The organism is Streptomyces sp. NRRL F-6492 (genome assembly GCF_001280125.1).
GTDB lineage: Bacteria > Actinomycetota > Actinomycetes > Streptomycetales > Streptomycetaceae > Streptomyces.
Window position 1 is genome coordinate 1 of record NZ_LGEG01000068.1, and the last position, 55764, is coordinate 55764.

The 55764-nt window shown below is 72.5% G+C and carries 54 protein-coding genes and 1 tRNA gene (1 of these 55 only partly in view); 29 read left to right on the forward strand and 26 right to left on the reverse strand.

Annotated features, from left to right (window positions below; translation table 11 throughout):
* The first annotated feature begins 186 nt into the window (after positions 1-186).
* Positions 187-1131 carry an FG-GAP repeat domain-containing protein gene (locus ADL08_RS07855; RefSeq protein WP_053641339.1) on the forward strand — a complete coding sequence of 315 codons (945 nt, stop codon included), beginning with the start codon at positions 187-189 and terminating at the stop codon, positions 1129-1131.
* A gap of 193 nt (positions 1132-1324) precedes the next feature.
* Positions 1325-2209, forward strand: coding sequence for a glycoside hydrolase family 19 protein (locus tag ADL08_RS07860; RefSeq protein ID WP_053641340.1), 885 nt, complete (start codon positions 1325-1327; stop codon positions 2207-2209).
* 3 nt (positions 2210-2212) lie between these two features.
* On the opposite strand, the gene ADL08_RS07865 is transcribed toward ADL08_RS07860, so the two are convergent.
* Entirely contained in the window at positions 2213-2452 is a 240-nt protein-coding gene (locus tag ADL08_RS07865) for a DUF397 domain-containing protein (protein WP_053641341.1), read from the reverse strand.
* On the reverse strand, positions 2449-3285 hold the full coding sequence (locus ADL08_RS07870; RefSeq protein WP_053641403.1) for a helix-turn-helix domain-containing protein: 837 nt from the start codon (positions 3283-3285) through the stop codon (positions 2449-2451). Before ADL08_RS07870 ends, ADL08_RS07865 begins: the two co-directional genes overlap by 4 nt.
* 156 nt (positions 3286-3441) lie before the next feature.
* Between ADL08_RS07870 and ADL08_RS07875 the strand changes: the two genes are divergently transcribed.
* Positions 3442-3888, forward strand: coding sequence for a hypothetical protein (locus ADL08_RS07875; RefSeq protein ID WP_078968074.1), 447 nt, complete (start codon positions 3442-3444; stop codon positions 3886-3888).
* Here the strand turns inward: ADL08_RS07875 and ADL08_RS07880 are convergent.
* Together ADL08_RS07880 and ADL08_RS07885 are read right to left on the reverse strand one after the other, a co-directional pair.
* The gene (locus ADL08_RS07880) at positions 3830-4315 is read right to left on the reverse strand and encodes a MarR family winged helix-turn-helix transcriptional regulator (RefSeq protein ID WP_053641343.1); all 486 of its coding nucleotides are present in this window, start codon (positions 4313-4315) and stop codon (positions 3830-3832) included. The genes ADL08_RS07875 and ADL08_RS07880 overlap by 59 nt on opposite strands.
* Positions 4312-4917 carry a DJ-1/PfpI family protein gene (locus ADL08_RS07885; RefSeq protein WP_053641344.1) on the reverse strand — a complete coding sequence of 202 codons (606 nt, stop codon included), beginning with the start codon at positions 4915-4917 and terminating at the stop codon, positions 4312-4314. Before ADL08_RS07885 ends, ADL08_RS07880 begins: the two co-directional genes overlap by 4 nt.
* Positions 4918-5082: 165 nt before the next feature.
* Here ADL08_RS07885 and ADL08_RS07890 point away from each other — a divergent pair, with 165 nt between their 5' ends.
* From ADL08_RS07890 to ADL08_RS07900, 3 genes are all read left to right on the forward strand, one after another.
* The gene (locus ADL08_RS07890) at positions 5083-6444 is read left to right on the forward strand and encodes an aspartate aminotransferase family protein (RefSeq protein WP_053641345.1); all 1362 of its coding nucleotides are present in this window, start codon (positions 5083-5085) and stop codon (positions 6442-6444) included.
* A gap of 80 nt (positions 6445-6524) precedes the next feature.
* Complete coding sequence (locus ADL08_RS07895) at positions 6525-7244, forward strand: GntR family transcriptional regulator (protein ID WP_053641346.1); 720 nt, start codon at positions 6525-6527, stop codon at positions 7242-7244.
* Between the two features lie 96 nt (positions 7245-7340).
* The gene (locus ADL08_RS07900; RefSeq protein WP_053641347.1) at positions 7341-7994 is read left to right on the forward strand and encodes a hypothetical protein; all 654 of its coding nucleotides are present in this window, start codon (positions 7341-7343) and stop codon (positions 7992-7994) included.
* Between the two features lie 34 nt (positions 7995-8028).
* Here ADL08_RS07900 and ADL08_RS07905 read toward each other — a convergent pair whose 3' ends face one another.
* Positions 8029-8751, reverse strand: coding sequence for an SLATT domain-containing protein (locus ADL08_RS07905; RefSeq protein ID WP_234352051.1), 723 nt, complete (start codon positions 8749-8751; stop codon positions 8029-8031).
* A 334-nt stretch (positions 8752-9085) separates the two neighbouring features.
* Between ADL08_RS07905 and ADL08_RS07910 the strand changes: the two genes are divergently transcribed.
* From ADL08_RS07910 to ADL08_RS07935, 6 genes are all read left to right on the forward strand, one after another.
* On the forward strand, positions 9086-9421 hold the full coding sequence (locus tag ADL08_RS07910; protein WP_078968066.1) for a YbaB/EbfC family nucleoid-associated protein: 336 nt from the start codon (positions 9086-9088) through the stop codon (positions 9419-9421).
* Positions 9422-9525: 104 nt separating this feature from the next.
* Positions 9526-10125 carry a recombination mediator RecR gene (recR, locus tag ADL08_RS07915; protein ID WP_053641350.1) on the forward strand — a complete coding sequence of 200 codons (600 nt, stop codon included), beginning with the start codon at positions 9526-9528 and terminating at the stop codon, positions 10123-10125.
* Between the two features lie 236 nt (positions 10126-10361).
* The gene (locus tag ADL08_RS07920; protein WP_053641351.1) at positions 10362-11024 is read left to right on the forward strand and encodes a DUF5063 domain-containing protein; all 663 of its coding nucleotides are present in this window, start codon (positions 10362-10364) and stop codon (positions 11022-11024) included.
* A 167-nt stretch (positions 11025-11191) separates the two neighbouring features.
* Positions 11192-12463, forward strand: coding sequence for an aspartate kinase (locus tag ADL08_RS07925; RefSeq protein ID WP_053641352.1), 1272 nt, complete (start codon positions 11192-11194; stop codon positions 12461-12463).
* Between the two features lie 357 nt (positions 12464-12820).
* Complete coding sequence (locus ADL08_RS07930; protein WP_078968067.1) at positions 12821-13549, forward strand: SigE family RNA polymerase sigma factor; 729 nt, start codon at positions 12821-12823, stop codon at positions 13547-13549.
* Positions 13546-14982, forward strand: coding sequence for a hypothetical protein (locus ADL08_RS07935; protein WP_234352048.1), 1437 nt, complete (start codon positions 13546-13548; stop codon positions 14980-14982). Before ADL08_RS07930 ends, ADL08_RS07935 begins: the two co-directional genes overlap by 4 nt.
* A gap of 211 nt (positions 14983-15193) precedes the next feature.
* Here ADL08_RS07935 and ADL08_RS07940 read toward each other — a convergent pair whose 3' ends face one another.
* Positions 15194-15943 carry an SURF1 family protein gene (locus ADL08_RS07940; protein WP_053641406.1) on the reverse strand — a complete coding sequence of 250 codons (750 nt, stop codon included), beginning with the start codon at positions 15941-15943 and terminating at the stop codon, positions 15194-15196.
* 87 nt (positions 15944-16030) lie between these two features.
* Entirely contained in the window at positions 16031-17857 is a 1827-nt protein-coding gene (locus tag ADL08_RS07945) for a prolyl oligopeptidase family serine peptidase (protein WP_420709574.1), read from the reverse strand.
* Between the two features lie 62 nt (positions 17858-17919).
* On the opposite strand from ADL08_RS07945, the gene ADL08_RS07950 reads away from it, so the two are divergent.
* The gene (locus tag ADL08_RS07950) at positions 17920-18750 is read left to right on the forward strand and encodes a class I SAM-dependent methyltransferase (protein ID WP_053641354.1); all 831 of its coding nucleotides are present in this window, start codon (positions 17920-17922) and stop codon (positions 18748-18750) included.
* 35 nt (positions 18751-18785) lie between these two features.
* On the opposite strand, the gene ADL08_RS07955 is transcribed toward ADL08_RS07950, so the two are convergent.
* Positions 18786-19820 (reverse strand): Lrp/AsnC family transcriptional regulator, encoded by a 1035-nt coding sequence (locus ADL08_RS07955; RefSeq protein ID WP_053641355.1) that lies wholly within the window; start codon positions 19818-19820, stop codon positions 18786-18788.
* 224 nt (positions 19821-20044) lie between these two features.
* Between ADL08_RS07955 and ADL08_RS07960 the strand changes: the two genes are divergently transcribed.
* Positions 20045-21610, forward strand: a complete 1566-nt coding sequence (locus ADL08_RS07960; protein ID WP_234352049.1) for a tetratricopeptide repeat protein — start codon at positions 20045-20047, stop codon at positions 21608-21610.
* A gap of 16 nt (positions 21611-21626) precedes the next feature.
* Here ADL08_RS07960 and ADL08_RS07965 read toward each other — a convergent pair whose 3' ends face one another.
* Positions 21627-23498 (reverse strand): alkyl/aryl-sulfatase, encoded by a 1872-nt coding sequence (locus tag ADL08_RS07965; RefSeq protein WP_053641356.1) that lies wholly within the window; start codon positions 23496-23498, stop codon positions 21627-21629.
* 162 nt (positions 23499-23660) lie between these two features.
* On the opposite strand from ADL08_RS07965, the gene ADL08_RS07970 reads away from it, so the two are divergent.
* Entirely contained in the window at positions 23661-23942 is a 282-nt protein-coding gene (locus ADL08_RS07970; protein ID WP_053641357.1) for a hypothetical protein, read from the forward strand.
* A 63-nt stretch (positions 23943-24005) separates the two neighbouring features.
* Here ADL08_RS07970 and ADL08_RS07975 read toward each other — a convergent pair whose 3' ends face one another.
* Positions 24006-25079, reverse strand: a complete 1074-nt coding sequence (locus ADL08_RS07975; protein ID WP_078968068.1) for a serine/threonine-protein kinase — start codon at positions 25077-25079, stop codon at positions 24006-24008.
* A 220-nt stretch (positions 25080-25299) separates the two neighbouring features.
* Here ADL08_RS07975 and ADL08_RS07980 point away from each other — a divergent pair, with 220 nt between their 5' ends.
* Complete coding sequence (locus tag ADL08_RS07980; RefSeq protein WP_199836970.1) at positions 25300-26178, forward strand: glycosyltransferase family 2 protein; 879 nt, start codon at positions 25300-25302, stop codon at positions 26176-26178.
* A 10-nt stretch (positions 26179-26188) separates the two neighbouring features.
* Here ADL08_RS07980 and fxsT read toward each other — a convergent pair whose 3' ends face one another.
* The 3 genes from fxsT to ADL08_RS07995 all read right to left on the reverse strand — a co-directional run bounded on the left by fxsT (position 26189) and on the right by ADL08_RS07995 (position 32082).
* Complete coding sequence (gene fxsT / locus ADL08_RS07985; RefSeq protein ID WP_053641359.1) at positions 26189-29080, reverse strand: FxSxx-COOH system tetratricopeptide repeat protein; 2892 nt, start codon at positions 29078-29080, stop codon at positions 26189-26191.
* 104 nt (positions 29081-29184) lie between these two features.
* The gene (locus ADL08_RS07990; protein WP_159043017.1) at positions 29185-29934 is read right to left on the reverse strand and encodes a hypothetical protein; all 750 of its coding nucleotides are present in this window, start codon (positions 29932-29934) and stop codon (positions 29185-29187) included.
* Positions 29935-30792: 858 nt separating this feature from the next.
* Positions 30793-32082, reverse strand: coding sequence for a helix-turn-helix domain-containing protein (locus ADL08_RS07995; protein ID WP_053641361.1), 1290 nt, complete (start codon positions 32080-32082; stop codon positions 30793-30795).
* A gap of 188 nt (positions 32083-32270) precedes the next feature.
* Between ADL08_RS07995 and ADL08_RS08000 the strand changes: the two genes are divergently transcribed.
* Together ADL08_RS08000 and ADL08_RS08005 are read left to right on the forward strand one after the other, a co-directional pair.
* Complete coding sequence (locus ADL08_RS08000) at positions 32271-32735, forward strand: hypothetical protein (RefSeq protein ID WP_053641362.1); 465 nt, start codon at positions 32271-32273, stop codon at positions 32733-32735.
* A gap of 107 nt (positions 32736-32842) precedes the next feature.
* Positions 32843-33544, forward strand: a complete 702-nt coding sequence (locus ADL08_RS08005) for a class I SAM-dependent methyltransferase (protein ID WP_053641363.1) — start codon at positions 32843-32845, stop codon at positions 33542-33544.
* 75 nt (positions 33545-33619) lie between these two features.
* Here ADL08_RS08005 and ADL08_RS08010 read toward each other — a convergent pair whose 3' ends face one another.
* Entirely contained in the window at positions 33620-33913 is a 294-nt protein-coding gene (locus tag ADL08_RS08010) for a MazG-like family protein (RefSeq protein ID WP_053641364.1), read from the reverse strand.
* A gap of 68 nt (positions 33914-33981) precedes the next feature.
* A complete protein-coding gene (locus tag ADL08_RS08015; RefSeq protein ID WP_159043018.1) occupies positions 33982-34170 on the reverse strand; it encodes a hypothetical protein in 189 nt (62 codons plus the stop codon).
* Between the two features lie 33 nt (positions 34171-34203).
* Between ADL08_RS08015 and ADL08_RS37080 the strand changes: the two genes are divergently transcribed.
* On the forward strand, positions 34204-34347 hold the full coding sequence (locus ADL08_RS37080; RefSeq protein WP_159043019.1) for a hypothetical protein: 144 nt from the start codon (positions 34204-34206) through the stop codon (positions 34345-34347).
* 98 nt (positions 34348-34445) lie between these two features.
* On the opposite strand, the gene ADL08_RS08020 is transcribed toward ADL08_RS37080, so the two are convergent.
* Positions 34446-34519 (reverse strand) — tRNA-Pro (locus ADL08_RS08020).
* Between the two features lie 110 nt (positions 34520-34629).
* Positions 34630-35568, reverse strand: a complete 939-nt coding sequence (locus ADL08_RS08025) for a metallophosphoesterase (RefSeq protein WP_053641366.1) — start codon at positions 35566-35568, stop codon at positions 34630-34632.
* A gap of 74 nt (positions 35569-35642) precedes the next feature.
* Here ADL08_RS08025 and ADL08_RS08030 point away from each other — a divergent pair, with 74 nt between their 5' ends.
* Positions 35643-36107, forward strand: a complete 465-nt coding sequence (locus ADL08_RS08030) for a GatB/YqeY domain-containing protein (RefSeq protein WP_053641367.1) — start codon at positions 35643-35645, stop codon at positions 36105-36107.
* 70 nt (positions 36108-36177) lie between these two features.
* Here ADL08_RS08030 and ADL08_RS08035 read toward each other — a convergent pair whose 3' ends face one another.
* Positions 36178-38382, reverse strand: coding sequence for a transglycosylase domain-containing protein (locus ADL08_RS08035; RefSeq protein WP_053641368.1), 2205 nt, complete (start codon positions 38380-38382; stop codon positions 36178-36180).
* A gap of 568 nt (positions 38383-38950) precedes the next feature.
* On the opposite strand from ADL08_RS08035, the gene ADL08_RS08040 reads away from it, so the two are divergent.
* A complete protein-coding gene (locus ADL08_RS08040) occupies positions 38951-39295 on the forward strand; it encodes a WhiB family transcriptional regulator (RefSeq protein WP_030206027.1) in 345 nt (114 codons plus the stop codon).
* Between the two features lie 88 nt (positions 39296-39383).
* Here ADL08_RS08040 and ADL08_RS08045 read toward each other — a convergent pair whose 3' ends face one another.
* Both ADL08_RS08045 and ADL08_RS08050 read right to left on the reverse strand, forming a co-directional pair.
* Positions 39384-40892 carry an ArsA family ATPase gene (locus ADL08_RS08045; protein ID WP_420709576.1) on the reverse strand — a complete coding sequence of 503 codons (1509 nt, stop codon included), beginning with the start codon at positions 40890-40892 and terminating at the stop codon, positions 39384-39386.
* The gene (locus ADL08_RS08050; protein ID WP_053641369.1) at positions 40889-41851 is read right to left on the reverse strand and encodes an ArsA family ATPase; all 963 of its coding nucleotides are present in this window, start codon (positions 41849-41851) and stop codon (positions 40889-40891) included. Before ADL08_RS08050 ends, ADL08_RS08045 begins: the two co-directional genes overlap by 4 nt.
* A gap of 148 nt (positions 41852-41999) precedes the next feature.
* Between ADL08_RS08050 and ADL08_RS37085 the strand changes: the two genes are divergently transcribed.
* The 5 genes from ADL08_RS37085 (at position 42000) to ADL08_RS08070 (ending at position 45577) form a co-directional block, all read left to right on the forward strand.
* Positions 42000-42158 carry a DUF4177 domain-containing protein gene (locus tag ADL08_RS37085; protein WP_159043020.1) on the forward strand — a complete coding sequence of 53 codons (159 nt, stop codon included), beginning with the start codon at positions 42000-42002 and terminating at the stop codon, positions 42156-42158.
* The gene (locus ADL08_RS08055) at positions 42155-42625 is read left to right on the forward strand and encodes a RidA family protein (protein ID WP_053641370.1); all 471 of its coding nucleotides are present in this window, start codon (positions 42155-42157) and stop codon (positions 42623-42625) included. Before ADL08_RS37085 ends, ADL08_RS08055 begins: the two co-directional genes overlap by 4 nt.
* 203 nt (positions 42626-42828) lie before the next feature.
* Complete coding sequence (locus tag ADL08_RS08060) at positions 42829-43716, forward strand: NUDIX hydrolase (RefSeq protein ID WP_053641371.1); 888 nt, start codon at positions 42829-42831, stop codon at positions 43714-43716.
* A complete protein-coding gene (locus tag ADL08_RS08065) occupies positions 43713-44543 on the forward strand; it encodes an MBL fold metallo-hydrolase (protein ID WP_053641372.1) in 831 nt (276 codons plus the stop codon). The genes ADL08_RS08060 and ADL08_RS08065 overlap by 4 nt, the downstream gene beginning before the upstream one ends.
* A gap of 149 nt (positions 44544-44692) precedes the next feature.
* Positions 44693-45577, forward strand: coding sequence for a prohibitin family protein (locus ADL08_RS08070; protein WP_053641373.1), 885 nt, complete (start codon positions 44693-44695; stop codon positions 45575-45577).
* A 112-nt stretch (positions 45578-45689) separates the two neighbouring features.
* Here the strand turns inward: ADL08_RS08070 and ADL08_RS08075 are convergent, their stop codons facing one another.
* Positions 45690-46364 (reverse strand): Crp/Fnr family transcriptional regulator, encoded by a 675-nt coding sequence (locus tag ADL08_RS08075; protein WP_015034542.1) that lies wholly within the window; start codon positions 46362-46364, stop codon positions 45690-45692.
* Between the two features lie 255 nt (positions 46365-46619).
* Between ADL08_RS08075 and nth the strand changes: the two genes are divergently transcribed.
* The 3 genes from nth to ADL08_RS08090 all read left to right on the forward strand — a co-directional run bounded on the left by nth (position 46620) and on the right by ADL08_RS08090 (position 49856).
* Complete coding sequence (gene nth / locus ADL08_RS08080) at positions 46620-47753, forward strand: endonuclease III (RefSeq protein ID WP_078968069.1); 1134 nt, start codon at positions 46620-46622, stop codon at positions 47751-47753.
* A 120-nt stretch (positions 47754-47873) separates the two neighbouring features.
* Positions 47874-48608 (forward strand): NUDIX hydrolase, encoded by a 735-nt coding sequence (locus ADL08_RS08085; RefSeq protein ID WP_053641375.1) that lies wholly within the window; start codon positions 47874-47876, stop codon positions 48606-48608.
* Positions 48609-48656: 48 nt separating this feature from the next.
* Entirely contained in the window at positions 48657-49856 is a 1200-nt protein-coding gene (locus ADL08_RS08090) for a MarP family serine protease (protein ID WP_053641410.1), read from the forward strand.
* 422 nt (positions 49857-50278) lie between these two features.
* On the opposite strand, the gene ADL08_RS08095 is transcribed toward ADL08_RS08090, so the two are convergent.
* The 5 genes from ADL08_RS08095 to ADL08_RS08115 form a co-directional block, all read right to left on the reverse strand.
* On the reverse strand, positions 50279-51214 hold the full coding sequence (locus ADL08_RS08095) for an alpha/beta fold hydrolase (protein ID WP_053641376.1): 936 nt from the start codon (positions 51212-51214) through the stop codon (positions 50279-50281).
* Positions 51211-51717, reverse strand: coding sequence for a phage holin family protein (locus ADL08_RS08100; RefSeq protein ID WP_053641377.1), 507 nt, complete (start codon positions 51715-51717; stop codon positions 51211-51213). The genes ADL08_RS08095 and ADL08_RS08100 overlap by 4 nt, the downstream gene beginning before the upstream one ends.
* Before the next feature lie 36 nt (positions 51718-51753).
* On the reverse strand, positions 51754-53145 hold the full coding sequence (gene nhaA, locus ADL08_RS08105; RefSeq protein WP_107091989.1) for a Na+/H+ antiporter NhaA: 1392 nt from the start codon (positions 53143-53145) through the stop codon (positions 51754-51756).
* Positions 53146-53420: 275 nt separating this feature from the next.
* Positions 53421-55376 carry an acetate--CoA ligase gene (acs, locus tag ADL08_RS08110; protein ID WP_053641378.1) on the reverse strand — a complete coding sequence of 652 codons (1956 nt, stop codon included), beginning with the start codon at positions 55374-55376 and terminating at the stop codon, positions 53421-53423.
* 254 nt (positions 55377-55630) lie between these two features.
* Positions 55631-55764 carry the end of a SulP family inorganic anion transporter gene (locus ADL08_RS08115; RefSeq protein ID WP_234352050.1) on the reverse strand. It continues 2374 nt past the right edge of the window, so 134 of the gene's 2508 nt are visible here — the last part of the coding sequence; the start codon falls outside the window, past its right edge — the gene reads right to left on this strand; the stop codon is at positions 55631-55633.

The following is a 55764-nucleotide window of genomic DNA, read 5'->3' on the forward strand; positions in this document are numbered from 1 at the left end:
CCCCGGCCCCGACTCCCCGGCCTCCCCCGCCCCCGGCTCCCCGCCCCGAGACGATCAAGGGGGAGGGGGAAGTGGCGCAAGTGACGGGGATCTCCGGTGCGTTCGGTGATGCGCGTATGAGAGGCTTCGGATCACCGGCGGTTCGCACCACGCGCCGCCGATGAAAAACGCAGGGGGGACATCTACATGATCAAGAACCGACGTCGGCACGTGCTCCGGGGGGCGCTCGTAGCCACCGCCGTCACCGTCGCCGCGGCGACCGCCGCGGGCACGGCCTTCGCCGCGGGTGCTCCGGCCGACGCGGGCCGCGAGCGCGCCGAGGCCGTCGCCGCCCACCAGGCCGCGAAGGCCCCGAAGGCGGGTGCGTTCGGCACGCAGGACGAGGTCGTCAACACGCCGACCTTCATCATGAACGCGGTCAACAAGAAGAACGGGAACCTGCACCTCTACTTCCCGAACTTCACCGGCGGCTTCGAGAAGGGCGCGGACACCGGGGCGGACTTCTCCGACTTCGCCACCTGGATCGACGTCGACAACGACAAGGACGGCTTCGCCGAGGGCAGCTTCGCCCTCTACAAGGACGGCACGCTGGACTTCAGCACCGTCATCGGCGAGGAGTACGTCGAGAAGAACGTCGGCAAGGGCTGGAACATCTACAACACGGTCATCTCGCCCGGCAGCATCGGCGGTGCGAAGGAGGCCGACCTCATCGCGGTCGACAAGGCCGGCGTGCTGTGGAGCTACCTCTCCTACCCGGACGGTCGCCTCACCCCGCGCGCCAAGGTCGGCGCCGGCTGGCAGGCCTACAACCAGATCGCGGGCCAGGGTGACCTGTCCGGTGACGGCAAGGCCGACATCGTCGCCAAGGACACGTCCGGCGCCCTGTGGCTCTACAAGGGCACGGGCGACTACAAGGCCCCCTTCGCCGCCCGCACGAAGGTCGGCGCCGGCTGGAACGTCTACGACCGCCTGCTCTCCGTCGGTGACCTCGACAGCGACGGCAAGTCGGACCTGATCGCCCGCAAGACGAACGGCGAGCTGTTCCGCTACTCGGGCACCGGCAACGCCGCGGCCCCGTACAAGGCGCCGGTGAAGATCGGCTTCGGCTACCAGATCTTCAACCTGTTCTAGACAGCGCGGAGTTGACGTGACCGGCGCGCAAGCGCCGTGAGCGACGGCCCGGGGTGGACGGCTTTCGTCCGCCCCGGGCCTTTCGCGTGCCCGCGACTGTCACGATTTCTGGTCTAGACCTTGACAGGTCCAGACCAATCGCGCTTCGCTGGCCCTTCCCGAACCCGGATCCCCCCACCCGGAAGGACGAGCGATGCTCCGTAAGCTGCTCACCCTGTTCGCCGCGCTCTGTACGGCCGTAGGCCTCGCCGTACTGCTCCCCGCGACGTCGGCAGGGGCGGCCCCCGCCTGCGTGACCGCCTGGAACTCCTCCACCGTCTACACCGGCGGCAAGACCGCCTCGTACAACGGCCGCAACTGGTACGCGAAGTGGTGGACCCAGAACGAGCGCCCCGGCTCCTCGGACGTGTGGCGCGACGAGGGCGCCTGCGGCACCGGCGGCGGTGGCGGCGAGAACCCCAACTTCGTCGTCTCCGAAGCCCAGTTCAACCAGATGTTCCCGAACCGGAACCCGTTCTACACGTACGCGGGCCTGGTCAACGCCCTCAAGTCGTACCCGGCCTTCGCCAACACCGGCAGCGACACGGTGAAGAAGCAGGAGGCCGCGGCCTTCCTCGCCAACGTCTCCCACGAGACCGCCGGGCTCTACTACATCGTCGAGCAGAACACGGCCAACTACCCCCACTACTGCGACGCCGGGAAGCCCTACGGCTGCCCCGCCGGCCAAGCCGCGTACTACGGCCGCGGGCCGATCCAGCTCTCCTGGAACTTCAACTACAAGGCCGCCGGTGACGCCCTCGGCATCGACCTCCTGGGCAACCCGTGGCGCGTCGAGCAGGACCCGGCCGTCGCCATGGCCACCGGCCTCTGGTACTGGAACACCCAGAACGGCCCCGGCACGATGACCGGCCACAACGCCATGGTCAACGGCGCGGGCTTCGGCGAGACGATCCGCTCGATCAACGGCACCCTGGAGTGCAACGGCGGCAACCCGGCCCAGGTGCAGAGCCGGGTCACCAAGTACCAGCAGTACACCCAGATCCTGGGCGTGCCGACCGGCGCGAACCTGTACTGCTAGCGGTCAGCTCTGCCACGCGACGAACGCGGACCAGGCGGCGGGCTCCACGGCGAACGTGGGCCCGCCGTCCTGCTGCTTGGAGTCCCGCAGGTGCACGGCGTGCGCGCAGGTGGCGACCTCGATGCAGTTGCCGCCGCTGCTGTCGCTGTACGAGGACTTGCGCCAGTCGAAGGCCACCTCGATGCAGTTGCCGCCACCGCCGTCGCTGTAGCTGGACTTGAACCACTGCAGGGTGTCGTTCATCTCCGTACTCCCGCCAACTCCTCGATGACGCCCAGCGACCGGCGCGGATCCAGGGCCTGTGCCCGGATCTTCGCATATCGCTGCCGGTGCGTACTCACCTTCGCCCGGTCGGTGATCAGTAGGCTCTCGCCCTGGATCTCCAGGTAGGTCACATGGTCGTGGGCCGGGGTCTCCACGATGTTCAGATCTCCCCGGTCACCCGCGTACTCCCCGCTCAGCCCCGCGTCCATCGGTAGCACCTGAAGGTTCACGTTCTTCCTGCGCGCGCACTCCGCCAGGTAGGCCAGCTGTTCGCGCATGACCTCTGCGTCCCCGATCGGGCGCTTCAGTACTGACTCGTCGAGGACGAGTTCGATCTCGCACACCGGCTTGCGGTCGAACAGAGCCTTCCGTGCCATCCGTCCGACGACCAGCTCCTCGGCCCGCTCCGGAGTGGGCTCCGGATAGCTTCCCGCGATCAGCGCCCGCGCGTACGCCTCCGTCTGGAAGAGGCCGTGGACGACATGATCGGCATACAGCCACAGCGCCACCGCCTTCTGTTCGATCGGCGCGTACCCACGGAACTGCTCCGGCAGTTTCTCCAGCCGTACGAGTTCCCGCAGCTCCTCGAAGACGCCCGTCCCGTTGCTCAGCGCCTGTTCGAGTTGCGCCAGCATTTCGTCGCTCACCGGCTGGATCATCCGCTCCATCGCGCTGATCGCCGCGCCGGTATAACCCATCTCCTTGCCGAGCCGTTCCTGCGTCATTCCTTTCTTCGTGCGCATTCTCTTGGCCAGCGACGCCGCCATCCGCGCCGCCGGACCCACCGGTTCCCTGTGCTCCACTCGGGCCATCGTGCTCCCCATTCGAACTCAACCGGTCTCAACCGGTCTCAAATGCTCCCCGCCCAATTCGACTGCATTCAAGCTGCGTTGACGCAGTTCGACGGAATGCCGACGCACCGTCAGCAGTCGTGGAAAACGCTAGCGCCGGCGCGGGAACATGTCTCCGTGATTGAAGAGAATCGGGAAGTAAACGTCGACTGGATTCCAGTTTCCGGATTCCAACTCCGTAAGGCCGGCGTACAATTCGACGCCGTTCGAGTGGACGGTGAGGACGGGCGTCGGCTGGCCGACTGGATGGAGGCGCTCACCGGCGGCGATCCGGGGCCGGTCGTCATCGAGGCGAACGGGCGGCGCGGGGTCTACTTCCTGGTGCCGCCGGGGACGACGTCCCACAAGTCGTGGCCGCGCGGGGTGACCCGGTTCAGTGCCGGGCCCGCGCACGTGAGCTACGTACCCGTGCCCGCGCTGACCGGTCGGACCTGGCCGCTCGCGTGGCGGTGTCCGCCCACGGGGCCCGACCGGTTCGTGCATCCGCTGCTCCTGAGGAGCGCCGTCACGGAGCTGATGGAGCGGCGTCCGCTGCTCCCGGCGCAAACCCCTCCAGAGCCGTGAGGGCCCGGGAGAGCCGCTCCAGGACCCGTACGGTCTCGTCGAAGGCGTCCTGGCCGCCCAGCTCGCGCCGGAGCAGCGCCGCGAGCTCCGCGTGGCCCGGGTCGACGCGGCGGACCGCCGCCCGGCCCGCGTCCGTGGGGGCGAGGAGCTTGGCGCGGCGGTGGGCCGGGTTCGGCTCGTAGGACGCCAGGCCCTCCCGTACGAGGAGGTCGGCCACGCGCTGGACGCTCTGCCGGGTGATGCCCATGGCGCGGGCGATCCCGGCGACCGGCAGGGGCTCGGGGAGTACGGCCCCGAGGACCTGCCACCAGGCGGCGGTCAGGCCCGCCGGCTCGGCCAGCTTCTCCGAGACCGCGAGGAACTGGCCGTTCAGCCGGAAGACGCCCAGGGCCGTGCGGGACAGGGCGTCCTGCTCCTCGCGGCTCATCCGTTCAGTTCGGCGAAGGCCGCCGGGTCCGAGTCGTGGAAGAGACGGAACCAGGCGTCCCGCTTCCCCTCGTACGCCCCGAGGCGGGCGAAGATCTCGCGGGCGAAGGCGACCGGCTCGGTCGGGCCCGCCGTGATGAGGTCGCCGTCCCGCACCGCGTCCGCCTCGACGTAGTGCTCGGCGCCCTTGTAGCCGGTGGCGGCCAGGTAGAAGGAGACCGCGCTGGTGTGGCGGCGGTCGTCGAGCAGGCCCTCGCGGGCCAGGGCCGCCGTGGCGCCGCAGATCGCGGCGACCGGGACCCCGGCGTCGAGGAAGGCGCGGGCCTTGGCGGCGAAGGGGGCCAGCTCGTCGCCCTCGTCGTACTTGTCGGCCCCCGGCAGGATCAGCAGGGCGCTGTCCTCGGGGCGGAGGTCTTCGAGCGCGAGGTCGGGGACGATCCGGATCCCGGCGATCGTGGTGACGGGCTCGCCGGCGACCGCGCCGACGGTCCTGACCGTGTGTCCCGCGCGGGCGAGCCAGGCCGTGGCGTGGCCGGTCTCCCAGTCCGCGAGGGTGTCGTAGACGGCGAGGTGGACGATGCGGGTGCCGCTCTCGTTTGTCATGACAGTAGACTGTCATTTCGACAGGATACTGTCAATGGGGAAGGAGCGGGGAGCGCGCGGGAGGACTCGGGGGACGCCGGGAGAACAACGTGTCGCGTCCCTCCCGGTCTCGATGGACAAGATGGCCATGGCCCTTCCCACCTGCGGTTCCTTACCCTCGGCCGCATGACCCCTCACGCCGCACCCGATCCGCGGGCCGGAGCCGCCGTCAAGGCCGCCGACCGCGCCCACGTGTTCCACTCCTGGTCCGCCCAGGGCCTGATCGACCCGCTCGCCGTCGCCGGCGCCGAGGGTTCGTACTTCTGGGACTACGACGGCAACCGCTACCTCGACTTCACCAGCGGCCTCGTCTACACCAACATCGGCTACCAGCACCCCCGGGTCGTCGCCGCGATCCAGGAGCAGGCCGGGAAGCTCGCCACCTTCGCGCCCGCCTTCGCCGTGGACGTCCGCTCCGAGGCCGCACGCCTCATCGCCGAGCGCACCCCGGGCGACCTGGACAAGATCTTCTTCACCAACGGCGGCGCCGAGGCCGTCGAGAACGCCGTCCGCATGGCCCGGCTGCACACCGGCCGCACCAAGGTGCTCTCCGCCTACCGCTCGTACCACGGCGCCACCTCCACCGCCATCAACCTGACCGGCGACCCGCGCCGCTGGGCCTCCGACACGGGCTCCGCGGGCGTCGTGCGCTTCTGGGCGCCGTTCCTCTACCGCTCGCCCTTCTACGCCACCACCGAGGCGGAGGAGTGCGCGCGGGCCCTCCAGCACCTGGAGGACACGATCGCCTTCGAGGGTCCGGCGACGATCGCCGCGATCATCCTGGAGACCGTCCCCGGCACCGCCGGCATCATGACCCCGCCGCCCGGCTACCTCCCCGGCGTCCGCGAGATCTGCGACAGGTACGGCATCGTCCTCGTCCTGGACGAGGTCATGGCCGGCTTCGGCCGCACCGGGAAGTGGTTCGCCGCCGAGCACTTCGACGTCGTGCCCGACCTGCTGACCTTCGCCAAGGGCGTCAACTCCGGCTACGTGCCGCTCGGCGGCGTCGCCATCGGCGCCGAGATCGCCGCCACCTTCGACAAGCGCCCCTACCCCGGCGGCCTGACCTACTCCGGCCACCCGCTGGCCTGCGCCGCCGCCGTCGCCACCATCCAGGTGATGGAGGACGAGAAGGTCGTCGAGCACGCCGCTCACATCGGCGAGACCGTCCTCGGCCCCGGCCTGCGCGAGCTGGCCGAGCGCCACCCCTCGGTCGGCGAGGTCCGCGGCCTCGGCGTCTTCTGGGCGCTCGACCTGGTCCGGAACAGGGAGACGCGCGAGCCGCTCGTCCCGTACAACGCGTCCGGCGAGGCCAACGCGCCGATGGCCGCCTTCGCCGCCGCCGCGAAGAAGAACGGCCTGTGGCCCTTCGTGAACATGAACCGCACCCACGCCGTCCCCGCCTGCAACGTCTCCGAGGCGGAGGCCAAGGAGGGCCTCGCGGCCCTGGACGCGGCCCTCTCGGTGGCCGACGAGCACACCGTCTGACCACCGCCCGAACGCGTACCGGAGAGGTTCCCTCCGTCTGGACTAGGGTGTCCGCAGCCGGACGGAGGGGACCCACCACCATGCCCGCCAGCGGAGGCGTCACCCGCAACACCCTGCGACAACAGATCGCGGACGCGCTGCGTGACGAGGTGCTCGCGGGCCGTCTCAAGGCCGGGCGGGAGTTCACCGTCAAGCAGATCGCGGAGCAGTACGGCGTCTCGGCCACGCCCGTGCGCGAAGCCCTCGTGGACCTCTGCGCACAGGGCCTCCTCGACTCCGACCAGCACCGCGGCTTCCGCGTCCACCAGTACTCCGTCGACGACTACCGGCGGATGGTCGAGGCCCGGATGCTCGTGGTCGAGGGCGTCTTCCGCCGCCGCGCCGCCCCGGCCCGGCCCCCGGCCCCCGAACTCGGCATCGGGGTCGCGCTCGTCTCCGTGCGCCGCCGGGGCGAGGCCGCCGCGCGCGCGGCCCGCGCCGGCGACCTGGACGTCCTCGTCGGCTACGACATCCGCTACTGGCGCGAGCTGGGCCGCCTGATCGCCGCCAACGACCACCTCGCGGACTTCCTGCACCGCCTCCGCGTCCAGGCCTGGGCCTTCTCCGTGCCCCACCTGCGCTCCGAGCGGGACCTCCTGGGGTGGCTGTGGGGCGGCCACGTGGACCTGGTCGACGCGGTCACGCGCGGCGACGCGGAGGCGGCCGTGACGGTCGTGCGGGAGTACAACGCGCACGCGCTGGAGTGGGCGGACCGGCTGGAGCTCCTGGAACGCCGGGGAGGGCGGGGCCCGGCGGGTTGAGGGCCCGTCTCCGGGGGCAGGTCCCCAGCGGGTGGGCGTCGTCGGACGATCCGACTACCCTGGCCGTCCCTGCAACTGACGGAGAGCGAGCCTCCCTTGGCCTGTGACCTGTGGCTGGTCCCCCTCGTCGACGTGCTGTGCCACAGCCCCGACAACCCCTTCGCGCAAGAGATCGCCGCCTACGACGCCGTCCTCAGCGCCTCCGGCCTGCCGACCGTGCCCGTCTACGCGTACATGCCGGGCCTCTCCGGCGACGTCGCCCCCGTCGCCGGCTTCGACTACGAGGCCCTGCACTTCCTGCGCCGCGCCTACCTGCTCCAGGTGCACGGGCTCCCGGTCGAGCCCGTCGGCGAGCTGGGCGGGGACTACGAACAGCTCCTGGAGATGTTCGAGGCGACCGCCCAGCAGTCGCACCTGGTCTGGCACTACGACCACGCGGGCGCGTACGTGCCGGTCGACTTCCCGGTGCCGCTCGCCAGCGACGAGCTCCTGGAGGGCGGCGGGCCGCTCGGCTCCTCGCACGGGCTGCTGCGGGAGCTGGAGCTCGTGGCGCCCGTGATCGGCATCGACCCGGCGAACCCGCCGGCCCCCCCGCTCCCGCCGGAGCGGCCGACCGCCCTGGAGGAGCCGGCCGTCGGCCCCTCCCCGTACGACCAGGGGCCCTTCGCCCGGGAGCGGCACGTGTGGCTGGGGCTGCACGCGGCGGCGACCCGGAGCCTGGCCCAGGGCTCGATGATCATCCTGAGCTGAACCGGACGTCGTGCCCGGCGCCCCCGGAGAGGCCTCAGCGGGTCTCCGGGGGCCGCTGGCGCGGCATGTTCGGGCGGGTGCCCGGCGGCAGCGGGAAGCGGCCGCCCGCCGACTGCACGCTCTCCGGCCGGGACGGCACCACGCCGACCGACTGGAGCGCGAGCGGCGCCGGACCCGAGCGGAACTCGACCATCCAGTCCGCGGTCTCCGCCCGCACCAGCTCCGTCACGTCCTCCGAGAAGCGGCGCAGCACGCCCAGACAGCGCTCGGCCGCCTCGCTGGCGGTACCCTCCGTGGGCCCCAGGACCTCCCGGACGCTCTCCGAGGCCCAGTCGAACTGGAGCGCCTGGAGCCGCCGCTGCACCGCCTGCGCCGTCGCCACGTCCCTTATCCAGCCCGACGTCACCCCGAAGTACCGGTCGCAGGCCATGCAGGCGGCGCCGAGCAGCAGCGACAGATAGCCCCAGCCGGCCGTGCCCGCCGCCACCCCGGTCAGGTCGAGCAGCGGCAGCGCGGCGCCCGCGATCACCCCGACGGTGGTGCCGATCCGCAGGAGCCGGGCCGCGCGGCGCTTCCAGACCCGGTCGGCGAGGTACCACTCGGCGGTCCTGAGGGCATTGCCCTCCACCCAGCGGTACAGCTCGTCGAGCCGCTCGGCCGGCTCGCCCCAGTCCCCCAGGGGGAAGGGCCTGCCGGTCAGATCACTGCCGGTCGGATCGGGGCGGACGTCTCCCCCGGGATGCCCGGGCGGCTGCATCTCCGGCTGCTGGCTCACCGGGGGACTCCTCTGTTCGGCTCAGCTCTGTTCAGCTCGGCGCGCCCGTTCGGCCCGGCGCTCGTGTCGCTCGTGTCCTCCTGTGGCGTGCGGTGCACGTGGTGCCTGCCCTTCCTACCGCCGAATGGAGGGCGATGGACCCGGAATCCCAGGATTTCCGCCCGCAAGAGGGTGTTGATCAGGTAGAGGAGTCCGCAGTTTCTCACTCGAAAGAGTGATGGAGGCAGGGTGGGCGGGGACCACGTAGGCTCGGCGTACCGAGCCAGACATATTGACCGGGCGCACCGGTCAGCCGTACCGACCCTCAGGAGTGACCGTGATTCCCGGTGGTGGCCAGCCCAACATGCAGCAGCTTCTCCAGCAGGCCCAGAAGATGCAGCAGGACCTCGCCCGGGCGCAGGAGGAGCTCGCCGCGACCGAGGTCGAGGGACAGGCGGGCGGCGGCCTGGTCAGGGCGACCGTGACCGGCTCCGGCGAGCTGCGCGGCCTGGTGATCGACCCCGAGGCGGTCGACCCGGAGGACACCGAGACGCTGGCCGACCTGATCGTCGCCGCCGTGCAGGCCGCCAACGACAACGCGCAGCAGCTCCAGCAGGCCAAGCTGGGCCCGCTGGCGCAGGGCATGGGCGGCATGCCGGGCCTCGGCTTCTGAGACCCCCGCCCGGGGCCCGTCCGCAGCACCGCTTCCGTCGGGGTTCTAAGGTCCGGCCCCAGCCACTACCGTAAGAATCAAGCACACCCGAGAAGGGCGTTCCGTTGTACGAAGGCGTGGTTCAGGACCTCATCGACGAACTGGGCAGGCTGCCCGGCGTCGGTCCCAAGAGCGCGCAGCGGATCGCCTTCCACGTCCTCCAGGCGGAGCCGACGGACGTCCGGCGGCTCGCGCACGCGCTCCTGGAGGTCAAGGAGAAGGTCAGGTTCTGCGCGGTCTGCGGCAACGTGGCACAGCAGGAGCAGTGCAACATCTGCCGGGACCCGCGCCGGGACCTGACCGTCATCTGCGTGGTCGAGGAGCCCAAGGACGTCGTGGCGATCGAGCGGACGCGGGAGTTCCGCGGCCGCTACCACGTCCTCGGCGGTGCGATCAGCCCCATCGAGGGCGTCGGCCCGGACGACCTGCGCATCCGCGAGCTGCTCGCGCGGCTCGCGGACGGCGCGGTCACCGAGCTGATCCTCGCCACCGACCCGAACCTGGAGGGCGAGGCCACCGCGACGTACCTGGCGCGGATGATCAAGCCCATGGGCCTGCGGGTCACCCGGCTCGCGAGCGGCCTCCCGGTCGGCGGCGACCTGGAGTACGCGGACGAGGTGACCCTGGGCCGCGCCTTCGAGGGCCGGAGGCTGCTGGATGTGTGACGACCCAGGGGGTGTCTTGTCGATCGGGCCGGGCTCGCGGCGCCCGGCACCGCACCTCGCCGCGTCGTCGTCACTCGCCATGTCCCCCGTAGCCCTTCGGGCACGGGAGGTGCCCCCACCGCCATGCCTCCCTCCTCCGCCTTGCGAGGCACGGCACCGGACACCGCTCCCCGATCCGGCCCGATCGACAAGACACCCCCTAGCCCACGCGTGGGTGCTCCGAGGAAGGCAGTCCCATGTCTGACCCCACCTTGCACTCCGTCACGCAGGACCCCGACGACTTCGCGGTCCAGATCGCCGACTCCATCGAGAGCTTCATCGTCGCGACCACCGAGGTGGCCAAGGGCGACGAGCCGGGCAGCACGGTGCCCTTCCTGCTCCTGGAGGTCTCCCAGCTCCTCCTGGCGGGCGGCCGGCTCGGCGCGCACGAGGACATCGTCCCGGACGAGCGCTACGAGACGGACACCGGTCCGGAGCCGGACGCGGACGACCTGCGCGAGCGGTTCGCCGCCCTCCTGGACCCGGTCGACGTCTTCTCGGAGGTCTTCGACCCGTACGAGCCGCGCAAGGCCCCGGTCCCGGCCCGGATCTCGGACAACCTGGCCGACATCGTCGCCGACCTGAGCCACGGCCTGGCCCACTACCGGGCGGGCCGGACCAGCGAGGCCCTGTGGTGGTGGCAGTTCTCGTACTTCTCCAACTGGGGCCCGACCGCCTCGGCCACCCTCCGCGCCCTCCAGTCCCTGGTCGCCCACGTCCGCCTCGACCAGCCGCTCGCGGCCCTGGACGGCCTCGACACCGACGAGGACCTGACCGAGGACGACCTCGCCGAGGAGGCGGGCCGGGTCATGATCCAGGAGATCGCGGGACCGCTGGGACTGCGCTCGCTGAAGCACTGAGGGCCGCGTCCGCCGAGCGCCGGGGGTCATCCGGGGCATTTCGGGCGGGTGATCACGTGGTGAGCCGGTCGTCTCACCATGCGATACCTCGTAGGCGTTTTCGAGTCGCTCGTTAGACTGAGCCGATCGCAGCGCCGGCTGCGGCACAGACTGAGCGAGGAGCGCACGTGGGCCTTGTCGTGCAGAAGTACGGAGGCTCCTCCGTTGCCGATGCCGAAGGCATCAAGCGCGTCGCCAAGCGGATCGTGGACGCCAAGAAGAACGGCCACCAGGTGGTCGTCGTGGTTTCCGCGATGGGCGACACGACGGACGAGCTGATCGATCTCGCCGGACAGGTATCCCCGATTCCTTCCGGGCGAGAGTTCGACATGCTGCTGACCGCCGGGGAGCGGATCTCCATGGCCCTGCTGGCCATGGCGATCAAGAACCTGGGCCACGAGGCCCAGTCGTTCACCGGCAGCCAGGCCGGTGTCATCACCGACTCGGTCCACAACAAGGCGCGCATCATCGATGTCACGCCGGGCCGGATCCGCACCGCCCTCGACGAGGGCAACATCGCCATCGTCGCCGGCTTCCAGGGCGTGTCCCAGGACAAGAAGGACATCACCACCCTGGGCCGCGGCGGCTCCGACACCACCGCCGTGGCGCTCGCCGCCGCCCTCGACGCCGAGGTCTGCGAGATCTACACCGACGTCGACGGCGTGTTCACCGCCGACCCGCGCGTGGTGAAGAAGGCGAAGAAGATCGACTGGATCTCCTTCGAGGACATGCTGGAGCTCGCCGCCTCCGGCTCCAAGGTGCTGCTGCACCGCTGCGTCGAGTACGCGCGCCGCTACAACATCCCGATCCACGTCCGCTCGTCCTTCTCCGGACTCCAGGGCACGTGGGTCAGCAACGAACCGCAAGGAGCCCAGAAGGTGGAGCAGGCCATCATCTCGGGTGTCGCCCACGACACCTCCGAGGCGAAGATCACCGTCGTCGGCGTGCCGGACAAGCCGGGCGAGGCCGCGGCCATCTTCCGGGCCGTCGCGGACGCCGAGATCAACATCGACATGATCGTCCAGAACGTGTCCGCCGCCTCCACCGGCCTCACGGACATCTCCTTCACCCTTCCCAAGGCCGAGGGCCGCAAGGCCATCGACGCCCTGGAGAAGGCGAAGGGCACGATCGGCTTCGACTCGCTGCGCTACGACGACCAGATCGGCAAGATCTCCCTGGTCGGCGCCGGCATGAAGACCAACCCGGGCGTCACCGCGGACTTCTTCCGGGCGCTCTCCGACGCCGGGGTGAACATCGAGCTGATCTCGACCTCCGAGATCCGCATCTCGGTCGTCACCCGCGCCGACGACGTCAACGAGGCCGTGCGCGCCGTCCACACCGCCTTCGGCCTGGACAGCGACTCGGACGAGGCCGTGGTCTACGGGGGCACCGGGCGCTGATCCCGCCCGGGTTCCCCGGCTTCTCGCGACTCCCCCCGGACGGCGGTCCCGCGGCCGCCCGTCCGGGGGGAGTCGTGTGTCATGGATTTGTGTGATCTGTGAACGACCTGTGAGCAATTAGGCGCCAGATACCCCTTGAACTGCGATGATCTCCTGGACGACGATGCATTTCCCCCTTGCTGCAACCGGTAGTTGGGTGGGGCGCGTCTCTGCGGGCACCCGTGGGCGTGTGGCGCCGGGCGCGCGGTGAAACCGGGGCATCGGGGGAGAACGGTTACGCATGAGGACGAACAACCCGCCGTCGAAAAGGACGGCGAGCGCGTACAACCCTGCCGGGGGTAGGCGTGTCCAACAGGCGTGGCAGAGGTACTCGACATCGCGACCATCGCCCCGCTGCGCGGCGCGGGCACGGCGTTGCTCCCCGTACGGAGCGGCGTCGCCGGCTCCGTGCGCGGCTCCGTCGTCGCCCCCTTCCGGCGCCCGCGGGCTCCCGGCGGAATGCCGGTGATCGCCCCCGTGACCACCGGTTCCCGGTCCCCCCGGGTGGACGGCATCCCCGCGCCCCGCACGAGCGGCGAGGGCGCCCCGGCCGTCGGCACCACCGTCGACCACCTCACCGAGACCTACCGCGCCCACTACCGGTCGCTCCTCGGACTCGCCGCGCTGCTCCTCGACGACACGGCCTCCTGCGAGGACGTGGTCCAGGAGGCGTTCATCCGCGTCCACTCGGCCCGCAAGCGGGTCCGTGAGCCGGAGAAGACGCTCGCCTACCTGCGCCAGACCGTCGTGAACCTCTCCCGGTCCACGCTGCGCCGCCGCATCCTCGGCCTCAAGCTCCTCTCGAAGCCGATGCCGGACATGGCCAGCGCGGAGGAGGGGGCGTACGACCAGCTGGAGCGCGAGGACCTGATCAAGGCGATGCGCGGGCTCCAGCGGCGGCAGCGCGAGGTCCTCGTCCTGCGGTACTTCGCGGACATGACCGAGGTCCAGGTCGCCGAGACGCTGGGGATATCCCTGGGCTCGGTGAAGGCGTACGGCTCGCGGGGCATGGCGGCCCTGCGCGTCGCGATGGGAGCGACGTCGTGAGCGGGGCGCGCGGCGAGCGGGCCGGGGCCCCCGAGGACGGGACCGCCCCGGAGGAGGGCGTGAGCCCCGAGGGCCGCGACCACGGCGCCCCCGACGACCACGGGACGGGCGCCGGGGACCACGCGGAGGAGCACGGGGAACCCGAGGAACGCGGGGCCGGCGCCGGGGATCCCGGCACCGCGGAGGGCTCCGGCGACGCCACGGGGCGCGGCACGGGCGCCGACGACCACGGGGGATCCGAGGGACACGGGACGGGCGCCGGGGGCCGTAAGGTCACCCGGGGCCCCGGGCCCCGTGCCCGAGACGAACGCGACGATCTGAGTGGACAGCGCATGGTGAACATCGAGCCCGGACCCGGCAACGGCGACGGGGACGAGGAGCTGGCGCTGCGGCGGATGCTCCGGGGCGCCGTGGAAGGACTGGAACCCTCCCTCGGTTCGCTGGAGCACCTGCGCCGTGCCGTGCCCGCCCGGCGCGCCCGCAAGCGGCAGGCCGTCGTGGGCGCCGCGGCCGCCGCGGTCCTCATCGGAACGGCCGTGCCCGCCTTCGTGCACGTCGCCTCCTCGGAGGGGACCACCGCCGCCAGCCCCGTGAACGCCGGCCACGGCGAGGAGGCCCAGGGCGGCACCGGCACCGAGACCGGCGTCGAGGGCGGCCAGAGCTCCAAGCCCCCCGCGAGCAGCGTCTCCCCGAGCCAGGACGGCGCGGAGGGCGGGGCGGACGGCTCCTCCGGCAAGCCGGAGCGGCCGGGCGCCGAGGCCTCCGGCGAGGCCCCGGGAGACGTCCAGGGAGCCGGCCCCGGCGCCGCCCGCTGCACGTCCGGCCAGCTCGGCTCCGGCGGCGCGCAGGCCGGCGGCCCCGACGCCGAGGGCAAGGTGTACGGCAGCTTCCGCGTCGTCAACGTCTCCGGCACCCCCTGCGTCGTGGACGGCGCCGGCACCGTCGGCTTCGAGGCCCGGGGAGCGGCCGACCCCGGACGCATCTCGGTGGTCCGGCACGCCTCCGGCGACCCGCTCGGCTCCTCGCAGGAGTCCTCCCGGCTCCTCCTGAAGCCGAACGGCTCCTACGAGGTGAAGTTCGTCTGGGTGCCGAGCGAGACCTGCCCGACGACCGGGACCACCCCCACCCCGACGCCGACCACGCCCGTCGAACCGCCGACCACGCCGCCCCCGACGCCCACCCCGACCGAGCCCACGACCGACCCCGACCCCAGCGGGGGCCCGGGCCCCGGCGGCTCGGGCGGCAGCCCGGAGCCGGGCCCGGCGGTCGACGGCGGCCCGGCGGCCCAGCTGCTCCTGGAGGACGGCGGTCCGGCGGACGGCAGCGTCGTGGTCAGCCACACCGCGGAGCCCGGCGGCCCCTCGCTGTCGGCCGTCGTCCCCGGCGCCTGCTCCGGCACCGTCTACCGCACCGGACTCCTCGGCGCCTCCTGAGCCCGGGAGAGCCCCCGGCCCCGGATCACCGGGGCCGGGGGCTCTCGCGCTTCCTGCGGGGACACGGGCCTTACGTGGCCTCCAGGACGTCTCCTACGGGGCTACGGGGCTTACCGTGCCCCAGTTCTTACGGGGCTACGGGGCTGCGGGGCTACGGGGCTACGGGTCTGACGTGCCCACGGCCTTCACGCCCTCACGTGCCCCACGGCCTTCACGCGCCCGACAGGCCCAGCGCCTCGTCCCGGGAGGCCTCCGCCTCGCGGCGCACCAGGCGGAACCACATGAAGAGCACGAAGCCGGCGAAGACGAACCACTCCGCCGTGTAGCCCAGGTTCTGGAACGCCTTCGCGTCCAGGCCCGTGCCCGCGGCGGCCGCCGCCGGGACCGGCGTGAGGCCGGCGGGGGAGTCCGTGAGGGTGATCCAGGCGTCGTAGACGTCGTCCGTCACCACGTTCACCAGGGACGCCGCGCTGATCATGCCGAGCTGCCCCTCGGGCAGGCCGCCCGCCGCGCGGACGCCCTTCGACCCCTGGTTCTCCGAGGCCTGGAGCGCGCCCACCACCGTGACCTCGCCGGACGGCGGGGCGGGCGCCCGGGCGCCCTCGGGGAGCCAGCCCCGGACCACCGGCAGCGACCGGCCGCCGTCCGTCCGCAGCAGCGTCAGGACGTACGCCCCGCTCCGGCCGTCCAGCTCGCGGCCCGGGACGAGGAACTGGTCCCCGAACCGGCCGCGCGCCTCGGCCGTGCGGCCCGACGTCTCCTTGTCCACCGGCAGCAGCGAGTCCAGCGGCTCGGCCCCCGCCGTGCTCGGGGCGGGCCGCCGCTCCGCCTCCTGGTGGGTGTCGACGCGGTCCTCGAACTTCCCCAGCTGCCAGGTCCCCATGAAGACGCAGAACGGGATCGCGAGGAGGACGAAGAGGTTGATCCCCCACCAGCGGGGAGTTCTCAGGAACCGGTACACGCCCCCCACGGTACGCAAGGCCGCTCGGCCCCCCGTCGCCCGGGTGCCCGACCGGGACCCGTCCGGCGGATCGGGGCCGGACACGCCCTAGACCGGCCGGGTCCCCAGGTGCTTCGCGGCGAACGCCAGGTCCAGGGCGACCTGCTTGATCCGCTCCTCCACCACCAGGGAGCCGTGGCCCGCGTCGTACCGGTACACCTCGTGGACCGCGCCCCGGGCCGCGAGCCGGTCGACGTAGTTGTCGATCTGCCGGATCGGGCAGCGCGGGTCGTTGACCCCGGCCGAGATGTGCACCGGGGCCTTCACCGCGTCCACGTACGTCAGCGGCGACGAGGCCTCGTACCGCTCGGGCACCTCCTCCGGCGAGCCGCCCAGGAGCGTGCGGTCCAACGCCTTGAGGGCCTCCATCTCGTCCTCGTACGCCGTCACGTAGTCCGCGACCGGGACCGCCGCCAGGCCGACCGCCCAGGCGTCCGGCCGGGTGCCGAGCCCGAGGAGCGTCAGATAGCCGCCCCACGAGCCGCCGGAGAGGACCAGCCGCTCCGGGTCCGCGAGCCCGCTCGTCACCGCCCACTCCCGGACCGCCTCGACGTCCTCCAGCTCGATCAGGCCGACCCGGTGCTTCAGCGCGTCCGTCCACTCCCGGCCGTATCCCGTCGAGCCCCGGTAGTTGACCCGCACCACCGCGTATCCGTGGTCCAGCCAGGCCGCCGGGCCCGAGGCGAAGGCGTCGCTGTCGTGCCAGGCCGGGCCGCCGTGCACCTCGAAGACCGTCGGGAACGGGCCCTCGCCCTCCGCCGGGCGCTGCACGAGCGCGTGGACCCTGCCGCCGGGCCCCTCCACCCACACGTCCTCCACCGGCAGCGACGGCGGCGCCTTCGGGCCGGGCGGGTCGAGGACGACCCCGCCGTCCGTGGAGCGCACCACCGGCGGCTCGGCGGCCGAGGACCACAGGTACTCCACGCTGCCGTCCGGCCGGGCCGTCGCGCTCGACACCGAACCGGCCGGGGTCTCCACCCGCACCAGGGCGCCGGTGGCGACCTCGTACCGCCACAGCTCGCTGCGGGCCTCGAAGCCGTGCACGACCAGCAGGCCCGAGCCGTCCGGGTACCACTCCGCCGACACGTCGCCCGGCAGGTCGAGCCGCAGATCGGTCTCGGCGCCCGTCGCCACGTCCCACAGCATCGGCTCCCAGCGCCCGCGCCGCTGGTGGCCGACGAGCAGCCGGGTGTCCCCGGCGGCCGGGGCGAAGCCCAGGACCGTGAGCCCCAGCTCCTCCGTGCCGTCCTTGGTGTCGTCGAGCTCCGCGACCACGCTCCCGTCCGAGGCGCGCAGGACCCGCAGCGCCGAGTGCATCGCGTCCCCGTGCTCGGTGTGCTCGACCGCGACCAGCGAGCCGTCGTACGACAGGTCGCCGACCCCGGCCGACTCCCGGTGCCGGTAGATCTCGACCGGGGCGCCGGCCCCGGGCCGTACGAGGTGGACCGTCGAGCCGTCCTCGTCCGTGGAGCGGCCCACCACGAGCGTGCCCTCCCGGCCGATGGCGAGCCCGGCCGGATAGGAGGGGGCCAGGTCCGGCACGGCCGGCTCGTCCGCGCCGCCCGCGAACGGCTGCCGCATCCACACCCCGAACTCGTCCCCGTCGGTGTCCGCGAACCACCAGATCCACTCGCCGTCCGGGGACAGCGTCCCGTCCGTCGTCCCGTTCGGCCGGTCCGTCACCTGCCGCTGCTCCCCGGTCGCCCGGTCCCACGCGTACAGCTCGTACGTCCCCGTCGCGTTGGACACGAACAGCGAGCGGTCCGGCGCCTCCTCGGCCCAGTCGGGCAGGGAGACGCGGGGCGCGCGGAAGCGCTGCTCCCAGAGGGGCGCGTCGGGGCTCGGGACCTTCTTGCTCTCAGTCATGGCACCCATCATGCTCCGGGCGGCGGACAACCGGGTCGCGTGCTCCGCAGCCTGTGGATAACCTCGCCGACATGTACTCTCCGACCCCCGAGGACTGGCGCGAGGCCAACCGCGCGCGCTGGGACGAGCGCGTCCCCATCCACGCGGCCGGTTCCTTCTACGACCTCGACGCCTTCCGCGCGGGCAAGGACGCCCTGCGGGACTTCGAGCTGGCGGAGGTCGGGGACGTCACCGGCCGCACCCTGCTCCACCTCCAGTGCCACATCGGCCTGGACACCCTCTCCTGGGCCCGGCGGGGCGCCGCCCACGTCGTCGGCCTGGACTTCTCCGAACCGGCCGTCGAGACCGCCCGCTCGCTCGCCGCCGACCTCGGCCTCACCCAGGAGCGGGCCGCCTTCGTCGCCGCCGACGTGTACGACGCGGCCGGGGCCGTCCCCGACGGCTCGTACGACGTCGTCTACACCGGCGGCGGGGCGCTGTGCTGGCTGCCCGACATCGAGCGCTGGGCGGAGACCGCCGCCTCCCTCGTCGCCCCCGGCGGCTTCCTCTACCTGGCCGAGTTCCACCCGCTGACCGACTCGCTCGACGACGAGACCGGCAGCCGGATCGTGCACGACTACTTCGTCCGCGACCCGTGGGTGGACACCACCCCGGGCACGTACGCCGACCTCGACGCCACCACCGTCCACAACCGCAGCGTGGAGTGGGTGCACCCGGTCGGCGAGGTCGTCACGGCGCTCGCGCGGGCGGGCCTGCGGATCGACTTCCTGCACGAGCACGACGTCTCGCTCTTCCCCCGCTACGGCACGCTCCAGCGGCACGAGGACGGCTACTACCGCTTCCCGGCGGACCGCCCCCGCGTCCCGCTGATGTACTCGGTCAAGGCGTCCCGCCCGGCCTGAGGACCCGGGCCCCGCGTCCCCCGGGCCCGGGCCCCTCAGGCCGTGTCCTCCGGGCGCACGTGGTGCGTCCGCCGGCCGTCCGGGCCCAGGACCTGCGCCCCGATCTTGTGCGTGCGCAGCGAGAGCGAGGTGCCCGTGATCCGCAGCGCCGACGCGGCCCGGACGAGCGCCGCCGTCACCTCGTGCAGCTCGTCGACGGTACGGAGCCACATCGCGAGCGCCAGGTTGTGCGGCCCGGTGACCGAGGTGATCAGCCGGGTCTGGCGCAGCCGGCCGAGCGCGGCGACCGTCTCCGGCACCTCGACGGGCGGGATGTCCGCCGTGACCAGCGCCCACACCGGGCGCCCGGAGAACCGCGGCGCGGGCAGGCAGTGGTGGTGGAAGGCGCCGGCCGTCGCCAGGACGTCCAGCCTGCGCCGTACCGTCGACTCGCTCGTGCCGCACTGCCGGGCGAGCTCGGCGGCGCTGCGGCGGGCGTCCCCCGCCAGCTCCGCGACGATCCGCCGGTCCAGGTCGGTGACGTGCGGGTACGCGCGCGCGTGGGCCCGGCCCCGCCGCTCCCCGCCCGTCAGCTCGGTGAGGAGCTGGATCTGGACGGGGGTGAGCTGGTCGATCCGCGACCGGTACGGGCGGTTGTGCAGCCGCGTGACGACCTGCGCGCGGCACCGGAGCACCCCCGGCAGCCGCCGCACCCGTCCGGCGAGGTAGGCGTCGAGGGCGTAGAGGTCCGGGGAGGCGACGAGCAGCACCAGGTCGGCGTCGCCGGTCACCTGGTGGACGCCGAGGGTGCAGGGGTCCTCCGAGAGCTCGCCCGCGGTGGCCTCGATGGCCCCGGCGACGCACTCCAGCTCCACCCACGCGTACAGGGTGGCCTCCTTGCCGTGCCGGGCGGCGAGCAGGGAACTCCAGGCGTAGCCCTTGCCGCTGAGGTGCTCCCAGCGCCGGGCGAGGGTGTCGGGGCTCGCCTCCAGGACGGCCGAGAGCTGCGTCCAGCTGGCGCGCGGAGCCATCTGCAACGCGTGGATCAGCGCCAGATCCGCCTCTCCCAGGACGGATTCCCCGGTATCCATGTGCCTCCTTGGCCGATCCCCGGAAAACCCCGCCTCCGGGTTCCGAGGAGCACCAGGATGTCCACCGGGGCACGTGCATTCAATCCCGTGACGGCGGCCTTGGCCATGACGTCGGGCACAACGCGCGGACACGGCGCGCGGGCACGGCCCGTGGAACGGCTCCCGGACACGACGGTCCGGGGCACCACACCCCACGCGCGCGCGTACACGAGGGAAGGGTGGGGATGGCGAGGCACTCGCGGGGGAACGGACGCCCGCCCGGTCGTCCGGCCGGAGATCCGGCCGTCGGCGCGACCGGACGCGTCCGGCACATCGGACACCTCAGGGACGTCGGGGGCACGGGGGGCGCCGGGAGCGCCGGGGGTGCGGGGAGCGGCGCGGGCGCGGGGGGTACGGGGAGCGGCGCGGGGGGCTTCGCGGAGACCGAGCTGCTGTGGGGCGAGCCGGTGACCGCCGGTCAGCTCGCCGCCGCCGAGAGCGGATACGCCCGCTGCGGCCCCGACGAACGGCTCCTGTGGGAGCGGCTCTCCGTCTTCGAGGGCGCCTTCGGCCACGACGCCGTCCGCGAGGTGTGCGCCTCCGGCACGCTCCCTCCGTCCCGGGTCCGGGAGGTCCTCGACCGGCTCGCCCCCCTCGCACTCCTGCCCGTCGACGACCTGTTCGACGGCGAGGAGGACGCGCCCCGCTACTGGATGCCGCTCCCCATGCGCGCGGTGGGCGCCCGCAGGCTCACCGAACGCGGCGACCGCCGGTCCGTCGTCCTGCGCCACCGCGGGTGGTGCGCCGGGCTCGCCCGCCGGGCCGCCGACCGGTGGCAGGGCGGCCGGCAGCTCGACGCCCGCGACCTCGCCCTGCGGGAACTCCCGGACCTGGCCGCCGCCATGGACCCCACGACCGCGCCGCCGTCCCCGGGCGCCGAGTCCGGCACGGCCGTCGAGATCGCGGTCTCCCTGTGGTTCCTGTGGGTGGCCTGCGGGCGGGTCGCCGAGGGCCGGACCCGGCTGCGGCACGCCCTCGCCCTGCACCCCGGGCCGCCGCCGCCCCGCGCGCTGTGGCTCGCCGCCCACCTGGAGCTGGAGGCGGGCCGCCCCGAGGACGCCGACCCGCTGCTCGTCCGGGCCTGGGCGGCGGCCGTACGGGACGGCGACGACCGCTGTCTGGGCCTGCTCGCCCAGCTGCGCGGCTCCACCGCCCTGTACCAGGGGCGCACGCGCGCGGCGGCGGCCGAGTTCCGGGAGGCGCTGGTCCTGACGGCGGAGCCCCCGGACTTCGGCCCCGGCCGTGAACTGTGCTGGGCCGGGCTCGCCCTCGCCCTCGCCCGCACCGACCCGGAGGCGGCGCAGGAGGCCCTGGACCGCCTCCCGCTCGAACGGACGGGACGGCGGGCCTGGGCGGGGCGGGACCTGTGGGCCGACGCGTGGGCGCACCACGCGCGTGCCGAGCTCCTCGCCTGGGACGGGGAGCGGGGGCGGGCCGCCGAACACGCCCGGCGGGCGCTCCACGGCCATCTGGCGCTCGGCTCGGCGGCGGGCGCGTCCTGCGCGGCCGAACTCCTCGCGGAGCTGCGGATCACGACCGGGCGGCCCGTCTCCGCCGCCCACCTCCTGGGCGCCGTGGACGTGCTGCGGACCTCCGTCTTCGGCGAGGAGCACCGCCCGGCGGCGACCGCCGCGGCGGCACGGAGACGCAGCGAGCGGGCCCTGCGGGACGCGCTCGGCGACGAGGAGCTGCGCCGGGCGTACGAAGAGGGCGCGGCCCTGGGCCTGTTCGCCCTCTCCGAGGAGCCTTAGGGCCCCAGAAAGGGTTTCACGGCGTGACGATCGGGAACAGCGGATCGGGCTTCGTCACGTACGAGAGGAGGCGGGCGAGCAGGGCGGGGTCGCCCTCCGTCCCGACCCCGAGCTCCTCGGGCCCCTTCCCGGCGAGCAGGCCGAGCAACTGCGGCCCGGACAGGGTCAGGGTGAGCCCGGCGGGCGTCCGGGGGTCGGTGACCGCCCGGTGGGTGAGGGCCCCGTTGTGCAGGGTGAGCCGCCGCCGCCCGCCCTCCGGGTCGTCCGTCAGGACCAGGTCGAGCGTCAGGTCGTCGTCCCAGGCGCGCGGCCCGTCGATCGCGACGGCGATCGAGTCGACCAGCATCGGGACGGTGAGGGCCGCCGCCATCTCGGGGTTGGTCATGTCGACCATCTCGCCGCTGACGCCCTGCCGGAGCTCCTGCGCCGAGGTGAGGTAGAAGTTGCGCCAGGGGCCGTTCTCGGAGCCGTGCCCCAGCCGTTCGTAGACCCCGGCGAGGGCTTCCTTCGCCTCCTCGTGGACCGCGCTCGCCGGGCGCTCCTCGCCCACGGGGACCTCCGGCGCGGTGGCGAAGACCAGGTGGTTCAGGAGGGTCGCGGCGAACCGCAGGTCGCCCTCCTCCACGTACGCGCGTGCCTTGCCGAGGGTCTCGGCGGGCCCGCCCGCCACCGCCACGTACCGCTTGGCGAGCTCGACCGGCGGGTGCTCCCAGAGGTGGGCCGCGTTGCCGTCGAACCAGCCCAGGTAGCGCTGGTAGACCGCCTTCGCGTTGTGGCTGAGGGAGCCGTAGTACCCGCGCGCGTGCCAGGCCCGTTCGAGCGCGGGCGGCAGTTCGATCGTCTCGGCGATCTCCGGCGCGGTGAGGCCCTCGTTGAGCAGCCGCAGCGTCTGGTCGTGCAGGTACGCGTAGAGGTCGCGCTGCTCGGTCAGGAACCGCACCACCTCGTCGTGGCCCCAGGTCGGCCAGTGGTGGGAGGCGAAGGCGACGTCGTGGCGCCCGTGGAAGTACTCGATCGCCTCGTCGAGGTACGCGGACCAGATCCGGGCGTCCCGGACGACCGCCCCGCGCAGGGTCAGGACGTTGTGCAGGTTGTGCGTGGCGTTCTCGGCCAGGCACAGGGCGCGCAGGTCGGGGAAGAGGAAGTTCATCTCGGCCGGGGCCTCGGTGCCCGGCGTGAGCTGGAAGACGATCCGCAGGCCGTCGACCGTCTCCTCCTGGCCGGTCTCCGTGACGTCCACGGTCGGCGGGATCAGGCTGATGGTGCCGGTGGACGTCGTCTGGCCGAGCCCGGTGCCGATCTGGGCGTCCGGCGCCTTCGGCAGGTTCGCCCCGTACATGTAGCTCGCCCGGCGGGTCATGGCGTTGCCCGCGTACACGTTCTCGCTGACGGCGTGCTCCAGGAAGCCGGCCGGGGCGAGGACGGGCACGCCCTCCTCGGTGCCGTCCGGGAGGACGCCCCGGGCGCCGCCGAAGTGGTCGCCGTGCGAATGGGTGTAGATCAGGCCGGTGACCGGGCGGTCGCCGCGGTGCTCCCGGTAGAGCGCGAGGGCCGCGGCGGCGGTCTCCGTGGAGATGAGGGGGTCGATGACGACGACCCCGCGCTCGCCCTCGACGAGCGTCATGTTCGACAGGTCGAGGCCCCGCACCTGGTAGACGCCCCCGGTGACCTCGTAGAGCCCCTGCCGGGCGCAGAGCCGCGCCTGCCGCCAGAGGCCGGGGTGCGCGGTGTCGGGGCAGTCCGCCTCCAGGAACCGGTAGGCGTCGCCGTCCCAGACCGTCCGCCCGTCGGCGTCCGTGACCGTGCCGGGGACGAGGGCGGCGAGGAAGCCCCGGTCGGCGTTCGCGAAGTCCGTCGCGTCCTCGAACGAGGGCAGGGTGTCGCTCATGGGCGGGGTGCTCCGTTCCGCGCTACCGGTACGTGAGGGTCCGTGCCGGTTCGTACCGGTCCATCTGACCACCGGGCCCCCGGGCCCGCACGCCGGGGCGGGGGAGCGGGGAGGGGCGGGAGGGCCGGGCCGTACCTACCCTGGGAGGGACGGAGGTGACCCATGAGACGACGGCACCACTTCCACATCGACCACCTCGGGCACTCGGTCTCCGTGACCGTGGAGACGGGGCACTCGGCGGTCGTCGACGTCCTCGTCGACGGCAAGGAGACCGCCCGGGTCGTGCTCGGGCGCGAACGGCGGGCCGCGCTCCCGGTCGAGCTGCCGACCGACCCGCCGACGACGGTGACCGTACGGGCGACCGCGGACCCCGGCGCGCCGCGCTGTCTGCTGGTCCCGGCGGACGAGGGGGATCCGCTGGTGATGGCGCCGAGGCCGTACTGAACCGTCCGTGCTCGCGCCGCGGGCGTCGGGAGGGCCGGGCCGGGTCAGGAGAACCAGGTCGTGTCAGGAGAGCCAGGCCATGCCGATGATCAGGAAGACCACGAAGGCGATGGCCCCGGCCACGGCGGCCGTCTTGCGCGGGCGGCGCCGGGAGAGTTCCGCGAGTCCGCCGGTGGGCGCCGGGCGCTCGCGCCGCCGGGAGGCGGGCGCGGCGGCGCCGGGTCCGGTCACCGGCGGCGGGGTGGGGGCGGGCACGTGCCGGGGCATGGGCGCGGGCCCGGCGTGGTGCCGGGGGCCGGGGGAGGGGGCGGTCCGGGGCGGCCCGTAGGAACGCCAGGCGCCGGAGGAGAACCAGTCGGCGATGGCCTGCGCCGAGGGGCGCTGCTCCGGCTGCTTCGCCAGCAGGCTCAGCAGGTACGACTCGAACTCGGGCGGCAGCGCGACCCCGAGGTGCGCGGGCGGCGCCGGCGGGGTGTCGATGTGCTGGTACAGCAGGGCGGTCGCGGTGTCCGCGCGGAACGGGGGTCTCCCGGTGAGCAGTTGGTAGAGCACGCAGCCGAGCGAGTACACGTCGGAGGCGGACGAGGCGGGCTGCCCCAGGGCCCGCTCGGGCGCCAGGTAGAGGCCGGTGCCCACGATCTGACCGGTCGTCGTGAGCGCGGCCGAGGGGTCGTCGACGAAGCGGGCGATGCCGAAGTCGGCCAGCTTGACCGTGCCTTCGGCGTCGATGAGGAGGTTCCCCGGCTTGATGTCCCGGTGCACCACGCCCTGCCGGTGCGCGGCCGCGAGCCCGGCGGCGGCGTGCGCGGCGACCACGGCGACCCGCTCGGGCGGCAGGACCAGGGGGTCGGAGGGGCTCCCGGCGAGGCTGTCGCCCTCGACCAACTCCATGACGAGGAACAGCTTCCCGTCCCACGTGCCGAAGTCGAAGACGCCCACCACGTGCGGATGGCTCAGCCGGGCGGCGGTCTGCGCCTCCAGGCGGAACCGGTCGCCCGCGGAGGGGTCGGCCGCGTTCGCCAGCATCAGCTTCACGGCCACGGCCCGGCCGAGGACCTCGTCGGTGGCCTGCCACACCTCGCCCATGCCGCCCCGGCCGATACACACGTGAAGCCGATATCGGTCCGCGACCAGCACCTGGAGACCACCCTTTCGAAGATCGATCAACCTGACGGAAGAGAACCAGCGTAGAGCCGTGCGGTCGCGCTCCTCGCCGCGCTCCCCCTCCGAACGCCCCCGCGGTGCACGACATCCGTGGTCCGGGTGAACGGAAGGTGACGCGGGACGGCTAGCATCGCGGCCCGAAAGGCCTTCGAGGCCTGCGAGGACCTTTGGCCTGCGAGGAACGGAGCGGACCGTGGCGCGACCGCGTATCGGTGTGGCGGTACTGACGATGGGCACGCGCCCGGCCGAGCTGCGGGCGCTGCTCGACGCCGTGGCGGGCCAGGACGAGCCGGCCGCCCGGACCGTGGTCGTCGGCAACGGCACGGGGACGCTCCCGGAGCTGCCCGAGGGCGTGACCGGCGTCGAACTGCCCGAGAACCGGGGGGTGTCGGGCGGCCGGAACGTCGCGATCGAGACCCTCCGCTCCTTCGGCGACGTGGACGTGGTGGTGGACCTCGACGACGACGGCCTCCTCGTCGACCGGGACGTCTTCCGCCGCCTCGCGGACCTGTACGCGGAGGACCCGGCGCTCGGCGTGGTCTCGTTCCGCATCGCGGACGAGACCGGCGAGACCCAGCGCCGCCACGTCCCCCGCCTCGGGGCGAAGGACCCGATGCGCGGCGGCGAGGTGACGACCTTCCTCGGCGGCGGCCACGGCCTGTCGATGCGGATGCTCGACGGGATCGGCGGCTGGCCGGAGGAGTTCTTCTTCACCCACGAGGAGACGGACCTCGCCTGGCGGGCCCTCGACGCGGGCTGGAAGGTCGTCTACGCGCCGGAACTGCTCCTCCAGCACCCGAGGACCAGCCCGGCCCGGCACGCCGTCTACCACCGGATGACCGCCCGCAACCGCGTCTGGCTGGCCAAGCGCAACCTGCCGGCCCTCCTCGTCCCCGTCTACCTCGGCGTCTGGACCCTCCTCACCCTGGCCCGCACCCGCTCCCTCCCGGGCCTCGGTGCCTGGCTCGCCGGCTTCGCCGAGGGCGTCCGCCGCCCGGCGGGCCCCCGCGCCCCGATCCGCTGGTCGACGGTCCTGCGCATGACGCGGCTGGGACGGCCGCCGGTGATCTAGCGGCCTCCGGTCACCGGGACTTCTTGCCGAAGCGGCGCTTCTTCGGCTTCTGCTGGGCGAGCAGCCGCTGGGCCTTGAAGCGCTGTCCCGTTTCGGTCAGGACGGTGGCGAGTGAATCGGTGACACTACGGGTGTCGCGGTGCTGATCACCGAGGGTGCGCCGTAGATGACCTCGCGTTTCTTCGAGCAGCTGGATCGCCTCCGGATGGCGCCGGAGGGCGTACAAGGTGATGGCCAGGCTGTGGGCGGATTGGAGGGTCTCGGGGTGATCGCTACCGAAAGCGTGCTGCATCCGTGTGAAGGCGTCTTCGTGCAGACGGTGGGCTTCGTGCGGTTTGTCGAGGAGGCGCAGAGTGGTGCCGAGGTTGTGGGTGGACTGGAGGGTGTCGGGGTGGTCGTCGCCGAGGGTGCGGCGTCGTCGGGCGAGGGTGTCCTCGTGCATGCGGCGGGCCTCGCCCAGGTTGTGCAGGTTGTGCAGTGTGATGCCGAGGCTGTGGGAGGAATGGAGGGTGTCGGGGTGGTCGTCGCCGAGGACACGGCGTTGCCGGGTGAGGGTGTCCTCGTGCATGCGGCGGGCCTCATTCAGTTCGCGTAGGTCGTGCAGTGTGGCGGCGAGGCTGTGGGCGGACCGGAGGGTATTGGGGTGGTCGTCGCCGAGGACACGGCGTCGTCGGGTGAGGGTGTCCTCGTGCATGCGGCGGGACTCATCCAGTTCGCGTAGGTCGTGCAGTGTGATGCCGAGGCTCTGGGAGGAATGGAGGGTGTCGGGGTGGTCGTCGCCGAGGGTGCGGCGTCGTCGGGTGAGGATGTCCTCGTGCATGCGGCGGGACTCATCCAGTTTGCCGAAGACACGCATGGTGCCGGCGAGGTTGTGGGCGGACTGGAGGGTGTCGGGGTGGTCGTCGCCGAGGGTGCGGCGTCGTCGGGCGAGGGTGTCCTCGTACATGCGGTGAACCTCTGTGTTTGCCCCGCTGGAGCGCAAGATCACAGCCAGATCATTGGCGGAATGCAGCGTGTCGGGGTGATCGTCTCCGAGCGTGCGCTGCCGCCGGACGAACGTGTCCTGAATGAGGGGCAGGGCTCCTTTGAGGTCGCCGAGATCGCTGGTCGCGTGACCGAGATACTGCGTACAGGTAAGGGTGTCCGGGTGCTCCTCTCCGAGTTCGGAGACCCATGACTGCCGCAGTGAGGTCGTGAGACCGTGGGCGCTCTGCGGCTGGCCGCTCCGAATGAGGAAGAGCACGGCCCTGAGCAGGAGAACCCTTAGTTCGGGGCGGTCGGCGAGGACGACGTGCTGAGCCGTGAGGTGAGAGGCGAGTGCGGCCCAGCCGAGCCAGGTGTCAGGAGTTTCGGGGTCGCCCGGGTCGACGTCGCCGAGGACGGCCGCGACGTCGCCGTGGATCGTCCGGACCTGCTCCGCGTCGGTCTGGTCACGGAGGACCGCCTGCGTCAGACGATGGATCTGGAACGCCTCGTGGTCCACCCGGGCGAGCCCGTAACGGCTCAGGGGCTGCAGGGCGGTGTGCGGCCACATCAGGTCGTCCGGATCACCGGGGATGGTGCTCAGCCGGGGACGCGCGTCCTCCAGCCAGGCGGTGGGGATGGGCTCGGGACCGAAGAACGCGCCGAGGCGCAGAAGGGCGAGGGCGTCGGGGTGGTCGCCGCCCAGGTGATTGGTGGCGATGTCGACCGAAGCGGCCAGTGTGGCCGGGTAGCCCGGGGCCTCGCCCTCCTTCAGGATCCTCGCCGTGCTGGTGGTGACGAGCCGGCGGTAGCGGTCGAGGGTCATGCCGCTGCCGACGACGCCCGCTGCCTGGGCCAGGGCCAGGGGGAGGTCGCCGAGCTCCTTGGCGAGGGCGTCGGCCTGGTCGGGGGCGATGCCCGGGACGCGGAGTTCGAGGTAGGCGACGGCGTCGGAGCGGGTGAAGACGTCCAGGCCCGTCTGGTGGGCGACGCCCTGCCAGTCGGGGTTGCGCGAGGTGATGAGGACGTGGCCGGGTCCTTCGGGAAGCCAGGTCTCGATCTGGCCGGGATCCTCGGCGTTGTCGAGGATGAGGAGCCAGCGCTGCCGGTCGCGCAGGTGCTGCAGCAGGGCACGGGCGTTGTGCTCGGAGCCCGCGTCGGGTTTGGCGATGCCGAGGCGGTCCGCCAGCTCCGTGTAGTGGACGGGCAGCTGGTCGGCCTGCTCGGCGTCGATCCACCACACCAGGTCGTACTGGCCGCCGAAGCGGTGGGCGTAGGCCAGGGCGATCTGCGTCTTGCCGATGCCGCCCATCCCGTGCAGCACCTGCACAGGGGACTGCCGGGGGCTCAGCAGACCCTCGCGGAGCCGGGTGAGCTCGGCTTCGCGCCCGGAGAAGTCGGGGTTGCTTCGGCGTACGTTCCACACGTCGGGCAGACCCGCACTGCTCGGCAGCCGCGGCTGCGTGTCGTCGGGGGCCGAAGCCGGTTCCGCCGACGGGGGAGTGCCGGGAAAGGCCGGGCTGCTGGTCGGTCGGGCCCCGCCGTCGATCGCCTCCCGGAGGGCCGCAAGGGCAGCGGTTTCGTCCAGGCCGTGGAGGTCCTTGCGGAGCCTCGGCGCCAGGATCGGGGGGACGTCGTCGGTGGAGATGGGCTCCAGGGCGAGAGGGACGATGCGGTCCCTGCGGGCGACCGTGGCGTTCCACTCCTCCTCGGTCCACCGCCCGGGTTCGAAGTAGGACTTGGAGAAGAGGGCCACGACGGCGTCGGCCGTCCCGAGGGCGCTGTCCATGAGGCGTACGAAGTCGTCACCGGTACGCCAGTCCCAGACGTCGAGCGTGACCTCGTGGCCGGCCCGCTCCAGGTGCCAGGCCACCCATTCCGCCCAGGGGCGGTCCGGTCCCGCGTAACTGATGAAGAACCGCTGCGTACTCTCGGTCATCGTGACCCCCCGAGTGACCAGGTGCTTGTCGTGCCGTGTCGCGCAATGATCCCCCGCCGGGCGCAAACGGTGCAGGCGAACGACGAGGACGCCGCCGGGCCGCCTCAGGGGGTGTCGGACCCGGCTCCCTGCTGGTGGGGGACCGGCGCGCCCCCGGCCCCCGGGTTCCACGCGGACCGGCGCAGGTGCCGTTCCGGGTCGCGGACCCCGGCGATCTCCCCGAGCCCGATGACGTACGGACGCAGACGCTGCTGGAGTTCCTTGAGGTCCGCGCGGAACGCGGCGTTGTCGGGCCACGCCGTCTCGTCCACCCGCTCGCCCTGGGAGGCCTCCCAGGCACTGAGCCGCGGGTGCCACTTCGCGAGGAACGGGGCGAGCTCGAAGTTGAGGACGTCCAGGACGAGTTCGTGCACCGAGTCGCCCTTGGCGGGCGGCGGGGGCGCGGCCCCGGACTCCAACGGCTCCCGGTACAGGTCGAACAGGGTCTTGAGCGAGGTCAGCGCCTCGCGGAGGTTCCCGCTGCCGTCGTCCAGCGGACGGGTGGCGATGCGCGTGGAAGCCTGGAAGAACATCCGCAGGGCCGCCTGCCGCATGTCCGTGTTGGCCGCGAAGACCATCACGCTGCCCGGCAAAGTGAGTTGAACCTCCGTCAGCTGCGCCGACCGCCGGTAGAACTCGGCCCCCAGCACGACCGCGACACCGACCAGCCCGCCCACCACGACCGACAGCAGCTGCCCCCCGGTCTGGCTGATGGAGTACGCGGCGATGCCGACCACCGCGCCGACCAGACCCGCGAACGCCGCCCGCGCCGAGGTCCGGGCCCCGGGCCCCCACGCACGACTGCGGCGCGTCACCACAAGAACCGCCCCCTGACTCCCTGTTGACGACCGACAGTACTGATCACCGCCGCTACCTTCAACGCCCCTTGCCACCAGGGGCGTACGGGACGGAACGGATCCGGCCGCAGCGACGCGCCGGCCCTTCCTTCCGGGACGTGCCCCGTCCGCCGCGGGCCGGGGGCTGGGGAGCGTGCGGCTGGGCCCTTGCGCGTGGCCGACCCGGTGACGCTGCCCCACGGGGGTCGCACGGCCGTACCGTCCCGATCACACGGCGACACCCGGGGTCCGCACCGCCCTCGCGATGCCCTTCGCCCCGCTTCCCGCGACCGGGGCGGTCTGCCATGCGTACCTGCCGATCCGGGTCGGCGAGCGGCCCCCGTCCACCCCCGGAAACCACTCAGGCGCCCGACCCGCTCTCGCGGATCAGGCCCCTGACCTGGTCTTACGGCCGTCGGGGTGGCGGGATTTGAACCCACGACCTCTTCGCCCCGAATCCGGGACGCTGGGTAACGGCCCCGCGCTCCGCACCCTCCTGACCTGCACTGTAGCGCCGCATAAGCCCAGTTCGGAGGCGTTGGTTCAAGGCTGGCGCTCCGCCGCCCTGCGTCTGCGGTACCTCTGGGACACCCCTCCTGCACTCCTTGGTTCCGGAGACCGACACCCGGTTCACACCCAGAATCGGCAGAGGTACCGCAGACGTGTGCCCACGTCGGAGAGGGTGCAACGCTGCCCCCGACACCTGGGTGTCGCCTCCAGAACTGGGTGTCGCACCCGGGCGAGCGCCGACTCAGGCCGGGTCGACGGCTGGCCGGGACCCGTTGGTGCCGGGAGCGAGGCATGTCCGGACCCGGTGGGGCCCGACGGGCGGCGGTCTCAGCTCGCCGGGGCGGACACGGCGGCGTGCAGCTCCCGCACGCCAACGGCACGAGGGTGCCGCTGCGCCAACTCGGTCACGATGCTGCGGATCGCGGGGCGGTCTCTCACCTCGCCGGGGCTCGCACGGTGGGCGTCGAGCAAGGCGCGGGCGGTCTGCTCAGGGCGGCCCCACGCCCACCAGGCACGGGCCATGTCTGTGCCCAGGCGTGCCTTCCGCTCAGCCGTGCAGAAGTGCTCGGGCCGAAGGTTCCGCCCCGCCTCCAGGGCGGCGCCGGCGTCGCCGAGGGCCCAGTGGACGCCGACGGCGTAGAGATCCACGGCGGCCGGGCTGATGGGGAAGAGACGCCCAGCAGGCGCCTGGAGCGGCAGGCGCCGTGCGGCCCGCCGTGCCTCCGCGGCCATGGCCAGGGCCTCCGCGCGCTGGCCTCTCCGGGCGGCGGTGTAGGCCAGGGTGCACAGCATCTGCGCGTAGGCCGACGAGGCTGCGTCCGTCCGCAGCCCTGTCGCCTCCATCCGGGCCGCGGCCGACTCCATGAGGGTTTGGGCTTCCTCGCCCCGGTCCTGGTGGCGCAGCACGATTGCGAGCTCGCGGGAGGCGGCAGCGGCGGCGAGCGGGGACCCGGACACCTCGGCCCAGGTGCGCGCGCGGTCGGCGGTGAGGCGGGCCTGCTCGTACGAGCCGAGCTTGATCAGCAGGGCGGCGCTCAGGCTGTAGACGGAGGACATTCGGGCCTGGTCCAGCTCGCAGCGCGAGGAGGCGGCGGCGTGTCCGTCGGCCAGGAGGCCCGGCAGCAGCCCGAGGAGCTGCGTGTGGGCCCCCTTGTCGTAGAGGTCGCGGGCGGAGGTCACACGGGCGTCCAGGGCGCCCCTGCCCGTCGGTGACGGGGTGTCGGCCAGGGCCCGGTCCATGCCGAGCAGCATGGCGGCCGGGACGGTCGCCGTGGCGGCGAGCAACGAGCGGCGGCGCATCGGGTCCTCCTCGGCGTGCGGGCTGGCCGACACTCTAGTGCTGGCCTGTCCGGAAGGAGCGGGGGGCGCCAGGGAACTCACCAGGACGTGTCGAGGAACGCCCACCGTGGAGGCGGCCCGGTGAATGAGCGTCAGGTCGGTGACCCGGGTCCGGCGTTCCATCCGCGAGACCGTCGCCGCCGAGCACCCCAGGTGCTCGCCGAGTTCGGCGAGCGTCCATCCTCGGTGCTCACGGCCCAACCGTACGAGTCCGCCCGGTTGTCGCCGGACGACTAGCTCCCTGACCTTCGCGCTGTTCCAGAGCGGGTCACCGGGCACTGGTCCCTCCCCCTGCTGCACGACCGGGGGTCACCACGGTACGGGCGCGGGACGGCGCCCGTCGAGACCGTTTGCACAACGTGCAAACGGCTTGCAGGCAAAGCCAGTTGATTACCGACCGGGTGCCGGATGCGGTGTTCTCGCTACATCGCCCCGCACCTCGTGGGGCACCATCCAAGGGAGGCACCATGGCAACTGCAGCCGACACCCCCGTCGCCACCGACCCGGTGACCGGGCTGGCCCGCTCCCCCCGTGACATCGTGCCGGCGGACCTCTGGGAGAAGCAGGTCGGCCTGCTGATGCGGGACTGCCCGTACGACTCCGTCATGGCCACCCGCGTCCTCGGCCAGGGCTACGCCTACCTGCTCACTGCCATGTCCCTCCGGGGCCAGGGCCTGGGACTCGCCCCGAGCAAGCTGGTCGACATCGGCGCCCACACGATCATCCTGGACACCGTCGCCTACGCCGAGCTGTGCGACAAGTACAACGGCGGGCGCTTCCTGCACCACGTGCCCAAGGTCGAGATGAAGAACGACGGGTCGGTCATCAAGACCGCCCACCTCGTCGCCCGCGCCGGTTGGGAGGTGGACCTCCCGCTGTGGGAGGACGCCGCCGACTGCGGCCCCTGCCACCCGGGCAACGACTCGCACTGACCCCCACGCGACGTCCCCGGCGGTCCGGGCCCACGGCTCGGGCCGCCGAGGCACGCCCGGGTGACTTTCGCCCGAACCGGCAGCAGGCCCCGCGCGGTGCCGCCAGGATGACGCGGGTGACGACCACGACCACAGACCTGTGGCACCACTACGGCCGGGCCCGCGCCGCGCAGGACCACGCCGTCCCCGACTCCTTCCGCTGGGCCTGGGACCAGCAGGACGGGCCGGGCCCGGAAGTCCTCGGCGACCTCACCGGCAAGACCGTGGCCGACCTCGGCGCCGGCACCGGCCGCCACGCCGCGCACCTGGCCGTGCACCACGCCCCGAACCGGATCGACGCCGTGGACGCGTCCCCGGCCCAGCACGGCATGGCCACCGCCCTGTACGCCGGCCTCGCCCCGCGCCTGCACTTCGTCCACGCGGACGCCGTCGCCCACCTTCGCGCGAACCCGGGCGCCTACGACGTGCTTTACAGCCACTTCGGGGCGGTGGACTTCACCGACCCCCGCGAGCTGCTCCCGGCCGCCGCTGACGCGCTCCGCCCCGGTGGGCACCTGGTCTTCTCCACCCTCGCCCACTACCTGTCCGGCAAGCCCGCGCAGCCGGACGTCACGGCCGCGGAGGTGCCGGCGAAGACCCCGGGGGGCGAGAGCGCCACCATGCACCGGTGGGTGCTGCAGGAGCACGTGTGGACCAAGGTCCTGGACCAGGCCGGGTTCACCGACATCCGCGTCGAGGAGCTGCCCGCAGGCGACGGCCCCCGGCCCGCCGCCACCCTCCTCGTCGCGGCCGAGCGCCCCGCCACCTGAGACCGGGCCGGGGAATGCCGCTGCCCCGGGCCCAGTCTCCTGGGCTCCGGGGCAGCGGCGCGTTCGGGCTGGGGGTCAGCTGAGGTTCAGCCGCTCCAGGAGCCCCTGCACTCGCGCGTCCAGGACCTTCTCCGCCTCCGGGTTGATCGCGAGCAGGGCCACCTGGGCAGTCACGATGACGCCGCACAGCTGCCTCTCGACATCCTCCGAGGTGTGGCTGTCGCCCTTGCGCGGTTTGGCGCCGAGGGCCCTGGTGATGGCCTCCGCCGCCTCCCCGAACTCCTCACCGATCTTGAGCACGCGCAGCAGCCGCACGTCGCCGGCCGCGGCCTGGTCCTCCTCGTCCAGCCAGCCGCGCGGCTTCCGCACGCCGTCCTACGTCTGGCCCGTGCCGCTCGTCTCCTCGTGTTCTCGGTCGGTCGAGACGGTGTGGTCGTTCAGGCGGCGTCACGGCGGGCGTCGTGGGCGGTGACCAGCTCTTCGGCGCGCCGTACGCACGGCTCGCAGACGCAGATCGGGGCGTGCTCGTTGTCCTCGCTCTGGGCCGACCCGAGCCACATGACCGGGAGACGCTCCCGGAGGAGCTGGGCTGCCTGAAGGTTCTTGCGGACTGGCGCCAGGGCCACGAGGACGGATCGGGCAGCGCCCGGTACACCCATGTGACGGACACCATGCGCGCGCTCCTCATGGGCCAGCTCACCGAGGTCTGGCACGAGTTCCTGGACGACCAACTGCTCCTCGCCCCGTGCTCCCCGGTCCCGATCTTCGGCCGGCTGTTGCAGCAGCGCGCCGCCGAGCGGTGACAATCCGTTTCAAGATCACACCCAGACGACACCCGGATACAACGCGATCAGGGCCGGTTTCCTCTAAGGGAAACCGGCCCTGAGCTGCTGTTACGAAGTCGGGGTGGCGGGATTTGAACCCACGACCTCTTCGTCCCGAACGAAGCGCGCTGCCAAGCTGCGCTACACCCCGATGTCGCTGCTCTGTGTGTTCACGTCGCGGCGACATCGATTACTTTAGCCCACGCGCGCGCTGAGGCGAAATCCGGTATTCGGGCGGCGCCGCCGTAGCTGGCCGTGGGGTCAGGGGCGGGCCGTCAGGGTGAGGAGGGTGGCCTCCGGGGGGCAGGCGAAGCGGACCGGGGTGAAGCGGTTGGTGCCGCAGCCCGCCGAGACGTGCAGGTAGGACGTGTGGCCCCCGGCCGTGTGGGTGGAGAGGCCCCGCGCCCGGTCCGTGTCCAGGTCGCAGTTGGTGACGAGCGCCCCGTAGAGGGGGACGCGGAGCTGGCCGCCGTGGGTGTGACCGGCGAGGACCAGGTCGTACCCGTCCGCCGTGAAGGCGTCCAGGGAGCGCAGGTACGGGGCGTGGACCACGCCCACCGTGAAGTCGGCGTCCGGGTCCGGGCCGCCCGCCACCCGCTCGTAGCGGTCCCGCTTGATGTGCGGGTCGTCCAGGCCGGTGAACGCCAGCTCGGCCCCCGACAGCTTCAGCCGGCCCCGGGTGTTGGTGAGGTCCACCCAGCCCGCCGCGTCGAAGGCGTCCCGCATCCCCTCCCAGGGGTTGTGGACGGCGCCGACGGCCGGCTTGTTGCCGTTGAGGCCGTGGCGGCCCTGCGCCTTCTCCATCAGGTAGCGGGCGGGGTTGCGCAGCTTGGGGCCGTAGTAGTCGTTGGAGCCGAAGACGTACACGCCCGGGAACTCCATCAGCGGCCCGAGCGCGTCCAGGACCTCCGGCACCGCGTCGGTGTCGGAGAGGTTGTCGCCGGTGTTGACGACGAAGTCCGGGCGGAGCCCGGCGAGCGACTGGAGCCAGGCCCGCTTCTTGCGCTGGCCGCTCACCATGTGGATGTCGGAGACCTGGAGGACCCGCAGGTCGCCCATGCCGCGGGGGAGGACCGGGACCGTCACCCGGCGGAGCCGGAAGGAGCGGGCCTCGAAGCCCGCCGCGTAGACGAGTCCGGCCGCGGCCGTCGCCGTGAGGCCTGCCGTGATCTTCAGGGGGATCCCGTACCGTGCGCGCATCCCCCCATCGTCGCAGACCCGTGCGGGGGAAATGCGCGGGCGGTGGGGGCGGGGCACCTGCCACACTGGGGCCCATGACCACGCTCAAGGCGAAGCTCCAGGACGACCTCAACGCCGCGATCAGGGAGCGCGACGAACTGCGCTCCTCGACCCTGCGGCTGACCATCACCGCGATCACCAAGGAGGAGGTCGCGGGCAAGACCAAGCGCGAGCTCTCCGACGACGAGGTGCAGAAGGTGATCGCCAAGGAGGCGAAGAAGCGCCGCGAGGCCGCGGACGCCTTCGCCCAGGGCGGTCGCCCCGAGTCCGCCGAGCGGGAGCGGGCCGAGGGCGTCCTCCTCGACGCGTACCTGCCGCAGCAGCTCGGCGACGAGGAGCTCGACGGGATCGTCGCGGCGGCCGTCGAGGAGGCGAAGGCGGCGGGCGCCGAGGGGCCGCGCGCCATGGGCGCCGTCATGAAGATCGTGAACCCGAAGGTGGCCGGCCGGGCCGAGGGCGGCCGGGTCGCCGCCGCCGTGAAGAAGCTGCTCGCGGGCTGATCCGCGGGAGGACACGAGGAGGGCGCCCCCACGGTGTGGGGGCGCCCTCCTCGTGTTCCGCGGGCCGGTCTCAGTCGAAGAGGCCCGGAGGGAGCGTGATCCCGGGGACGTTCGGCTTGCCGTCGCGGGGCTTCTTCGGCTTGTTGGGCTTCCCCGACCTGTTCGGGCCCTCCTCCCCCTCCTTCTCCTTGTCCTTGGGGGCATCGGCCCGGGGCACGGAGACGGCGGTGAAGGGCGGGGTGTCGCCGGCGTCCAGCGCGCCGGTCATCGCGATCTTCCAGATCGGACCGGGGAGGCAGCCGCCGCAGACCTTGTCGTAGTACTCGCCGCCGATCGTGATGTCGTACATCGACTTCTTCTCGCCGACGTCGTCACCGACCCAGACCGCCGTGGACAGGTTCGGGGTGTAGCCGACGAACCAGGCGTCCTTGCGGTCGTTGGTCGTACCGGTCTTGCCCGCGTTGTCGCGGTCGCTCAGGCCGGCCTTCTGGCCGGTGCCGTCCTCGACGACGCCCTTCAGCATCTGGTTGACCGTGTCGGCGGTCCGGTCGCTCATCGCCCGGCTGCACTTCGTCTGCGGCACGTTGAGCTTGTCGCCGTTGGCGGCCTTGACCGACTCGATGACGACCGGGGTGCAGTACAGGCCCCGGTTGGCGAAGGTCGCGTAGACGGACGCCATGTCGAGGGGGGTGCTCTCCAGGCTGCCGAGGGTGGCGGACGGGCTCTCCTTGATGGGCTTGCCCAGCTCGCGCTCGTAGCCGACCTTCTTCGCCATCGTCAGCGTCTCGCACAGACCGGCCAGCTGCTCCAGCTTGGCGAAGTACGTGTTGATGGACTTGCCGAGGGCGCTGGTCATGTCGTACGAGCCCTTCTCGGACTCGAGCTCGTTGTTGACCTCCCAGTCGCTGTACCCGGCGGGCTTGCCGTTGCAGAGCCGGAAGTCGCTCTCCTGGAGGTTGATCTGCTCCGGGGTGTCGAAGCTCTGCGCCGGGCTCAGGCCCTTCTCCAGCGCCGCCGCGGCCGTGATCGGCTTGAAGGTCGAGCCGACCTGGAAGCCGAAGGTCGTGCCGCCCATCCTGCTGCCGACGGCGAGGTTGAGCGTCGTCTCGTTCTTCTTCGGGTCCAGGCCGTACGGGCGGGACTGGCCCATCGAGAGGACCTTGCCGGTGCCGGGCTGGACCTGCACCACCGAGGCGGCGACCGGGTCGTCCTTGTTGACCTTCGCGATGGCGGCCTCGTTGGCGGCGGCCTGCGCGCGCGGGCTGAGCGTGGTCTTGACGGTGAGGCCGCCCAGGTTCCACAGCTTCTGGCGCTCCTCGGACGTCTTGCCGAAGACCGGGTCGCCGAGGATCGTCTTGCGGACGTAGTCGCAGAAGAAGCCGGCGCCGTCGACGGCGGTGATGCAGCCGTTCCTCGGGGTCTTGACCTTCAGCTTCAGCGGAGCTTCCTTCGCCGCGTCCGCCTCGGCCTGGCTGATGTCCTTCACGTCGGCCATCCGCTGGAGGACGACGTTGCGGCGCTTGGTCGCCTCCTCGATGTCGTTGATCGGGTCGTAGCGGCTGGGCGACTGCACGAGGCCGGCCAGCATCGCCGCCTCGCCGAGGGTCAGGTCGGCGGCGCGCTTGGAGAAGTACCGCTGCGAGGCGGCCTCGATGCCGTACGCCTGCTGCCCGAAGAACGTGATGTTGAGGTAGTTCTCCAGGATCTTCTTCTTGCCCAGCTCCTCCTCGACCTGGATCGCGAACTTCAGCTCGCGGACCTTGCGGCCGATGGTCTGCTGGGTGGCCTGCGCGACCTTCTCGGGGTCGTCGCCGGCCTCCTCGACGAAGACGTTCTTCACGTACTGCTGGGTGAGGGTCGACGCGCCCTCGGAGACGCCGCCGGACTGCGCGTTGCGGTTGATCGCGCGCAGCACGCCCTTGAGGTCGATCGCCCCGTGCTCGTAGAAGCGCCCGTCCTCGATCGCGACGATCGCCTTCTGCATGTACGGGGAGATCTTCTCGATCGGGACGACCGTCCGGTCCCGCGAGTACACCGTGGCGATCAGACCGCCCTCGGAGTCGAGGATCTTGGTGCGCTGACTCAGCGGCGGGGTCTTCAGGTTCGAGGGGATCTCGTCGAACCCCTCGACCGTGCCCTTCGCGGCCAGCCCGAGTGCCCCGGCCGCGGGCAGGGCGATGCCTGCCAGCACGGCTCCGGCGAGCACACTGACACCGAGGAACTTGGCGGCCTGCTGGGTCCCGGTCAGACCACCGCCCGAGCGCTTCTTTGCCATGGGGGGCAGCCTAATCCGTAGACATGAGCGAACAGCGGGAGCGGGGGCCTCTCGGAGCGTTCGGGTACCGGACCGTGACATCCGGGGGAGGTACGGGGCCGTCCCGGGGGCGGTGCGGGGACGTCCGGGGGCGGTGCGGGGCCGGTACCGGGCACGCGCGCCCAGGTTCCCATTCGCCGGACAGGCGCACAGGCCTTGGCCTAAGCTGCTCACAACTGTCACAGCAGTGCGGTCCGACAACAAGGCCCGGTTGTGACGTCGACATGAATTCCCGTGACCCCGAAACACGGGAAGCTCGTGTCCGGTTGAGGCTCATGCGTCACGCGGTGTCCGAAGTGAGACCGCCGAGGAAGGGCATATCCACGAGGTATGTCCCTTATCCCACGCATGTCCATCGATCACTCCCCTGGGTGATCTGACGCGCACGCATAGTCCGTTCGGGCCATTCAAGATTGGGCCCGAAGGGGGTGTTGCGCTGTGCCCACCTTCCGTAACGTCCCAACTGGCAGCGGTGAATATGCCGCTGCCGCCGTGGGGGAGCCTCGATTCGGGAGAGGACGGCGCCGGTATGGGCTGGGTAGCTGACTGGAGTGCGCAGGCGGCCTGCCGCACTACCGATCCGGATGAACTTTTCGTGCAGGGAGCGGCGCAGAACAGGGCCAAGGCGGTGTGCACCGGATGCCCGGTGCGGACCGAGTGCCTCGCCGACGCCCTCGACAACCGTGTGGAGTTCGGCGTGTGGGGCGGCATGACGGAGCGCGAGCGCCGCGCCCTGCTGCGCCGGAGACCGACCGTCACCTCGTGGCGCCGGCTCCTGGAGACCGCGCGCACGGAGTACGAGCGGGGAGCGGGCCTGCTGCCCGTGGCGATGGACGACGACGCGACCTACGAGGCGTACGCGGCGGTCGGCTGAACGCGCCGGGGCGTGCGCCCCGGTGGGACGGTCCCGTCACGCGTGCGGCGGGAGGAGATCCCGACGCGCGGGAGACGGCGGAGAGGGCTCAGACCGAGGGCGTCCGCCCGGTCGTGAGCCGGTCACCGATGGCCCGCAGGCCGGCGAGGTCGTGCACGTCGCCGGGCAGGGCGGCCACTTCCGCCACCGCCACCTCGGGGTGGCGCGCGGTGAAGCGGTCGCGCGTGTGCTGCTCGCGCGCGAGCACCCGCATGCGCTCGGCATGCAGACGCAGGAGTCCCGCGGTGAGCTGCCGTACGTCCACGGCGTCGTGCGCTTCGTCATCAGGCGCTTCGTCATCGGACGCTTCGTCGTTGAGGGCGTCGTCATCGGATGCGTCGTCGAGTGCGGCGTCGTGCTGTGCGGCCGGATCGGCGGTGGCTGTGGGGGCAGCCTCGGATCCGGCGGATTCGGCAGGTGCGGCGGGTACGGCGGATGCGGCGGCGGTGGCGAGTTCGGACGGCTCGGGGGCGGTGGCCGGGGAGCCACGCTGACCAGTCTTCCCGTCCCCCTGATCCACAATGCGACCCTCGTCAAGATTTTCCGCGGCGGCCCGCGCCCGCTCCGCCGAGAGACCGGCGGCCCCGCTGCCGTGCACGCGGTTGAGGACGAGACCGGCCAGCGGCATCTCCTCCGCGGCCAGCCGCTCCACGAAGTACGCGGCCTCGCGCAGCGCGTCCCGCTCCGGCGTGGCCACCACGAGGAAGGCCGTGCCCGGGGCCTGGAGCAGCTTGTACGTGGCGTCGGCGCGGGTCCGGAAACCGCCGAACATCGTGTCCATCGCCGCCACGAACGTCTGCACGTCCTTGAGGAACTGACCCCCGAGCAGCTTTCCGAGCGTCCCCGTCATCATCGACATGCCGACGTTCAGGAACTTCATCCCGGCCCGGCCGCCCACCTTCGCCGGCGCCATGAGCAGCTTGATGAACGTCCCGTCCAGGAAGGACCCGAGCCGCTTCGGCGCGTCCAGGAAGTCCAGGGCGGACCGGGACGGCGGGGTGTCGACGACGATCAGGTCCCACTCGTCGCGCGCCCGGAGCTGGCCCAGCTTCTCCATCGCCATGTACTCCTGCGTACCGGCGAACCCGGCCGACAGGGACTGGTAGAAGGGGTTCTCCAGGATCGCCCGGGCCCGCCCGGGATCCGCGTGGGCCTCGACGATCTCGTCGAAGGTCCGCTTCATGTCGAGCATCATCGCGTGCAGCTCGCCGCCGTCGGAGCCCTTGATCCCCTCCACCTTGCGCGGGGTGTTGTCGAGGGAGTCGATCCCCATCGACTGCGCGAGGCGGCGGGCCGGGTCGATGGTGAGGACGACGACGCGCCGTCCCCGCTCCGCCGCCCGCACGCCGAGGGCCGCCGCCGTGGTCGTCTTGCCGACCCCGCCCGCGCCGCAGCAGACGATGATGCGGGTGCCCCGGTCGTCGAGCAGCGGGTCCAGCTCCAGGACGGCGGCGGCGTCGAGCCCGCGCCCGCCGGGCCCGCGCCCGTCGTCCGCCCCACGCCCACCGGGACCACCGGTCTCGCGCCCGTCCGGGGCGGTCGCCGTCTTCTCCGTCACGCGCCCACCCCTTGCCTCCGCAGTTCCTTCGCCAGTCGGTAGAGCCCCGCGACGTCGCCCCCGTCCCCCAGGTACGGAAGCTCGTACGCGGGGACGCCGATGCCGTCCAGGACGGCGCGCTGCGCCCGCTCCAGCTCCACCCGCCGGGCGTGCTCGGCCGCCTGGTCCAGGAGCGGCTCGACCAGCTTCGCGGAGCCCGCGACGCCGACGGAGGCCAGGGTCTTCGCGATCGCCTTCCGGTGGTCGCCGGAGGCGGCCCGTACCGCCGCGGTGTCGAGGACGTGCGGCCGGACCATGTTCACCACGACCCGCCCCACCGGGAGTTCGGCCGCGCGGAGCTCCGCGACGCCGTCCGCCGTCTCCTGGACCGGCATCTCCTCCAGGAGGGTCACCAGGTGGACCGCCGTCTCGGGGGACTTGAGGACCCGCATGACGGCCTGCGCCTGGTTGTGTATCGGGCCGATCCTGGCCAGGCCGGCCACCTCGTCGTTGACGTTGAGGAAGCGGGTGATGCGGCCGGTGGGCGGCGCGTCCATGACCACGTGGTCGTAGGTCGGGCGGCCGTCCTTCTCCCGCCGCCGGACCGCCTCGCACGCCTTGCCGGTCAGCAGGACGTCCCGTACGCCCGGCGCTATCGTCGTCGCGAAGTCGATCGCGCCGAGCTTCTTCAGGGCCCGCCCCGCGCTGCCCAGTTTGTAGAACATCTGGAGGTAGTCGAGGAGCGCGCGCTCGGCGTCGATCGCCAGCGCGTACACCTCCCCGCCGCCCGGGGCGACGGCGATCTTGCGCTCCTCGTACGGAAGCGCCTCCGTCTCGAAGAGCTGTGCGATGCCCTGCCTGCCTTCGACCTCGACGAGGAGGGTCCGCTTCCCCTCCGTCGCGAGGGCGAGGGCGAGGGCGGCGGCGACCGTCGTCTTACCGGTACCACCCTTGCCGCTGACGACCTGGAGCCTGCTCACGCTGTCGAGCCTAACCACTGGCGGCCGCGCCCAATCAGGAGGCCGCCCCCGAGAACCTCCCTAGGGGACGCTTCGGGGCCGCTCCGGAGGGCCGCCTCGGAGAGCCGTCCCGGAGAGCCGCTCCCCGGCAGCGGATACAGTCGGGCCCATGACCAAGTGGGAGTACGTCACGGTGCCGCTTCTGGTGCACGCGACCAAGCAGATTCTGGACACCTGGGGCGAGGACGGCTGGGAGCTCGTCCAGGTCGTGCCCGGGCCGAACAACCCCGAGCAGCTCGTGGCCTACCTGAAGCGGCCCAGGTCGTGAGCGGGGCCGTCGAGGCGAAGCTCGCCGAGCTGGGCCTGACCCTGCCGGAGGTCGTCCCTCCGCTGGCCGCCTACCAGCCGGCCGTGCAGTCGGGCGTGTACGTCTACACCTCGGGCCAGCTCCCGATGGTGGCGGGCAAGCTCCCGGTGACCGGCAAGGTCGGCGCCGAGGTCACCGCCGAGGAGGCCAAGCAGCTCGCCGCCACGTGCGCGCTCAACGCCCTCGCGGCCGTGAAGTCGGTCGCCGGTGACCTCGACCGCGTCAAGCGCGTCGTGAAGGTCGTCGGCTTCGTCGCCTCCGCCGCCGACTTCACCGGGCAGCCGGCCGTGATCAACGGCGCCAGCGAGCTGCTCGGCGCCGTCCTCGGGGAGAAGGGCGTGCACGCGCGCAGCGCCGTCGGCGTGGCCGTGCTGCCGCTCGACGCGCCCGTCGAGGTCGAGGTCCAGGTCGAGCTGACCGAGGCCTGACCGCCCCTCCCGTCGCGGTACGCGCGCGAAGGCCGGCCCCTCCACCGGGGCCGGCCTTCGCGCGCGTGGGGCCCGCCTTCGCGCGTGGGGGGCCGCCTTCGCGCGTGGGGGAGTCCGCCTTCGCGCATGGGGGCCGGTGCCCTCCGGACCCCGCGCGGCGGCTCGCCCTCGTGCATTCCCGTCCTTGCGCATAGCATCCGGCCATGTCGAATGGTCAGTCGAAGCAGTCGAACGGTCAGTGGTACCCGCCGGAGTGGCCCGACCGCATCCGCGCCCTCGCCGCCGGTGAGCTGACCCCGGTGGCGCCCCGGCGCGCCGCCACCGTCCTGCTCCTGCGGGACGGGGCCGCCGGGCCCGACGTCCACATGCTGCGCCGCCGCACCTCGATGGCCTTCGCGGGCGGCGCGTACGCCTACCCCGGCGGCGGCGTCGACCTGCGCGACGAGCACCCGGTGCGCTGGGCGGGCCCGTCCCGGGAGACCTGGGCGGCCCGGCTCGGCCTCGACGACCCCGCGCAGGCCCAGGCCGTGGTCTGCGCCGCCGTGCGCGAGACGTACGAGGAGGCGGGCGTCCTGCTCGCCGGGGAGACCGGGGACGGGGTCGTCGGGGACACGACGGGCGAAGACTGGGAGCGGGACCGGGAGGCGCTCGTCGCCCGCGAGCTGTCCTTCGCCGACTTCCTCGACCGGCGCGGGCTCGTCCTGCGCTCCGACCTGCTCGGCGCCTGGGCCCGCTGGATCACGCCCGAGTTCGAGCAGCGCCGGTACGACACCTGGTTCTTCGTGGCCGCCCTCCCGGCCGGGCAGCGCACCCGGAACGCCTCCACCGAGGCCGACCGCACGGTCTGGATCCGTCCGGCGGAGGCCGCCGCCGGCTACGACCGGGGCGAGCTCCTGATGATGCCGCCGACGATCTCCACCCTGCGCGCCCTGGAGCCGTACGGGACGGCCGCCGAGGCCCTCGCCGCGGCGGCGGCGCAGGAACTGGCCCCCGTGCTCGCCCAGGCGCGCCTGGAGGGCGAGGAGCTGGTCCTGAGCTGGCCGGGCCACGAGGAGTTCACCAAGATCATCCCTTCCGGGGGCGCGCGATGAGCGACGCCGCCGCCCTGCCCGGACAGCCGCGCGGACTCGTGGTCACCGGGCCCGCGACCGACCGCGCCGTGAACGTCCTGGCGCCCAACCCGTCCGCGATGACCCTCGACGGCACCAACACCTGGCTGCTCTCCGAGCCCGGCTCGGACCTCGCCGTCGTCGTCGACCCCGGCCCGCTCGACGAGGGCCACCTGCGGAACGTGATCGAGACCGCCGAGAGGCTCGGCAAGCGGGTCGCGCTCACCCTCCTCACCCACGGCCACCCGGACCACGCGGAGGGCGCCGGGCGCTTCGCCGAGCTGACCCGGACGCCGGTGCGGGCCCTCGACCCGGCGCTCCGGCTCGGCGACGAGGGGCTCGGCGAGGGGGACGTGGTGACGGTCGGCGGCCTGGAGGTGCGGGTCGTCCCGACGCCCGGGCACACCTCGGACTCGCTCTCCTTCCACCTGCCCGCCGACCGGGCGGTCCTCACCGGGGACACGATCCTGGGGCGCGGGACGACGATGGTCGCGCACCCGGACGGGCGCCTCGGGGACTATCTGGACTCGCTGCGGCGGCTGCGCTCGCTGACCGTCGACGACGGGGTGCGCACGGTCCTGCCGGGCCACGGGCCGGTCCTGGAGGACGCGCAGGGGGCCGTGGAGTTCTACCTCGCGCACCGGGCGAGCCGGCTCGCCCAGGTCGAGACGGCGGCCGAGAACGGCCTCCGCACGGCACCGGAGGTCGTCGCCCACGTGTACGCGGACGTGGACCGGTCCCTGTGGCCGGCGGCCGAACTGTCGGTACGGGCGCAGCTGGAGTACCTGCGGGAGCGCGGGCTGATCTGACCGCTGCCCCTCCGGGGGGCGGGTCCGGGTTCCGGCAGCGGGGAGCGGGGAATGGTTGCTGGGACCCGGCATGGCCCGGGGGACGCGCCATGCTTTACGGTCCCTTTACATCTGTTGTCTCGGCCATCGTTCCACCGGGGGGATTTCTCGTGTTCGTCCTGGCCATTCTTCTGCTCATAGCGGCGCTGGTGCTCTACTTCGTGGGCCGCTCCATGGACCGCACCGGTCTCCGCCTCGGCGCGCTGGGCGCGCTGATCGCCGCTCTCCTCGCGGGCATCACCAGCGTCGTCCACGTGGTCGGCGCGTACGAGGTCGGCGTGCCGGTGACCTTCGGCAAGGTGGGTTCGCCCATGACGCCCGGCGTGAACGTGACCTCGCCGTTCACGACGGTCACCTCCTTCTCCACCCGCCCGGTCGACCTGAACCTCTCCGACCAGGACGTGGTCGAGGTCCGCTCCTCGCAGGGCGGTGTGATGGAGGTCGAGGTGACCGTGAAGTGGGCGGTCGCGCCGTCCAAGGCCGTGGAGCTGTACCGGCTCGCCGGCAGCGAGTCCGCCATCCAGCAGCGGCTGGTCTTCCCGGACAGCCGGGAGATCGTGCGCAACGTCTTCGCCCGCCACACCAGCGAGGAGGGCTACAGCTCCGCCCGCGAGAAGATCAACGCCGAGATCGGCGTCCTGATCAAGGAGCGGCTGGCCCCGCGCGGCATCGACGTGACCACGGTCAACCTGCGCAACGTGAAGCCGTCCAAGGCGCTCCAGGACCAGATCGACCGCAAGATCCAGCAGCAGCAGGCGACCGAGCGCGCCCTGGAGGCCGCCCGTACCGCCAAGGCCGAGTCCGACCGGCGCCGGATCGAGGCGGAGGGCATCGCCCGCGCCAACAAGATCCTCAACGACTCGCTGACGGACAAGGTCCTGATGAACCAGTGCATCGACGCCTTCAAGGAGGCGGCGGCGAAGAACCCGATCTACACCGTGCCCTGCGCGAACGGCTCCTCGGCCCCGGTGATCGTGGACGGTTCGAAGCGCTGACCCGGTAGCACGCGCGTACGTACGCGGAAGGCCGCCCCCGTGGACCGGGGGCGGCCTTTTCCGTGCCCACGCGCGTATGTACGTACGCGCGTGCGTGCTTGCGGGGTGCTGCCTACCGCGAGCGCTTCGCGAGGCGCTCCACGTCGAGCAGGATCACGGCGCGGGCCTCCAGGCGCAGCCAGCCGCGCTGGGCGAAGTCCGCGAGCGCCTTGTTGACCGTCTCGCGGGAGGCGCCGACGAGCTGGGCCAGCTCCTCCTGGGTGAGGTCGTGGACGACGTGGATGCCCTCCTCCGACTGGACGCCGAAGCGGCGCGACAGGTCGAGGAGCGCGCGGGCGACACGGCCCGGCACGTCGGAGAAGACCAGGTCGGACATCTGGTCGTTGGTCTTGCGCAGCCGGCGGGCGACCGCGCGCAGCAGCGCGGTGGCCACCTCGGGGCGCGCGTTCAGCCAGGGCTGGAGGTCGCCGTGGCCCAGGCCGAGCAGCTTGACCTCGGTCAGCGCGGTCGCGGTGGCGGTGCGCGGGCCCGGGTCGAAGAGGGACAGCTCGCCGATGAGCTCACCGGGACCGAGGACGGCCAGCATGTTCTCGCGGCCGTCGGGGGAGGTCCGGTGCAGCTTCACCTTGCCCTCGGTGACCACGTACAGGCGGTCGCCGGGGTCGCCCTCGTGGAAGAGCGCGTCGCCACGGGCGAGCGTCGCCTCACTCATCGAGGCGCGCAGCTCGGCGGCCTGCTCGTCATCGAGCGCCGCGAAGAGCGGGGCGCGCCGCAGAACGTCGTCCACGAGTTCTCTCCATACTGTCGACCTGCTCACGGGATCCGGATCCCATGATGCCGGACGTACAAAACAGTGCGATCAATCACAACAAGTTTGACGCACCGCGCCGCACTTCCGTACGTCAGGGGCCCGATCGGGGGCTGATCGGCCGTGCCCGGGGCAGATGTCGGCGGCGGCCCCTAGGCTGGCCGCGTGTCCAACTCGCCGGTGAGAGCGCAGGCCAAGGGGGCTGGAAGAGTGTCGGCCGAAAGTAATTCCGCCGTGGGCGAACACGGTGCGTCGAAACGGGCGAAAGCGGCAAATCGAAAGTCGGCACCCGAGTCGGGCCGTGCGCCCGAGCCCCGACCGGCCGCTACGCCCACGACGGGGACGCGCCGCGCGACCGCGCCGGAGAAGCGCCGCGCGGCCACGACGGAGACGACCCGCGCCGCCGAGCCGGGTGCGACCCGTACTGCGGAGCCGGGCTCGACCCGCGCCGTCGAGCCCGAAGCGCGCGGCACTGCCCGGTCGGGTTCGACCCGTGCCGCCAAGTCGGGTTCGACCCGCGCCGTCGAGCCCGAAGCGCGTGGCACTGCCCGGTCGGGTTCGACCCGCGCCGCCAAGTCCGAGGCGCACCGCCCCGCCAAGCCCGAGTCGCGGCTCGCGATGGTGCGCCGGGCGCGCCGGATCAACCGCGAGTTGGCCGAGGTCTATCCGTACGCCCACCCGGAGCTAGACTTCCGCAACCCCTTCGAACTGCTCGTCGCCACGGTCCTCTCGGCCCAGACCACCGACCTGCGGGTCAACCAGACCACCCCCGCCCTCTTCGCGAAGTACCCCACGCCCGAGGACCTCGCCGCCGCCGTGCCCGAGGAGGTCGAGGAGCTGATCCGGCCGACCGGCTTCTTCCGCGCCAAGACGAAGTCGATCATGGGACTCTCCGCCGCCCTCCGGGACGACTTCGGCGGCGAGGTCCCCGGCCGCCTGGAGGACCTCGTCAAGCTCCCCGGCGTCGGCCGCAAGACCGCCTTCGTCGTCCTGGGCAACGCCTTCGGGGTCCCCGGCATCACCGTCGACACCCACTTCATGCGCCTCGCCCGGCGCTGGAAGTGGACCGAGTCCGACGACCCGGTGAAGATCGAGGCCGAGGTCGCCACGATCTTCCCGAAGAGCGAGTGGACCATGCTCTCGCACCGGGTGATCTTCCACGGCCGCCGCATCTGCCACGCCCGCAAGCCCGCGTGCGGCGCCTGCCCGATCACCCACCTCTGCCCGTCGTACGGGGAGGGCGAGACCGATCCCGAGAAGGCGGCCAAGCTGCTCAAGTACGAGAAGGGCGGCTTCCCCGGCCAGCGGCTCAACCCGCCGCCCGACTACCCGGGCCGCCCCGCCCCGCCCCTGGGCGCGAGCGGCTGAGCCCGCCGCCCGCCCCACCCGCTTGCCCGCCCCGCCCGCTGCCCGCTGCCCGCCCCGGCCGGGGCGGGCCCCGGGAACGAACCCGTCCGTCCATCGCGTTGTGAACCAACGGGGGTGCCTATGACGCGCACTGAAGAAGAGACCCAGGGGCACGAGCCCCACGGGTACGAGGCCCGCGGTTTCGGCACCGGCGGCCTCGTCAGCCGCGACGGCCTGCCCGCCTGGCTCGCCCCCGTCGACCGGGCCGCCCTCACCGTCCGGCCCGAGCAGCTGAGCCGCTTCCTGCCGCCCGCGAGCGGGGACGGCCGCCAGTCCGCCGTCCTCGTCCTCTTCGGCGAGGGCGAGCGCGGCCCCGAACTGCTCCTCATGGAGCGCGCCGGCACCCTCCGCTCGCACGCGGGGCAGCCCTCCTTCCCGGGCGGCGCCCTCGACCCCGAGGACGGCGCCCCCGAAGACGGCGGACTGCTGCGGGCCGCCCTGCGCGAGGCCCGGGAGGAGACCGGGCTCGACCCCGCCGGCGTCCAGCTCTTCGGCGTGCTGCCGCGGCTCTACATCCCGGTCAGCCGCTTCGTCGTCACCCCGGTCCTCGGCTGGTGGCGCGCCCCGAGCCCGGTCGACGCCGTCGACCCCGGGGAGACCGCCCGCGTCTTCACCGTGCCCGTGGCGGATCTCACGGACCCCCGCAACCGCGCGACCAGCGTCCACCCGAGCGGCCACAAGGGCCCGGCGTTCCTGGTCGAATCCGCCCTGGTCTGGGGTTTCACGGCCGGTGTGATCGACCGGATCCTGCACTTCGCCGGCTGGGAGCTGCCCTGGGACCGGTCCAGACAGGTCCCGCTCGACTGGCGCTCATGACAGGCTGACCCCGGGGCGACCGGAAACGAATCTGCGAGGCTATTGACGGTGAACGTGCTGGACATCTTGTTGCTGCTCGCCGCCGTGTGGTTCGCGATCATCGGTTACCGCCAGGGATTCGTCGTCGGCATCCTCTCCGTGATCGGATTCCTCGGCGGCGGTCTCGTCGCCGTCCTGCTGCTCCCGGTCCTCTGGAACGAGCTGACCGACAACAGCGAGGTCTCCACCACGGCGACGGTCGTCTTCGTGATGATCGTCATCGTCTGCGCCTCCGTCGGCCAGGCCTTCACCACCCACCTCGGCAACAAGCTCCGCCGGCACATCACCTGGTCGCCCGCGCGCGCCCTCGACGCCACGGGCGGCGCCCTGGTCAACGTCGTCGCGATGCTGCTCGTGGCCTGGCTGGTCGGCTCGCTCATCGCCAACACCTCGATGCCCACCCTGGGCAAGGAGGTGCGCAGCTCCAGAGTCCTGCTCGGCATCGAGCGGGTGGTACCGCAACAGGCGTCCGGCTGGTTCGCCGACTTCCGCTCCACCCTGGCCCGCAGCGGCTTCCCGCCGGTCTTCAGCCCCTTCGTCAACGAGCCGATCACCCCGGTCACGCCCCCCGACCCCGCGCTCGCGGACAGCCCGGTCGCCGCCCGCGCCCAGCGCTCCATCGTGAAGGTCGTCGGCACCGCGCAGAGCTGCGGCAAGGTCCTCGAAGGCACCGGCTTCGTCTTCGCCGAGCGCCGCATCATGACCAACGCCCACGTCGTCGGCGGCGTCGACGAGCCGACCGTCCAGATAGGCGGCGAGGGCAGGCTCTACGACGCCAAGGTCGTCCTCTACGACTGGCAGCGCGACATCGCCGTCCTGGACGTGCCGGACCTCAAGGCCCCGCCGCTCGTCTTCGCCGACGAGGACGCCCGCAGCGGTGACGGCGCGATCGTCGCCGGCTTCCCGGAGAACGGCGCGTACGACGTGCGCTCGGCACGCGTCCGGGGCCGCATCAGCGCCGACGGTCCCGACATCTACAGCCGGGGCCAGGTCAACAGGGACGTGTACTCGCTGTACGCGACGGTCCGCCAGGGGAACTCCGGCGGCCCGCTCCTCACCGAGGACGGCGAGGTGTACGGCGTGATCTTCGCCCGCTCCCGCGACGACGCGAACACGGGCTACGCCCTGACGGTCGACGAGGTCCGCGGGGACGTCGAGCGCGGCCTGGCGGCCAACCAGCAGGTCGACACCCAGGGCTGCGCCCTCTGACGCTCCCGCGTCCTCCTCGTACCGCTTCCTCCGGGGCCGTCGGGATCCTCCCGGGGCTCCGGAGGCTCCGAAGGGTCAGTCGCGGGGATGCCTGAGCCGGGCCGAGACCCAGCGGGCCCGGCGGCGCAGGATGCGCGAGATCCCCACCCCTTGCGCGGCGTGCGTACGGCCCGGCTCCGGAGGTCCACCCCTTTCGAGGTGCCCCGGTCCGGCGGCCGAGCCGCGGTCGCGTGCCGTCGTGTCACCGTAGTCGTGCGTCCAGCCCATACCCGGACGTCTGCCCGTGCCCCAAGGTCGGTAACCTCCCCGGGGTCCGCCAATCGGAGTATGCGCGGGGCACATGGCCGTTCGAGGCAACTCCGTTCGTCGCACTGGCGTCCGACGGTGCGTCAGCGGCCGGGCCGAAGGGGCGCGACGGCCCGTCAGCGGTCCGGTTCGGGGTCCTTCAGCCAGTTGACGAGCTCCGTGGTGAAGGCCACCGGGTCCTCCTCGTGGGGGAAGTGCCCGAGGCCGTCGAAGAGCCGCCAGCGGTACGGCGCCTCCACGTACTCGCCCGAACCGGCCGCGCTGCGGGTCCGCATCACCGGGTCGAGGGAGCCGTGCAGATGGAGCGTCGGCACCCGCACCGGCCGCTTCATGCGCCGGTTGAACTGGACGCCGTCCGGGCGGGCCAGCGACCGCACCATCCAGCGGTACGGCTCGATCGAGCAGTGCGCCGTCGACGGGACGAGCATCGCCCGCCGGTACGTCTCGACCGCCCCCTCGTCGGCGATCGGCTGCGGCCCCGACCAGTCCCGGATCAACTCCCCCACGAGGGCGGCGTCGTCCGCGACGAGCCGGCGCTCCGGCAGCCATGGCCGCTGGAAGCCCCAGACGTGCGAGCCGGCCCGCGACTGGGCGAAGTCGGAGAGCATCGCCGAGCGCCAGCGGCGCGGGTGCGGCATCGAGGAGACCACGAGCCGGCGCACCAGCTTGGGCCGCATCACGGCCGCCGTCCAGGCCAGGTAGCCGCCCAGGTCGTGCCCGACGAGCGCCGCGTCCGGCTCGCCGAGCGAGCGGACGACGCCGGTGATGTCGAGCGCCAGGTTGGCGGGGTCGTAGCCCCGGGGGGTGCGGTCGCTGCCGCCGACCCCGCGCAGGTCCATCGCGACGGCCCGGAACCCCGCCTCGGCGAGGGCGGGGAGCTGGTGGCGCCAGGTCCACCAGAACTGCGGGAAGCCGTGCAGGAGCAGCACCAGCGGCCCGTCGCCCATCTCGGCGATGTGGAAGCGGGCGCCGTTGGCGGCCACGTCCCGGTGGGTCCACGGCCCGTCGAGCCGTACGGGCCCGCCGGCGTTGCTGCTCTCGGGAAGGGTCATACGGACGAGCGTGCCACAACGGTGCCCTTGTCCAGGTCAACGGAGCCCTTGACCAGAGCCTTGGGCGCCTCGGGGCGCGGGTGCGGCTTGACGTTCTGCACGATCGCGGCCGTCTGCTTGGCGGACGCGATGGACTTCTCCGGCGGCTTGACCTTCTTGAACTTGGAGTACGCGAGGAGGCCGAGGAGCCCCGCGAGCAGCACGTTCGCGGTGAAGGAGAGCAGGAAGCACCAGACGAGGTTCCAGCCCCCGTCGCCGTTGTGCCCGCCGGTCCAGGTGTTGATGGCGTACGCGAGGGCGAAACTCAGCATCGGCAGCGAGAACAGCAGCACCACGGCGGCCGCGATGCCCGCCGCGCTGCCGATCGCGCCCCGCTTGACGTCCTGCCGGATCTCGGCCTTGGCCAGGGCGATCTCGTCGTGCACCAGTGCCGACATCTCGGCGGTCGCCGAGGCGACCAGTTGGCCGAGGCTCGGCTCGCCCTTGTCGTACAGGTCGCTCATCGCTGCTCCCTCTCCTCGTCTACGGTCCGACTCAGATCATGCCGGACGGTCGCCCTCCTCGCTCGATGCCCCCGCCAGTTGGGCGCGCTGTCGGTGTTCGGCGGCCTTCCTCTCGTGGATCGCGGCCATCCGGAGGTGGTATTCCGGGCTGTTCTCCTCGTAGATGTCCGGGATGCCGTCCTCGTCCTCGTCGCGCTCCTCGTCGGCGTAGAGCGCGCTGTACTTCCGCACCCGCAGCTTCAGCAGGACGGTCGCGAGGACGGCCGCGACGAGCGAGCCCGTCAGGACGGCGGCCTTCACCTGATCGGTGAGGGCGGGGTCGCCGGCGAAGGCGAGTTCGCCGATGAGGAGCGAGACGGTGAACCCGATCCCGGCGAGGGTGGCGAGGGCGAAGACGTCCGGCCAGGACAGCTCGGGGTTGAGCTCGGCCCGGGTGAAGCGGGCGGTGAGCCAGGTGCCGCCGAAGATGCCGACGGCCTTGCCGACGACGAGGCCCAGGACGACGCCGAGGGTGACCGGCTGGGTGAAGACGTCCCCGAGCGACTTGCCGGAGACGGCGACACCGGCGGAGAAGAGGGCGAACAGCGGCACCGCGACACCGGCCGAGAACGGGCGGACCAGGTGCTCGATGTGCTCGCCGGGGGAGTGCTCCTCGCCCTCCCGGGTCGTGCAGCGCAGCATCAGGCCCATGGCGACGCCGGCGATGGTGGCGTGGACCCCGCTGTTGTACATCAGACCCCAGATCACCAGGGCGAGCGGCACGTACACGTACCAGCCGCGAACCCCCTTGCGGAGCAGCAGCCAGAAGACGGCGAGGCCGGCGAAGGCGCCGCCGAGCGCGGCGAAGTCCAGGTCCGAGGTGAAGAAGACCGCGATGATCAGGATGGCGAAGAGGTCGTCGACGACGGCGAGGGTGAGCAGGAAGGCGCGCAGCGCGGACGGCAGCGAGGTGCCGATCACGGCGAGGACGGCGAGCGCGAAGGCGATGTCGGTGGCGGTGGGGACGGCCCAGCCGTCGAGCGGGCCGTCGCCGAGGACGTTGACCAGGGTGTAGACGAGGGCGGGCGCGGCCATGCCGCAGAGCGCGGCGACGACGGGGAGCGCGGCGGCCCTGGGGTCGCGCAGCTCGCCCGCGACGAGTTCGCGCTTGAGCTCGACGCCGGCGACGAAGAAGAAGACCGCCAGGAGGCCGTCGGCGGACCAGTGCTCGACGGAGAGGTCAAGGCCGAGGGCGGCGGGGCCGAAGTGGAAGTCCCGCACGGACTCGTAGCTCTCGCTCAGCGGGGTGTTCGCCCAGATCAGGGCGGCGACGGCGGCGACGAGGAGCAGGACGCCGCCGACGGTCTCGGTGCGCAGGGCGTCGGCGAGGTAGCGGCGCTCGGGCAGCGGGAGGAGGCCGAGGAACTTGCGGTCGGTGGGCGCGGACATGCGGGAGACCTCCGTCGGGCGGGCAGGGCGAAGCACATGCCGACCAGACTTCCCGGCGCACCTGGGTCTTTCTGTCGCGTCTCTGACGCGACCCACACCCTACCCAAGGGGGCGGTGGGGCATCCGGCGAAGAGCAGCCTATGGAGTTTCTCCCGTTTCGTCCCCTCAGAAGCTCTCAGAAGCCCTCGGAAGCCCCGGGGGACGTACGGGTACGCGGGAACGCCCGCCCCGGTCGGTGCCTTCCGGGGCGGGCGCCGCGTCGTACGGGCTGCGGCTCAGTCCTCGCTGGAGGCGGCCGGCAGCTGGGTCTGGATGAGCGACATGACCGAGGAGTCGGTCAGCGTGGTGACGTCGCCCAGCTCCCGGTTCTCCGCCACGTCGCGCAGCAGACGGCGCATGATCTTGCCCGAGCGGGTCTTCGGCAGCTCCGCCACCGGCAGGACCCGCTTCGGCTTGGCGATCGGGCCGAGGGTCGCGCCGACGTGGTCGCGCAGCTCGGCGACGAGGCCCTCGTCCTGGCTGGCCGTGCCGCGCAGGATCACGAAGGCGACGATCGCCTGGCCGGTCGTCTCGTCGGCGGCGCCGACGACGGCCGCCTCGGCGACGGCCGGGTGGGAGACGAGGGCCGACTCGACCTCGGTCGTCGAGATGTTGTGGCCCGAGACGAGCATGACGTCGTCGACCCGGCCGAGCAGCCAGATGTCGCCGTCCTCGTCCTTCTTGGCGCCGTCGCCCGCGAAGTACCTGCCCTCGAAGCGGGACCAGTACGTGTCGATGTAGCGCTGGTCGTCGCCCCAGATGGTGCGGAGCATCGACGGCCACGGCTCGGTGAGGACCAGGTAGCCGCCCCCGCCGTTCGGCACCTCGTTGGCCTCGTCGTCCACGACGGTGGCGGAGATGCCCGGCAGCGGGCGCTGGGCGGAGCCCGGCTTGGTCTCGGTGACGCCCGGCAGCGGCGAGATCATCATCGCGCCGGTCTCGGTCTGCCACCAGGTGTCCACGATCGGGGTCTTGCCGGCGCCGATGTGCTCGCGGTACCAGACCCAGGCCTCGGGGTTGATCGGCTCGCCGACCGAGCCGAGGACGCGCAGGCTCGACAGGTCGAACTTCGCGGGGATGTCGTCGCCCCACTTCATGAACGTGCGGATCGCGGTCGGCGCCGTGTAGAGGATCGTGACGCCGTACTTCTGCACGATCTCCCAGAACCGGCCCTGGTGCGGGGTGTCCGGGGTGCCCTCGTACATGACCTGCGTCGCGCCGTTGGCCAGCGGGCCGTAGACGATGTACGAGTGCCCGGTGACCCAGCCGATGTCGGCGGTGCACCAGTAGACGTCGCTCTCCGGCTTGAGGTCGAAGACGGCGTGGTGGGTGTAGGCGGCCTGGGTGAGGTAGCCGCCGGAGGTGTGCAGGATGCCCTTCGGCTTCCCCGTGGTGCCCGAGGTGTAGAGGATGAAGAGCGGGTGCTCCGCGTCGAAGGCCTCCGGGGTGTGCTCGGCGGACTGGCGGGCGACGATGTCGTCCCACCACACGTCGCGGCCCTCGGTGAAGGCGGTGTCCTGGCCCGTGCGGCGGACCACGAGGACGTGCTCGACCTGCGGACACTTGGCGACGGCCTCGTCGATGGCCGGCTTGAGGGCGCTCGGCTTGCCGCGCCGGTAGCCGCCGTCGGCGGTCACGACCAGCTTGGCGTCGGCGTCCTGGATGCGGGAGGCCACGGCGTCGGCCGAGAAGCCGCCGAAGACCACCGAGTGGGCGGCGCCGACGCGGGCGCAGGCCAGCATCGTGACGGCCGCCTCGGGGATCATCGGCAGGTAGACGGCGACCCGGTCGCCCTTGCGGACTCCCAGCTCGGTCAGGGCGTTGGCCGCCTTGGAGACCTCGTCCTTGAGCTCGGCGTAGGTGATCGCGCGGCTGTCGCCCGGCTCGCCCTCGAAGTGGATGGCGACCCGGTCGCCGTGACCGGCCTCGACGTGCCGGTCGACGCAGTTGTACGCCACGTTCAGCTCGCCGTCCGCGAACCACTTGGCGAACGGGGGGTTCGACCAGTCCAGGGTCTCGGTCGGCTCGGTGGCCCAGGTCAGCCGCTTGGCCTGCTCGGCCCAGAAGCCCAGCCGGTCCGCCTTGGCCTGCTCGTACGCCTCCGCCGTCACATTGGCGTCCGCCGCCAGCTCGGCGGGGGGCGCGAAACGGCGCTCCTCGCGAAGCAGATTGGCCAGGCTTTCGTTGCTCACGACATCTCCCTTTCCCAGGGCGTCCTCTGTGCGTATGTGTCCCGCGTCATAGCTCACCAGTCAGATGCCCGGGTGACAAGAGCAACCAGGGAATTGGTTTAGACCTGTGGGTGGCCCAACGTGGGTGGCCCCTTCTTCCCGAGCGGTGGGAGAAGGGGCCACACAGTCTCACGGACGGAGGGCGCCGATGGTTCAGGGGGCGTGCGCCCCGGGCCCGCGCGCTCCGGGGCGCGGGCCCGGGAAGGGGCGCTCGCTCAGGAGATGCGCGCCGCCTCCAGCAGGGCCGCCGGCTGGGGTGCCGGTTCGGTCTCCGGTCCGGTCCCCGTCGCGACCGGTGGGCCGGTCTTCGGTCCGGCTTCCGGTCCGGACCCCGGTCCGGCTTCCAGTC

Excerpts from the sequence above, each read along its gene's own strand:
- ADL08_RS07855 (WP_053641339.1), top strand. The coding sequence starts at position 187 with ATGATCAAGAACCGACGTCGGCACGTGCTCCGGGGGGCGCTCGTAGCC.
- ADL08_RS07860 (WP_053641340.1), top strand. The coding sequence starts at position 1,325 with ATGCTCCGTAAGCTGCTCACCCTGTTCGCCGCGCTCTGTACGGCCGTA.
- ADL08_RS07865 (WP_053641341.1), bottom strand. The coding sequence starts at position 2,452 with ATGAACGACACCCTGCAGTGGTTCAAGTCCAGCTACAGCGACGGCGGT.
- ADL08_RS07870 (WP_053641403.1), bottom strand. The coding sequence starts at position 3,285 with ATGGCCCGAGTGGAGCACAGGGAACCGGTGGGTCCGGCGGCGCGGATG.
- ADL08_RS07880 (WP_053641343.1), bottom strand. The coding sequence starts at position 4,315 with ATGAGCCGCGAGGAGCAGGACGCCCTGTCCCGCACGGCCCTGGGCGTC.
- ADL08_RS07885 (WP_053641344.1), bottom strand. The coding sequence starts at position 4,917 with ATGACAAACGAGAGCGGCACCCGCATCGTCCACCTCGCCGTCTACGAC.
- ADL08_RS07890 (WP_053641345.1), top strand. The coding sequence starts at position 5,083 with ATGACCCCTCACGCCGCACCCGATCCGCGGGCCGGAGCCGCCGTCAAG.
- ADL08_RS07895 (WP_053641346.1), top strand. The coding sequence starts at position 6,525 with ATGCCCGCCAGCGGAGGCGTCACCCGCAACACCCTGCGACAACAGATC.
- ADL08_RS07905 (WP_234352051.1), bottom strand. The coding sequence starts at position 8,751 with ATGCAGCCGCCCGGGCATCCCGGGGGAGACGTCCGCCCCGATCCGACC.
- ADL08_RS07920 (WP_053641351.1), top strand. The coding sequence starts at position 10,362 with ATGTCTGACCCCACCTTGCACTCCGTCACGCAGGACCCCGACGACTTC.
- ADL08_RS07945 (WP_420709574.1), bottom strand. The coding sequence starts at position 17,857 with ATGGGTGCCATGACTGAGAGCAAGAAGGTCCCGAGCCCCGACGCGCCC.
- ADL08_RS07950 (WP_053641354.1), top strand. The coding sequence starts at position 17,920 with ATGTACTCTCCGACCCCCGAGGACTGGCGCGAGGCCAACCGCGCGCGC.
- ADL08_RS07955 (WP_053641355.1), bottom strand. The coding sequence starts at position 19,820 with ATGGATACCGGGGAATCCGTCCTGGGAGAGGCGGATCTGGCGCTGATC.
- ADL08_RS07960 (WP_234352049.1), top strand. The coding sequence starts at position 20,045 with ATGGCGAGGCACTCGCGGGGGAACGGACGCCCGCCCGGTCGTCCGGCC.
- ADL08_RS07965 (WP_053641356.1), bottom strand. The coding sequence starts at position 23,498 with ATGAGCGACACCCTGCCCTCGTTCGAGGACGCGACGGACTTCGCGAAC.
- ADL08_RS07970 (WP_053641357.1), top strand. The coding sequence starts at position 23,661 with ATGAGACGACGGCACCACTTCCACATCGACCACCTCGGGCACTCGGTC.
- fxsT (WP_053641359.1), bottom strand. The coding sequence starts at position 29,080 with ATGACCGAGAGTACGCAGCGGTTCTTCATCAGTTACGCGGGACCGGAC.
- ADL08_RS08000 (WP_053641362.1), top strand. The coding sequence starts at position 32,271 with ATGGCAACTGCAGCCGACACCCCCGTCGCCACCGACCCGGTGACCGGG.
- ADL08_RS08005 (WP_053641363.1), top strand. The coding sequence starts at position 32,843 with ATGACGCGGGTGACGACCACGACCACAGACCTGTGGCACCACTACGGC.
- ADL08_RS08025 (WP_053641366.1), bottom strand. The coding sequence starts at position 35,568 with ATGCGCGCACGGTACGGGATCCCCCTGAAGATCACGGCAGGCCTCACG.
- ADL08_RS08030 (WP_053641367.1), top strand. The coding sequence starts at position 35,643 with ATGACCACGCTCAAGGCGAAGCTCCAGGACGACCTCAACGCCGCGATC.
- ADL08_RS08035 (WP_053641368.1), bottom strand. The coding sequence starts at position 38,382 with ATGGCAAAGAAGCGCTCGGGCGGTGGTCTGACCGGGACCCAGCAGGCC.
- ADL08_RS08040 (WP_030206027.1), top strand. The coding sequence starts at position 38,951 with ATGGGCTGGGTAGCTGACTGGAGTGCGCAGGCGGCCTGCCGCACTACC.
- ADL08_RS37085 (WP_159043020.1), top strand. The coding sequence starts at position 42,000 with ATGACCAAGTGGGAGTACGTCACGGTGCCGCTTCTGGTGCACGCGACC.
- ADL08_RS08060 (WP_053641371.1), top strand. The coding sequence starts at position 42,829 with ATGTCGAATGGTCAGTCGAAGCAGTCGAACGGTCAGTGGTACCCGCCG.
- ADL08_RS08065 (WP_053641372.1), top strand. The coding sequence starts at position 43,713 with ATGAGCGACGCCGCCGCCCTGCCCGGACAGCCGCGCGGACTCGTGGTC.
- ADL08_RS08085 (WP_053641375.1), top strand. The coding sequence starts at position 47,874 with ATGACGCGCACTGAAGAAGAGACCCAGGGGCACGAGCCCCACGGGTAC.
- ADL08_RS08095 (WP_053641376.1), bottom strand. The coding sequence starts at position 51,214 with ATGACCCTTCCCGAGAGCAGCAACGCCGGCGGGCCCGTACGGCTCGAC.
- ADL08_RS08100 (WP_053641377.1), bottom strand. The coding sequence starts at position 51,717 with ATGAGCGACCTGTACGACAAGGGCGAGCCGAGCCTCGGCCAACTGGTC.
- nhaA (WP_107091989.1), bottom strand. The coding sequence starts at position 53,145 with ATGTCCGCGCCCACCGACCGCAAGTTCCTCGGCCTCCTCCCGCTGCCC.